Raw genomic sequence first — 57,671 nt, forward strand, 5'->3', positions numbered from 1 at the left:
TGTAATTTCATCCAATCCGTCCACAATAAATTGTCCGGGAATGACATTGATAATTTCCCTCTCAGGAGGAATGGACACAACTTGAGCCGCATCCATCACCCTTGCAACATCATCATTCGTAATTTCCCTGTTTTGGCTGGAAACGGCGACTACTCCGTGACATGGCATAAGAGAAACATGATTTCCGGCAATGCCGACAATGCAATTATTAATTTGCATGCCTATCATTCTCTCGGCCTGCTCTACTGCCTTCTTTATCGAATGAACGGTTTCATCTATATCAACAATTGAACCTTTCTTGATCCCTTCAGCCTTGGCGTTGCCAACTCCGATAATATTTAAAGAATCACCGGTCATCGAGCCAATTATGACTTTTATTGTGGAAGTTCCCATATCAAGACTGACATACAATTCATTGGTGTTCACTCCGCGGCACCTCCTTCAACTCTCCCATTCTCTTTTTCTCTTAAAGTTGCCATTTAATGATCATCCTTAATTTTTTAACTACTTTTACTTATTCGGCAAATGAACGTTATTTCCTGTTTGTCAACTAAATTTATTAGACTTTTCATTCGTTGTTTTTTGTACAACTTATCATGATTACAACAGCTTTCGACGAATTCCGGCAAAAGCATGATGAAATTTGACGGTTATGTACCATGATAACTTATTATAAGTCTACAACAAGATTAGCACCTAGAAAAGTCAAACTTGAGTCATACATTATATATTCGCCCCTTTGGGTTTGTCCCTAATGACAGGACATGCTCGAAATCTCTCGAAAAAACGGTCCAAATAAGCGGACCTGTTCCCAAACATTTCCAGCATTCCTGGTGCGAAAAAAAGCTTTACTGGAAGACAAGGTTTTTTCAGTTTTCATTTACAGAAAAGAAAAAGGAGTGGGGCACGTCCATGTGTAGAAAAAAATCATCCTGTTTATTGCCCCTCCTCTTTTTCTTCTTTGTTATCTGATTCGTATGCTTTAAAAAAAGACCCGACTTCCAGATCAATTATACCTTTCTTCTGTGGGTCCAATTCACTGACAAAGGAAGGATAATGAATCATTTTTTCCGCAAAAGTTAGGATTGTGGCACTTACTTCAAACCCGTCATTCATATACAAACTAATGTGGTATTGATCTGTTTTTTTGGGGCTGTAATGTATTTCGGAAATGGCATTTACAATTTCCGGCGGTAGCTCCATTAATTGTTTTGCCATTTCTTCCAATATATGGTTTTCTTCAAAACCATTAAGAATAGGCGCATTGCCTGGAATCTCCATCTTTGGATTATCTGTTAATATTTTCCCATTTTCTAATATGGGGAAAAATTCGGTTCCCGTCGATACGAATGCAATCTTCGCGTATTCTTTCACATTTATATGTACGGTATTCGGAAAACCGATCCGTACGGCAGCGCTTTTGATTTCAGGATGGCTTTTTAAATCTTTCACCGCTTGTTTTCTGTCAATCTCCCATATACTCAAACCACGTTTTAGTTTGCTCATTTTAATGGCTTCTTCAGAAGTGACTGCTTCATTTCCATGCACTTGAATCTGTTTAACGTGGCTAAGGGGGGATTGAAAATAAATGACACAGACAATTAAAAGGAAGAATAGGGAAATAAGGAAAATGAGCCGGCGATTTGCCTTTCGTCTCCGATGCTCTTTTATTTTTGGAATGCGCTCTTCCAAAGATAATATTTTTCCTTTATCCATGCTCCTTACTCCCCGTCAAGATCATTTGTTTGTTATAAAGGATGCCGCTTTGCTGAACAAACATGAAAAACTCCATCCTTTCGCCTGCTTAATCTATTTCCCTTTGCACGATTTCAACCTCTGTATGCAAGTGAATTCCCGTGCTTTCAAAAATTGTTTTTTTAATATGATCGATTAGCTTGATGACGTCTTCGGCCTTGGCATTTCCCGTATTGATAATGAAGTTGCCGTGAAGTTCGGAGATTTGGGCACCTCCGATCTGGAACCCTTTCAAGTTTGCGTCCTGAATCAACTTGCCGGCATGATGAGGTAAAGGATTGCGAAATACACTGCCACAGCATGGTTTTACCGGTTGTGTTTCACGACGATAATGTTTATGCTTCTTCATTTCAACAGTTATCAGTTCCCGATCGCCCTCACGCAACTCAAAAACAGCTTCCAACACGATGCCCGGGCGTTTTTTCTGTAAAACGGATGTCCTGTATGAATATTCCATTTCTTCATTGGAAAGCCATTCTACCGTCCCGTCCGGAAAAAGGATGTGCGCCTTCCGTAAAATCTTTGAGACGTCAGATCCGTGTGCTCCGGCATTCATATAGACGGCTCCCCCGACGGAACCCGGAATTCCTCCGGCAAATTCCAGCCCGCTTAAACCTCTCCTGGCCATGGCATTGGCCAAGACGATAAATGAATAGCCAGCACCGACCCTTACTTCTGTCCCATTTACCTCAAGATGGTCCAGCCCTTTTCCGAGCTTGATAACGACCCCTTCTATTCCCTCATCAGATACGAGCAGATTGGACCCGCGTCCTATGACTCTCCAAGGCATATGATGTTTTTGCACAATTTCCATCGTTTTTAGCAAAAGATCAATTGAATCTGGTTCGACAAATATATCTGCGGGTCCTCCCACCTTAATCGTCGTATGATTGGCAAGAGGCTCATATTCCTTTATCTTCCCAACTTGGTTGGCATGAAGTTCTTCTAAAAAATCCATTGCATTAACCCCCTCACAAGTTAGCGGCGTTTATTGACAACACTTAAAAGCACATTATATAAGCGCTTGGTCGCATCCGGCATACCAAGGTTTTTCGATGCTTCAGACATTGAATCTAATATTTCGTGATCTAGTAAAATCTCATCTATGGCTGCAACAAGCCGTTGGCTTGTTAACTCTTTTTCAGGAAGCATAATCGCTGCCCCGGCCGAAGTTAAAACCGATGCATTTTTTTCCTGATGGTTATTCGTAACATATGGACTTGGGATTAATATGGCGGGAAGTCCGAGTGCCGTAATTTCGGCAAGGGATGTTGCCCCCGCCCGGCCGACGACAACGGCTACATCGGCCAACACCTCTTCCATATTATGAATAAACGGTACGATCGCCACATTTGGAGAGCGGCCGATTAAAGCAACTTCTTCTTCCACATCTCCATAATGAGTCTCACCGGTTATGTACAATACTTGATAAGGTTTATTGGCAAACTGCGCCAGCGATTTGATCACCGCTTCATTAATCGGCCTTGCGCCTCTGCTTCCGCCAAAAATTAAAGCTGTCGGTATATGTTCCTTTAGACCAAATTGATTCAGCCTTCCACTTCCTTTTTTGCCAATTACTTCAGATGCCCGGGGGTTCCCCGTAAGAACCACTTTCTGTCCCGGAAAAAACTGCCTTGAAGATTCAAAACAAATGGCAACCTTTTGTACATAACGGCTTAAAAACTTGTTCGTTAATCCCGGCACGCTATTTTGCTCGTGAATGACAGCAGGAATTTTTAATTTTGCTGCCGCATATACAACAGGAGCGGAAACATAGCCTCCCGTACCGATGACAACATCAGGCTGGAAGGCCTTTAGCATTTTTTTACATTCCCTTACGCCTTTAAAAAAGCGCATAATTGTTTTTATATTTTCCAAGGACAACGAGCGTTTAAAACCGGTTATATGTATTTTTTTAAAAGGTATGTTTTCTCTTTGCACAATATTGGCTTCAAGCCCTTTTTCTGTGCCGATATACAAAAACTGCGTATCAGGATGCTTTTCTTTAATTGTTCGGATCAGGGCAAGCGCCGGATACACATGGCCGCCTGTTCCCCCTCCGCTGACAACAATTTTCATCGTGTCACCTCAAGTCAGTGAGATCATCATATTCATTTAACTCTTCAATTATCTTATTTTACTATATTTTACACAAGAAAAATGTGAAACATAACGATTGTTGTCTATTTGTAAAATGAAGAAACATTTGGAGAACAACCGTAATAAAAAAAGAAACCCATTATTTGGAGTTTCTCTCAAATACGTGCATAACGGCTAATATTGAGCAATACGCCAACGGCCATCAGCATAATCGTGAGTGAAGATCCGCCATAACTCAGAAAAGGCAAGGTGATGCCTGTTACTGGCATAAGGCCCGTTACAACCCCAATATTGATCATTACTTGTATGGCAATCATCGAAATGATGCCCACGGCGAGAAAACTGCCATATAAATCAGGGGCGCCAAGCGCTATTTTAATTCCCCGCCATAACAACAAAGCGAATAACAAAATGACAAAGCTTCCCCCGATAAAACCAAGTTCTTCCGATAAAATAGCAAAAATAAAATCTGTTTGCGGCTCAGGCAGATAAAAAAATTTTTGCCTGCTTTGGCCCAGCCCCAATCCGAACAATCCGCCCGGGCCGATCGCATATAGCGACTGGATGATTTGAAATCCGCTGTTCAACGGGTCTTGCCACGGGTCCAAAAATGAAGTAATTCGGGCCATTCTATATGGAGCGGATACAATGAGGGCGACAAAGCCGGCAAGTCCCACCAAACCTAGAAAAACAAAATGAGAAATTCTCGCACCCGCGATGAATAACATGACAACACACGTTCCTGCCATGACCGTTCCCGTTCCGAGGTCAGGCTGAAGCATAATGAGTCCAAACGCAAAGAAGACAAGAGACAAAGAAGGCAAAAGACCTTTTTTCACCGTTGTAATATACCTTTGGTTTTCTGAAAGAAACTTAGCTAAAAAAGCGATAAGGGCAAGCTTGATAAATTCAGACGGCTGAATGGAAAAAGCCCCGACCCCGATCCAGCTTCGGGAACCGTTTCTCTCCATGCCGATGCCGGGGATTAAAACAATCAACAGTAAAAGAAAGCAGATGAGCAAAAGCGGCTTGGCCCATTTCCGCCATGACCAATAATCAATCTTCATCATGAAAAACATCGCTGCAAAACCAAGCCCGGCAAATAACAACTGTCTTTTGGCGAAGAAAAAAGAGTCGTTAAATTTATAATTTGCCCAAACCGCACTGGCACTGTATACCATAATTAAACCGAAAGCCAGCAATGTACAGGTAACTATAATTAAAATAAAATCAGGAGTGGATTTTTTAAAAGGCAACGAAACAGCACCTCTGTCTCCTTTTTATTGAGCCTGCTCCTTCAGTTTGGGATGCGAAGATTCCTTATTCGCGGCATGTCCTCATTATAGGCTCTCTTTCAGTTTATGCACGGCCTCTGTGAAAATATGACCACGAACCTCAAAAGTCTTGTATTGATCCCAGCTCGCACACGCGGGCGACAATAAGACAATATCTCCCGGCTCAGACAAGCTGTACGAAACCGGAACAGCTTCCTCCACATTATCGACATGATGTATGGATCGTATTCCCGCCTCTTTTCCCGCTTTGGCCAATTTATCCGCTGATTGTCCAAATACGACTAAAGCCTTCACTCCCTTTAAATATGGGACAAGTTCATCAAAATCGTTACCTCTGTCCAGTCCGCCCGCCAGCAAAATAACGGGTCTTTGAAAAGCTTCCAATGCACTTTTTGTCGCCAATATATTGGTTGCCTTTGAATCGTTATAAAAGGTGCGGCCGTTCATTTCCGTGACGAGCTGTGTCCTATGCTCCACCCCTTTAAAGCTGCCAAGAACACGGACTATCGCTTCATTTTCAACACCCATCAGCTTGACTGCCGCAATCGCCGAAAGAATATTTTCCAGATTATGTTTTCCCGGCAAAATGATTTCATCAAGTGAAATAATTTCCTCATCAAACCATACAATCTTGCGATTTTGTATGGATATGCCCTCTGCAAGCGGCTGTTTGGTAGAAAAGAAGATTTTCTGGGCCTTTGAATCTTTTACGAGTTCCAATAAATGCTCCTGATCCCCATTGACGATCAAATGGTCGCCTTCCGACTGGTTCAGTGTAATATTCGCTTTCGCCTGACTGTATTCATCCATCGTTCCATGGTAATCAAGGTGGGCTTCATATATGTTTGTTATGATGGCAATTCGGGGTTTGAATGTGCGGACTCCCATTAATTGGAAGGAGGAAAGCTCCATGACGATCGTATTGTCGGAAGATGCTTCCCTGGCTACTTCAGAAGCCACCGTACCAATATTTCCTGCTATCAATGGATTTTTATCCGCTGCTTCTAACATTTCAAAGATCAGTGTAGTCGTGGTCGTTTTCCCATTTGTCCCCGTTATGCCAATAATATCCGCTTCTGACACTTGGTAAGCAAGTTCTACTTCCGTAATGATCGGAATATGATGATCCACAGCCTTCCTGACAAGAGGATTCCCGTATGGAATCCCGGGGTTTTTTACGATCAGTTCAAACCCGTCGTCAAGGAGTTCGGGAGGATGGCTTCCACAAATCACCTTTATTCCTTTTTCCAGCAAGCCTTGAGCCGCCGGATTCTCCTCAAAAGGCTTTTTATCATTGACCGTAACAAAGGCGCCAAGTTCGTGTAAAAGAGATGCAGCGGCAACCCCGCTTTTTGCCAGGCCAAGCACAAGTATTTTTTTATGACGATATATTTCAATGTTTTTCAATTTATACCCACACCTCTATGTAAATTCCCAAGATGGCAAAAAGCAAGCCGACTGCCCAAAATGTTACCACGACCCGCCACTCGGACCAGCCGGACAACTCATAATGATGATGGAGCGGACTCATTTTAAAGACTCTTTTTCCTGTAAGTTTAAAGGAGGTTACCTGAATAATAACAGAAAGTGTTTCAATAACAAAGATACCTCCGACGAGGAGAAGCATGAGTTCCATTTTTGTCATGATCGCAATCGCGGCAATAGCTCCCCCAAGCGCAAGCGATCCCGTGTCGCCCATAAAGACTTTGGCCGGATGGGCGTTGAAGACGAGAAAGCCCAACAGGGCGCCAACAACAGCTACGCTAAATACGGCAATGTCGTATTGAGATTGGCTCCAGGCAAGAATAGCGAAAGCGCCAAATGCAATGGCGGCCGTTCCGGACAGAAGACCGTCCAGCCCATCGGTCAAGTTAACCGCGTTCGAAAAGCCGACAAGCCAAAACACAAGGAATAGGGCATAAAAAGGCCCTAAATCAAGTTCCCAATTTGTTAATGGAATTTCCACTGCCGTATCAAATCCAAATCGCTTTAAGACGAAATAGAAAATAAGCGCAATGACAATTTGGCCCAATAGTTTTTGCTTCGATGTTAAGCCAAGATTTCTCTTTAGGGCGATTTTGATAAAATCATCCAAAAAGCCGAGCAAACCATAACCAAATGTAACAAGCAGCAGTAAATATGTATCCAAACCGGGCTGAGAATATTTTCCCGTCATCGTCAATGTTGTCACGATGATTGACAGCAAAATAATAATGCCGCCCATCGTAGGCGTACCTTTTTTCTTATGATGGGATTTGGGTCCTTCATCCCTAATGCTTTGCCCAAACTTTAACTTTCTTAAAAAAGGAATAAAAAGAGGGGATAACAAAACAGTGACTAAAAAAGACATCAAGATCGTAAAAAGAATGACACGTTCCATCATCACTGTTCCCCCTCCCTGTTGCTGTTATTTTGAAGCAAGTGACAAATTTGTGTAAATATATCTCTATATCGTTCATTGTTTATTTTTGGCATAATCAACTCTGTTTTTCCTCTTTTTTTTCCAATACTGATCTTATGCTTATATTGATCAACTATCTGAACAACCGCTTCTGCTGGTTCATCCGCAAAAAATATGGGGAAATGATTAGGTGCGTAAAATGGAACCTCCACATCCTTCTTCCACACCGCCGCAACCGCCCCCTGATGAATGGCTTGTTGAAGATCATCATCATCCGCGGTAAAAACAAACAACCCTTTTTCCTGATCATGTTCACTTGAAAAGGTAATTTTTTTAAAAGAAATCGGGACTTGCACACCCCGGAACTCTGGAAGGATCCGTAAAACATCATTATATTCAAGCATCATTATAGCTCCTCAATTGCTTTCATGGCCACAAGACGATCATCAAAATCAATCACTTTCTCGCCGATAATCTGATACGTTTCATGCCCTTTTCCGGCAATTAACACAACGTCCCCTTGTTTGGCTTCCCTAATGGCTGTCTGGATCGCTTCTTTGCGATCGGGAATCACTTTGTAGCGTTGGTCCTGTACCCCAGCCTCCATATCAGCCAAAATGGCCGACGGGTCTTCGGTGCGCGGATTATCTGATGTGAATATGGGATTTGTCGAGTAAACGCAAGCTACTTTCGCCATGAGGGGCCGTTTCGTCCGATCCCTGTCCCCGCCACAGCCAACGACGGTAAAAATTCGTTTTTTCGCAAACTGCTGAATGGTTTTCAGGACATTCTCCAAACTGTCAGGCGTATGAGCATAATCGACGATCACTGTAAAATCCTGTCCCGCGTTCACTGCTTCAAAGCGGCCGGGAATCCCCTCCAATTGTTCAAGGGAATGAATTGCCGATTGGAGCGGAATATTCGCGACATATGCAGTCGTAATGGCAGCCAAGGCGTTATACACACTGAATTTACCCATTAATCTCAGTTTTACTTCTTGCTTGCCTTCAGGAGAATGAAGGGTAAATGAGGCCCCGTCGACACTCATTTGTATATTTCCCGCCGAAAATTCGGCCGGCTGATCGATTCCATAGGTGACAACATGGGCTGACGTCTCTTTTACAAAATATGGTGCCGCCGGATCATCGGCGTTGATCACGGCAAACTTCGGCTTATTCCTGTCGTAAATATTGCCCAGACGGGAGAACAAAAGACCTTTCGCCCTTTTGTATTCCTCCATCGTTTCGTGGTAGTCCAAATGATCTTGGGACAAGTTTGTAAACACAGCCACATCAAAGTCGCAGCCATTTACCCTTCCTTGGATAAGGGCATGGGAAGATACTTCCATGGCGACTGTATGGACTCCTTCTTCAACCATATGCGCAAATGTTTGCTGGAGTACAATATTATCAGGGGTGGTATTTTTTGTTTCTAATTTTTCATCCCCTATTTTTATATGAAGCGTTCCAATCAAGCCTGTTTTTTTGCCGGCATCTCTAAAAATGTTTTCAATCATCATACTCGTTGTCGTTTTTCCATTTGTACCGGTAATTCCGATTAAATTCAGTCGCTGCGTAGGGTGGCCATAGAACTCATCAGCCAACACTGCCATCGCCCGTTTCGTATCAGGGACAAGGATTACCGGCGCCTCCACTGCCACTTTCTTTTCCGCTAATACGGCAACAGCGCCCTTTGCCACGGCCGCATTCGCAAATTGATGTCCATCTGTTTGATGGCCTTTTATACAAATAAATAACGCACCTGGTTCAATTTTTCGAGTGTCGTTTGTTATGCTGTTGATATCGGGATTTTCCCGGGGAGCTTTTGTTAACGGCAATACCTTTAATAGACTATGTAACTTCATGGATCCGATCCTTTCTATTATGAAACATTATCGTCCTTTTATGAAAGCTTGCGCATTCTTTAATTGGCATCATTTTACCATAAGACCGTATGATAATATACTATTATATGAATATACAGGAACATGCATTCCTTAGTACAAATGATGTTATTTTCCTTGGTGACATCTGCCATCCATTATATTATCCACAGATTCATTTTTTCGCAATAGAAAAAACCCTCTTATCTAGATTACATATTTTACCATCAGCAATCAGTTTCTATAAAATCTACTCATGCCAAGCAAAATCTGCCCCGAAGGAAGCGGGGCAGATCTCTGCATACCTGATTACTTCATGTATATTCTGACCACTGATCCTTCCTCCACCTTGACTCCGGGATCGGGCGCCTGCTGGATAACAGTCGTTCCATCCCCGCTCACCTCAAGCTTTAAATTCAGCATTTGCTGCAATAGCTCTTTTTTCGTCATTCCTTTCAAATCAGGAACGGTAACCATTTTGGGATCAAGCCATGTTGTCTTCTTTTCAATTTGTTTTTTGCGGGGCTTCACATCAAGTGAACGCAATGAATCTTCCATAATTTTTCCAACGATCGGAGCGGCTACAGTACCTCCAAATTGAATGGTCCCCTTTGGGTTATCCACTGCGAGATAAACGACAATTTGCGGGTCATCCGCCGGCGCAAATCCAATAAACGAAACAATATGGTTGTTTTCAAGATAACGTCCGTCTTTTGCTTTTTGGGCGGTTCCCGTTTTTCCGCCAACCCGAAAAGATTCTATAAAAGCATTTCTGCCTGTACCTTGGGCAACAACGCTTTCCAAAGCGTGGCGGACTTGCTTGGAAGTGTTTTCGGAAATAACGCGCCGTTTAGCGACAGGGCTCTTTCTCATTACGACTTCATCTGTTGCCGGATCGACTAGTTCTTTTGCTATATAAGGCTGATAAAGAGTGCCTCCATTGACTGCGGCAGCTACAGCGGCTACTTGCTGTATGGGCGTGACTGACACTCCTTGCCCAAAAGCGGTCGTCGCCTGTTCCACTGGTCCCACTTGATCCATATGAAAGAGTATGCCAGTACCTTCGCCAGCCAAATCGATGCCCGTTTTTGCGCCAAAACCGAAATCTCTTATATATTTAAACAATTTTTCTTTCCCAAGCCGATCCCCAAGCTCCACAAATCCGGGGTTACACGAGTTTTGAACTACTTCCAAAAACGTTTGGCTCCCGTGCCCCCCTTTTTTCCAACATCTTAATTTTGCTCCTCCTACTTTGACGGAACCAGAATCAAAAAACTGCCCGTGTTCCAAATCAACTTTTTTTTCTTCCAAAGCAGCGGCAAGTGTAATAATTTTGAACGTTGACCCCGGCTCATACGTACTCCAAATGGGAAGATTTCGGTTATATATTTCCTGCGGGACGTCGCGGTATTCTGAAGGATTAAAAGTGGGCCTGCTTGACATGGCCAGAATTTCCCCGTTGTTCGGATCCATCGCAAGGGCCACAATCCCATCCGGCTTATACTGTACTTCAGCGTTATCCAATTCCCGCTCCATGATCGTCTGTATTTTTGTGTCTATCGTCAGCCGCAGATTAAAGCCGTCAACCGGAGGATCAAAGTCATCCGACATGTCCGGCATCCTTCTTCCTTTCGCATCCGAAAAGAACTGGACCGATCCTTTTTTTCCCTGCAATTCTTCATCATAATACAGTTCCAGCCCCATCAATCCCTGATTATCAATTCCCGTAAAGCCAAGCACGTGGGATAAGTAGCGGCCGAACGGATAGTGGCGTTTCGAATCCTCCGCGATATACACACCTTTAATATTCAGGGCTCTCACATCTCGTGCCTTCTCATATGAAATTTTTCTTCCTTCCGGCAGACGCTCTATGGAAGAATTGGCCGTCATGCGCTTATACACTTTATCTACCGGCACATCCAGCACATTGGCCAGCATTTCTGCCGAACGGGCCGGGTCCTCGATTTGCCTTGGAACAATGTAAACCGTCGGCGCACTCTTATTTTCGGCTATGGGAACATTGTTTCGGTCCAAAATCAGTCCCCTTTCAGGCTCAAACGGGATATTTCGGCTCCACGAGTCGCGGGCCTTGTCTGTTAACGAATTCCCTAGCACAAATTGAACATATCCCAGCCTGATGTCAATGATCAAAAATACAATGATACCTATAAAGAGAAAAAAAGATAGTCTTTTCCTTACGGTTACAGCAGAAACCCGCTTCACTAAAATGAACCCCCTCATTATTCGGCTCCTTACAACATATGCCTTGTCCTTTTTACATAGAACAGGCATAGTTGCTTGCGGGGGTTCAGCTGATCAGTTTAACGGACGTTCATCTTGATCGGCGGTTTCATTCGCTTTCTTCTTTTCAATCATTTGAAGCTGTGTTTCAAAATTGACGACAAGGCTGTCCCCTTCCCTCACTTTTGTTCCTGGCTTCAAGTTTTGTTTTACGGCAAATCCGGTTCCAACTATATTTATTTTCAATTTGCCCACTTGCGCCACTTTCAGCACATCGCGTTTCGACCAGTTCCTCATATCTGGAATTAAGAGGTCGCCATCTGTCCTTAAAACAACTTTTTCGCCTTCCAACACTTTTTCACCTTGACTTGGCGAATGACTTACAACTGTATCCCCATTGCCAAGCACGATGGGTTGCAACCCGCTTTCCTTCATGGAATTGACTGCTTCTTCCGCTTTCATCTTCGCTAAATCCGGAACTTTGGACAGTTTTGTCTTTCTTTTTTGTTCCGGCTGGATATTCAAGTATTTCAAGCTGTTTTGCATGACTGGTTTAAAGATTTTTGATACCGGGAGCGCGCCATTTTCCGTTTCTTTCAGCTTCGGTTTTTCCACCATCACGTACATGATAAGCTTCGGGTCTTCCTTGGGGGCGATTCCGATAAAGGAAAATATATAGTTTTCCCTTCCTTGCAAATAGCCGCCTGTTGGTGAAGGTATTTGTGATGTCCCGGTTTTTCCGGCTACTGAATAACCTTCCAGCTGATAAAATTGATGCCCGGTCCCTTTTTTTTCGGTAATTACTGTTTCCAGGTAATCCCGGACCTTTTTGGCACTTTCGGCACTGATTGGCTGTCCACTTGATTCGGGATTTGTTTTCTTTTCTTCCCCGCTTTGAGGATCAACGATTTTTTCAACCACGTAAGGTTTCATCATTTTTCCGTCATTTGCAATGGCTGACATGGCCTGGACCATTTGCAGCGATGTTACAGTTGTCCCTTGGCCAAATACGCTCGTTACCTTTTCGACCGGATAGTTGTATAAAATTTTTCCGGTAGCTTCATTCGGAAGTTCAATCCCTGTCTTTACGCCAAACTTGAACTTCTCCATGTATTGTTTCCACGTATCTGTCCCCATTTTTTCCAGCAGGTTTGCAAAAGCAACATTCGAAGAGCGTTGAACACCTTCTAAATAGGGAATAGTTCCCCAGCCTCTTCCATAGTTATGATCTTTAATGGGCGGCTGTTTTTTGTCAACATAATACACGCCCGACTTAAATTGTTCATTGGGATTAAAAACACCTTCTTCAACCGCGGCTGCCAAAGAAAAAACCTTCATGGTCGATCCGGGTTCAAAGGACGCTTCAACAACCTCATTATGCCACGTTTTATCGATTCCTTCTCTTGTTGTCGGATGGAAGGTGGGACGCTGGCCCATCCCTAATATAGCTCCTGTTTTCGGATCGGCGACAATCGCCATCATCCGGCTTGGGGAGTGTTCCTTTTCTACTTGATTCATGGCGTCTTCTAAAAACGTTTGAATCTTTTTATCAATTGTTAAATATAAATCGTTGCCATCTTTCGGCTCCACGACTTGTTTTTCGGAATTTGGCAATATGTAATCCCACACATCCCCAGAATATTTCAGTGAACCATCCGTTCCCTTCAGCAATTTATCATAGCTTTTTTCAATCCCGGTACTTCCGGTAATGTCCTCCCCCTTTTCATCCTCCTCTCCCTTTTGGGCATAACCGATCAGGTGAGAAGCAAAAATGCCGTTGGGATAAAACCTTTTCGTATCTTTTATAAAGGTGATACCGGGTAATTTTAACGCTTCGATCTTCTTTTTAATATGATGCGGCAAGTCACGTCCCGCCTGTCCAAACTCAACTTGGTAGCGGTTTTTTTTTGTAAGCAGCTTATATATTTCTTCTTCGCTCAGGGAAATATGCTTTGCCAATTCACGCGCTGTGCCTTCGGGATCGGTCACATGGTTCGGGCGTTTTGGATTTGTGGTTGCTTTTTTATTCAAAATAGCCACAAGCGTATAAGAGGCGGAATCTTCGGCAATGACTTCTCCTTGCCTGTCGTAAATCGTTCCCCGGCTTGCTTTCAGCACTTCTGTGCGCATATATTTTTGGGCCGCTTTTGCCGCCAGAGCTTTTCCCTCGACCTCGCCCGTGTATTGTATCGTGAAGATCCTAACCGCCAAGACAAAAAAAAGCAGCCCGAATAATGAAAACAACAGCGCTGCTCCTATGTTCCTATTTTTTTTTTGAACATTCATCGTTTTTCAACAACCTTGACATTATTTTCATTCAAGTCAAATCCGCGCTCCTTCGCTTTCTCCCAAATACGGTCGTATTTACTTAAATCATCCACTTGCATGGATAAATCAGCATTTATTTTTGCTTGTTCCTGGACCGAAGTGCGGACATCCTGAATATCTTTGTTCACTTCATAAATAGTAGACTGCACACTGACAATTTTAACAGCCATAAAGGCAACAAACAACACAAAAATGATAAATAGAATTTTTTCCCCGGGGCTGATGCGGGCAAGGCGTTGAACCTTTTGAACGGGAACTTCTTTTGGCCCCAAAGACTTGTGAATTGTTTCATGTTGCTTTCGGGCAAGATTGCTCACAGATTTTCCCCCATTCTTTTCATGTATATTTATCGTTTTTCTGCGATTCTTAATTTAGCTGATCTGGATCGGTTATTTACGGCAAGTTCCTCTTCTGTCGGAACAATCGGCTTCCTCGTTATCAACTTCATTTCCGGCTTCAGCTCGTCCGGAATAACGGGCAGGCCGGGAGGAAGATCTGGTACGGAACTGGCTTCCTTGAGCAGTTGTTTACAAATTCTGTCTTCCAGGGAATGGAAAGTGATCACACAAATCCTTCCGCCTGGATTTAGCAACTGAATAGCCTGTTTCAGCGAACTTTCGAAGGCCTTTAACTCATCGTTTACCGCGATGCGAATCGCCTGAAAGATCCGCTTGGCCGGGTGGCCGCCTTTTCTTCTTGCCGGTGCCGGAATACTTTGTTTAATGATCTCTACAAGTTCGCCTGTTGTTTCTATCGGCCTTTTTTCCCTTGTCTTTTCAATGTTCCTCGCCACTTGTTTGGAAAACTTTTCTTCCCCGTAACGGAAAAAAATCCTCACCAGCTCTTCATAAGTCCAGTTATTGACTACTTCATAAGCTGTTAAGTCACCTTCCAAATCCATTCTCATGTCAAGAGGAGCGTCATGATGATAACTAAAGCCGCGCTCTGGTGTGTCCAATTGTGGTGATGATACACCTAAATCATACAAAACACCGTCGACACGATTTATCCCAAGATGTTGGAGTTCCTCTTGGAGATATTTAAAATTGCTTTTAATGGCCGTAAATTGTTCCGCATAACCTTTCAGCTTTTCTCGCGCATACCGCAGAGCAGTTTCATCTTGGTCAAACGCAAACAATTTTCCGCCATTCGTAAGTTTGGATAAAATATATGAACTATGCCCGGCTCCGCCAAGTGTACAATCCACATATATACCATCAGGACGAATATTCAGGCCGTCCACAGACTCCTTCAATAATACAGTTTCATGATTAAACAAAGCTTTCACCATCCAATTCACTTTGAGGCCTTGGAGCATGTTATATGTTAAAGTCAATCATGTTTTCAGCGATTTCCGCAAATGATTCTTCTGAAGTTGAAAAATAGTCTTCCCATATATCCTTGCTCCAAATCTCAAAACGGTTGGACACACCCAAAATGACACATTCCTTTTCCAACTTTGCATAGTCGAGAAGGGAAGAAGGCAAATTGACCCTTCCTTGTTTATCAAGTTCACACTCTACTGCTCCAGAGAAAAAAAACCTCGTAAAAGCCCGGGCATCTTTTTTCGTTAAGGGGAGAGCTTTTAATTTTTCTTCAATGGACTTCCACTCGGAAAATGGGTAGCCAAACAAACATCGGTCAAGTCCCCTTGTAATGACAAAAGATTCTCCAAGATGTTCCCGGTATTTGGCAGGAACGATCAAACGGCCTTTTGTATCAATGTTGTGGCGATATTCCCCCATGAACATGACCCGTGCCCCCACTTTCTATAATTAATGTACCACAATCCCCCACCTTCCTCCACCATTTTTTCAAAAAAATTTATCGCAAATTCATCCGATTGTTCGATAAAAAAACCGAATCCGCAGCGGATTCGGTTTTTTATCGACTATATTCTTACAACTTTATGCTTCCCGTCAAATTCGTATGGTTTGTTTGCAAGAGAATGAATGAAATGACGGCCGTATTCGTTTAGGAAGTAAAAAATATTCCAAGCTCTTTCCTGCGGATGTCCTGCCGGGCGGAGCATTAATTCCACATTTAGATACTTGTTTAATATCGCTTCATGCCGTTTTATGACACTTTCTTCTACTTTCCTCTGTAGAAAATCAAGCTGTTGAAGGTGGAACGCCAGATTTGTATCAGCAAGGCGTGTATGTCCACGGTCAACTTCATATATATGGGTCCGGATTTTTTGATAGTGCTCCTGGAGGCTCTCCTTTGTTTGCTGCACAAGGACAGCCAACTGTTTATCTTGAATATGCTTTAAAAATTGTTCCCTTTCTTCCTTGCAGCCGTGCTGAAGCACCTTTTCCAATGATAATTCAAGGTCTTCCAAGTCTTTTTCAACGGCACGGTTCAGCAATGTAACATGTAATCGGGGAACAATCGGCGGCATTTCCATACCGACTGTTTCAAAAGCTGTTTGCAACTCGCCCCAATAGGCGATTTCACCAGGACCGGCTATAAAGGCCAAAGTGGGAAACAACCATTCCTGCATCAGCGGCCGCGTTACAACATTATTGCTAAAGCTTTCAGGGTGATCGTGAAGATGTTGCCGCAATTGCTCCTCCGTCATCACAATACTTCCACCCTTGCTGATAAATACTTGATCAGCCGGGTCATATAAAAGCAATTCCCGCCCGACATCTGTATTCATGAACAGATTGGCCGCGTTTTCGTCCATATCAATCGCCTTCTCAAAGCCTTTTTGTTCCATGATCGTCTGACGAGATAAAACAGCTTCGGTAATGGCTTGGTTTCGCTCAATCAACTTTGAAAAATAAGGCTTTTCAAGTTCACGAAGTGAAGGGTCTGCAGAATCAATGACGAGCAGTCCATAATCTTTAAACAACGAAAGAATGATATATGTGAAGAAATCAACTACTGTATCAGAATGATGAACGGCTTCATCTAAAAAAGGGAGAATTTCATTTGTGTGGGGTTTTTCACCCATCATGGAAAATACTTGGCGGATCCAACTTTTCATGACCCCTTTATCAAATTCGATGTGGGAAGCCATTTTCTTGCTTGTCATTTGTTGGGGATACGTTATTTTTTTCAACGTTTGCTTTTCTCTTACATAGAGATGGTTGATCTCTTGATAATCATGATCCTCCCCGGCTGCCCAAAATACGGGTACAACGGGAATTCCCAGTTCTTTTTCTTGTTGTTCAGCAAGTTTTATAATGGAAATAATTTTATGGATCGTGTATAAAGGACCTGTCAACAAGCCGGCTTGCTGGCCCCCGATCACGACTACCGACCGTTGGTCACGGAGCTTTTCCAGTGCCAGCCCCGTTGCATCCGACTTTGGAAACCGGCTCATATATTTTTCAATACAGGCAGCCAAACTGGCCCTGTCAAAATGACGCTCGAGCACATCCCGATACCGTTGCCTGAATATGCCATTCTTCGTTATGTCATAATGAAAAAATTCTTGGATGTTCTCTCTATTTTCTATATATAAAGAGGCAAACCGATTCGTTGCAGGAACAACGGTACTTTGCAATTCCATATAAGGTACTCCCCTTCTCCTACTGTTTCAGTCACAAAGAGTATAGCAAACAAAATCGTTAAAAGACATTTTCCTGCTTGATTTATACAGTCAACGCTTCCTTTGCGCGAGATATAACGCCAAAAAGAATTAAACTGACATAAAGGAGTGAGAATACCAGAAAATTAAATCTCCAAAAGCCGATAAACACTTTTCGATAATGAATTTCTTCTTTCGTCTTCCAATGATAAAAAGTAAACATAATGGCAAGCACGAGCATGACTAGTATAATCAACGCGAGAAAGGAGCGGTCCCAAATCGTCAAAATGATCAAATGAACGGATATAATCAAAACAAATGTAGTGGCATTAATCGCACTGTTCAACGCCAACCGGTGATTTTTCGTTATTTGTTTTATAATCGTAAAAAGCAGTATGTAAAAAAGAAACGGGATTGTAATAAAAAGTCCTGCCGCAGATGAAAAAATTGCTGTCAATTTCTCTCCTCAACTCCTTTCCTGTTCAATCCCTTTTACCATGAGATAAACCGTCTGTAACGTCTTAGGATTCAGGCCTTTTTGGGAGGCTGAACGAAGTGCGTATCCCAATATAGCCTCAATTTCGGTCTTTCTTCCCCCTTGAATATCCTTTAGCATGGATGAAGTATTGTCTTTCGTATTTTGACATATATTAACAACTTTTTGAAATGTTTTTTCCTTATCATCATCCGGGAATATTTCATAAATCTCTTCAAACAACAGCCTGAAGAGTTGAAAATAATAAGGGTTTTCCACAAGGGCACCGTTTTTTTCCTGAAAAATAACTGTCAATGGATTGATCAGTGCATTAGCCATTAATTTTTCTACCAACATTCCTTCATAATCATGATGAAACTGAAACGGAAAATTTGGGTGCTTGCAGCCGAATAATGTTTGAAAGCTGCTGCTGTCGCCACGGTATAATCCGATGTTGATTTTACCTATTCCATTATGGGCAACCGTTCTGCTATCTTCCCGTTTGGCGCCATGCTCCACCGTAGCCAGGAAAATCGTTTTGTTCGGAAGACTCGGCAGCCATTCAAGATGACCCATGCCATTTTGCAAAAAGCAAAGCGGAATATCGCTGGCGATTTCACGGACAATCGGAACAAGATCGTCCAAATGATATTGCTTCACCGCCACAAAAATAAAATCCTGGCGATTCAAGTCGCCAAATTCTTTGCGGGCCTTTACCTTCGTGAAGAAATCCTCCTTATGAGTGACCAATCGAATACCTTTTTCAGCCAATTCTCCGGCTTGCTCTTCCGTACGGGTGTAAACCGTTATGTCAACACATTTTCCTAGATAAGCCGCCAGTAACAAACCAATGGAGCCTCCTCCAATAATGCCCACTTTCATATTTCATTCACCCGCTCCCAGTATTCCTCAGTTTCTATTTTAGCAAAAATACCATAACTCCCCTTCCTGCAAAGGAAGAAAGAGCATCACGAGACGGAACATCAGGCGGAAGAAAAGCGATGCCGAACATTCCATAATACAGCATTGTGCAACAAGCCACCTTGGAAACTTGTATCATTCCAATACAATTAAAACATCCTCTTCATTGACAAAATCCCCTTCCGCCACTTTTAATGTAGCGACATTTCCGGCACTCGGACTATCCACCGGGATTTCCATCTTCATTGACTCTAACACAACAACCGTTTGGCCCTTCAAGACATCCTGGCCCTCTTTTACCATTATTTTAAAAACTGTTCCAGCCATGGCCGCTTTGATTTCCTCCACATCCAACTCCTCCATTACCGTTAATTGTACGATGCTCTTTGGCCTCCCCCAAAAGGTGTAACCGTTTCCTACCATTATATCTGAATTTTTTTGGGGTTTGTTATATAATGAAACTAAAATAGATAATTTCTAACAAATAGGATTTATAAGGGGATGAAAATATGCCGACGGAAGTACAAAAGTTAAAAATTAATTATAAGACGATGGAAGATTTCAAACATTTTAAGGAATATGGTGCCCAAGAACTGTCCATGCTTGAAGACTTACAAACAAACTTTGTGGAAGATGAAATCGACTCTCCTTTTTATGGAATTTATTATGGCGATAAACTGGTGGCAAGGATGAGCCTTTACAAGCGAGATGCCAAGTATGACCAATATTTTGACCCGCCACAGGATTATTTAGAATTATGGAAATTGGAAGTGCTCCCAGATTATCAGGAAAAAGGGTTGGGAACAAAACTGGTAAACTACGCTAAGAGTTTTAAAATGCCCATAAAAACAAATCCCCGAATGAATTCTCGGCCTTTTTTTGAGAAAATGGGTTTTGAGCCGGTTACATACAGTGTTGAAAGGGATTTAGGGGAAAACCCTCTCGTTTGGTACCCAGAGGGAGTTTCGGAGCAAAAAAGAGGAATTGAATAACGCCTAAAAGGCTGGTGAACACCGGCCATAACGCCATTTCAGCAGTTTCGGCGGCCTGATGCGGCCTCGAAAAACCTTTTTTGTTTTAAAAAAATCGAAACTATTTTCCTTCCTCTCCGTACTATATACAGACACCGTTACACTTAAAGAGGAGGAATCTTGATGAAAAGAACAGGTGAAGTTGTACTGGGAGTCATTGGCATCATATTAAATGCTTTACTTTCCTTAATAGGAGGCTTTTTTGCATGGGCGGCTACTTCAGATACCACAACTGAACAAATGGCCAACGACCCAACGTTTAGTGCTAATCCCGATGATGCAGATGCAATACTCGGGCTCATGAGCACATTTGGCTGGGCCGTGGTTGCGGCGGCCATCCTTGGATTTATTTTTGGTATCATTGCCGTCGTCAACATCTCTAAAAATAAAAGCCCAAAACTGGCCGGATGGATGTTTATTGTTGGTGCAGTTTTGACCGGAGTTGTTTCAGTAGGATTTGGCTTTTTACCCGCTCTTCTCTATTTAATTGCCGGTATCATGTCATTTGTCCGGAAAGAACCAGCAGAAGCTAGCTTTTAGAGAAACGGAAGGGGCTGTCTAAAAAGTCCAACTTAGCGTAAAGACACTAAAACTTAAAACCCAAGAATGTTGATTTTACAGCATTCTTGGGTTTTATTTTTGGATTTTCAAGCTCCAATATTACTTTTCGGACAGCTTCTTTTTTTATGTTTGTGCTTCGGCTTTTTGTCTCGTTTTTTTCTCCCGGTCAATTGCCGCTACTTCCCTCGCCTTTTCCAGAATTCCCAAAAGTGATGCATAATCGTTTTTGATGGTTTGCAATTGATGTTTCGTTTCTGCCAATTCCTGTTTTAGTCTTTCATTTTCCCTTTTTAACGCTTCTTGTATCTCTGACTCAGATTGGATGTTGGACTGTGCTTCTTCCATATCCATTAGAAACTGAATAATGTCTTTTGTAGAAAAGGTTTTTGCTTTTTCTTTTGGCTCATCCTGTATATCTGGCTCTTTCCCTTTTCTCCCCTGTTTCGGATACGCTTTTCTTGCTTTTTTCGCTTCGGATATTTCATTTTTATATTTTTTTCTGACATAGGAGTTCCACCGGAATCCACATGCTGCTGCTGTTCTCGACAGTTTCGCCCCCACTTCTTCAAAAGCTTTTAATTGGGTGCTTCCTGCCCGGATATGTTCCAATACAATCTCCGCAAGCAGTCTATCTTCTTCCATCGTCCATGCATCTTGGCGTCCTGTCGCCATATTCATCACTCCCGGCTTTTTAACACATACATATGCATGTAATAGAAGAGATAGAATAGCGGAATGGTATATTTATTAATTTAGAAATTCGGAAACTGCATCATGATGGGCATCAAGCGCCCAAAGTTCTGCACATCGCTTTATTTCATTTTCCATGCGTTCTTTTAAATGGACAGCATGAAATTTCTCAATCATTGCCTTTTTATAAGCTTCTATTACTCCTGTATCTTTTTGCAAGATGATTTCCATAAAATCGAATGCTGTTTGGTCCTTTAGTGAATCATATACTTTCTGCAAAAAACCGATAGCTTCCATTTCTTCCGCAGTATGTAATTTTGCTTCAGACAATAATGCAAAAGCGGTGGAAGGGGCCAAACGCTCATACAACAAGCTTGCCCCTCCCCATCCAGTTGTAATGGCAAGATTCGCTTGAATAAAACCTAGTTTTGCCCCGCTGCGTGCGATTCTAAAGTCGCAGGCCGCCGCTATCTCACATCCGCCGCCCACTGCCGTGCCATTTAGGGAAGCAAGCGTCGGTTTTGGAAGCGTGGCAAGCCGGTATAACAACTTTCCCATTCGCGACAACATGGAAATGGCTTCCTCTTCGGTTTTCAGATCATGAAATTCGGCAATGTCCCCTCCGGCACAAAAAGCGCGACAGCCTTCCCCGGTAATAACTACAGCTTTAACAGAACGGTCAATCTCGGCGCGATCAAGCAACTCCTGAAACCCATCCATGACTTGATAATTTACGGCATTTCGCTTTTCGGGTCTTGTAATCTTCCCAAAAAGAATGCCTTCTTCTGATTTATATTGTATAAAATCCCCCATCGTTTTCCTCCATTAGTGCTTTTCATCTATTATAATGAAAAGAGGACAAAACTGTAAGCTTGGCCTATCGCCTTTCCAATAGGATATAATGTAGAATTAACTTTACATCGTACTTTTGAAAGGAGCATATACCATGCATTATGATGACCTGTTAAAAAATAGAGTAAAGAGAATAGAAGGACAATTACGCGGAATCTTACGAATGATGGAAGAAGGTAAAGACTGCAAAGATGTGATTACACAGATGTCGGCAGCGAGAACAGCCATTGACCGTTCGATCGGCGTAATCGTCAGCCAAAACCTTGTGGAATGCGTAAAGCAAGCAGAAGCGGAAGGAACACAGAAGACAGAAGAGCTCGTTCAAGAGGCGGTTAATTTGCTTGTCCGAAGTAAGTAAGCAATACAATACTTTTTATAGGCAAATTAGTGAAGCGGCCTAACGAACAGTCTAGTGCCAAGCTTTTGGACGCCGTGGCCTTGTTCATATAAACTTCCATTGGAAGGTCAGCAAGTGCCTTGGTTGTTCGGAAAAAATATAGAGCCACTCAACCGCCGTTTAAGCTATTTACGAAACGAGTTTGATGACCTGATTTCTGAACGCTATCGTTGTTTAGGCAACATCAACTTGGGATCTCCCCTGAAGCAAGCGGAAAAAACATCGCCTTAAGCGGCCAAGATGCTGAACATGAGCACTTTCGGAGCTCCTCCCTTAATCGCCCGGGCAACACTAGCCGCTCTCCATAAGCGTCATATCGAGTTCACCGATGTTCGGGCGGCACATTTGATATAATGCTTTGAACATCCGTCAAACCGAAGTTGACTTATAGGGTTTTTTACAAACCGAATGTTTTTGAAAAAAATGATTTACCCCATTATCACTCAGCTTTCCAAAAAAAGAAAAAACGTGAAGAGGCTTTCCTCATCACGTTTTTTCATGCAGCAAAAATTAATCGTTTACTACCGATTTACCTTTATAAGTTCCGCATTCTTTACAAACGCGGTGGGCAAGCTTTAATTCACCGCAATTTGGGCATTCAACCATTCCTGGTACACGCAACTTAAAATGAGTCCGGCGTTGTCTTTTTGCAGTTTTAGAAGTTCTTCTTTTAGGTACAGCCATTCTTCCCACCTCCTTACAGTGCAGTCATCGTATTATTTTTGAGTATCTTTGTTTTTTTCAAGCAATTTGGCAAGCCCTGCCAGCCGAGGGTCCACCTTTTCCTTCTCTTGTTCCCTGGCTTTAGCCAGCTGCTCCTCGGTAAGGACTTCCCATCCTTTTCCCGCAGGCAATTCCGTATTTGTTTGCGCCTCTTCAGAAAAAACCTGCATCGGTACTTCCAGCAGAAGCAGTTCATAAATTACGGGCATTAAGTCTACGACGCCGCCTTCGACTACATGAGCCATCTCCGCTTCATCATTGTAAAGCGCAGGATTTAACAAAAAAGTTTCCGCCGAAGAAATATGAAAAGGATAGCGGGCGTCTGCCAATGTTCTCGAACAAGGCAAGATAAATGTACCGGTAATGACAAGATGAAAAGTAACCTTGCGAGCGTCAATATCTGCTGTTCCTTTTACATGAACCGGTGATATATCCCTAATGTCGGGATTTTCCTTTTGCAGGACCTTATTCACGTTGATTGTCTCATCAAGCTCCATTACATCATGTTGATATTTATGTAATTCAGCTACCGTCCACTTCATTATCATCACCTCTGGGCAACAAAAGTTATTATATCTTTCACGACTCCTTTTGTCAATATAATCCTCTTTACACCTTTCCCCACCTTCTCTTATTTTACCCTTACCCATTATGAAAGAAACTGAACATAAAAATCTCGGTACATAAAAAGGACAATCGCCTTTACAGCTTGGTTATTTATACATACACTAATTCGAAATGATCACCTGGAGGTGAAACAATGGACAATAAAGAACGGCAATTTTACGGGCCCTCTCCTATTATGGGCGGATATCCTGGTTATGGCGGCTTCCCGGGACCTGGCGGATTTGGCGGTTATGGTGGACCGGCAGGCATGGGCGGCTTTCCGGGATACCCTGGGTATACGGGATATGGACCAATGGGACAATATCCTTCTTATGGCGGCTTCCCCGGCTACGGCGGCTACCCTGGCTATCGGAATGAATCAAAATAATTTCGAGAGGGGATATTCCCCTCCTTATTTATCCCGCATGTAAGGTGCCGTAACACTCCCAATTCAAATTCTCGAGTGAATACAAAAGGTCTAAGTGGGAATAAACGGCACCTAAATGCCCGATTGGTTCAACTAACATTTCTTGGGAAAGGCATACCAAGAAATGAAGTTTCACTTTATCCCGCATGTAAGGTGCCGTAACACTCCCAATTCAAATTCTCGAGTGAATACAAAAGGTCTAAGTGGGAATAAACGGCACCTAAATGCCCGATTGGTTCAACTAACATTTCTTGGGAAAGGCATACCAAGAAATGAAGTTTCACTTTATCCCGCATGTAAGGTGCCTTAACACTCCCAATTCAAATTCTCGAGTGAATACAAAAGGTCTAAGTGGGAGTAAACGGCACCTAAATGCCCGATTGGTTCAACTAACATTCAGTAGGAGCCCTACTAAATGAAGTTTCACTTTATTTCCCATCAACGGTTGTTTCAAGTAATATATAGTTACGATATTGTAACAGGAGTAGATCTTATGAAAAGTGTTGGCATTATTGCAGAATATAATCCATTTCATAACGGACATCTGTATCATTTACACAAATCAAAGGAAGTGTCTGGAGCGGGTGTGGTCATTTGTGTCATGAGCGGGAATTTTTTGCAAAGGGGAGAACCCGCACTCATTTCAAAATGGTACAGGACACGAATGGCCCTTGAGGCCGGCTCGGATATTGTGGTGGAATTGCCGTATGCATTTGCTGTCCAAAAAGCGGAAATTTTTGCTTTTGGAGCCGTTTATCTGCTAAATGCGTTAAAATGCGACTCTATTTGTTTTGGCAGCGAATCGGGAGAGGTCCAGCCATTTTTTAATACGCTGGATTATTTAAATAAGCATTCCGAAACATATAACGATCACATAAAACGTTATGTAAAACAGGGAGTCAGTTATCCCCGGGCCTTGGCGCTGGCATACGAAGCCGTTAAAGATGGATTGCGCAATGGCGTTGATTTATCCAAACCGAATAACATATTGGGCTACCAATACATACGTGCAGCACATGAGATTAACAGCCATATTCATTTTTTTACAGTAAAAAGAAACAAAGCGGGGCACCATGATCAAACTTTCCATCATGAGAAAATGGCAAGCGCTACATCGATTCGCAAATCATTGAGCGAAAATCCCAACCTTGATCACATTGCCGCTTATGTTCCCGAATCAACACTTTCCGCGCTCGCTTCCTATGTAAACAGATACAAAAAGCTCCATGATTGGGAAGATTATTGGCCTTATCTTCAATACCGCCTGCTCACAATGAGTGATGATGAACTTCAGCAAGTATACGATGCCGAAGAAGGATTGCCTTACCGGCTTAAAAAAACAGCCCAAAATGCAAAGAGCTTCCATTCGTTTATGGAAAGTGCCAAAACAAAAAGATATACATGGACGAGATTGCAACGAATTTGTGTACACATCTTAACAAACACACCGAAAAATATGATGATTCCTGCCGCCAAAAAGCCACAGTATATTCGTTTACTCGGAATGAGTTCCGCCGGAAGAGATTACTTGAACAAACGAAAAAAAGAGTTGGAGCTTCCGCTCATTTCAACTGTTTCCTCTTACCCTGACGAATGGCTGATGTTGGATCGAAAATCTTCTCAAGTATACGCACATGTATTGCCTGATCCTGAAAAAAGCAGCCTGGTCTCCCTTGAATTTGCCCAACCGCCCATCATGATCGGGAATCGTCCATAGTGTGGGGCCACCTTTTCATTGCTTCGTTTATTTCGGGCAATTTTAAAAGGGCGGCCTCTTCCCCTATCTGGATAATCTCTTCGATATTTCTAAAGGACCGCGCATTCACGTGTTCCACCGGTGGTAAAATCATTACATCTGCTTCCATTTCCCGCGCAGCAATGATTTCCATTTGTAAAATATCAATACTTTGCATGATCACATCGTAAATCGTTTGAATATCCGCTCTTGTATTGATTCTTGAAACATCAACACCTATTACAATATTCGCGCCCATTTCTCTTACTGTTGCGATGGGTACCCGGTCAGAAACCCCGCCATCAATCAGGAGCCGCCCTTTGATTTTTTCCGGCACAAAAATCCCGGGAATCGAAATGCTTGCCCTGATTGCTTCTTCGGCCTGCCCCTCCCTAAAAACCACTTTTTCCCCCGTATGCAAATCGGTGGCAATGACCGCTACAGGGATACGTAATTGTTCCAATCGCTTTCCTTGCATAAAAAGCCGAATGAAGTTTTTGAGCCTTTTTCCGGAAATAAACCCCATTTTTGGTATCGTAAAATCCAAATAATGCTTTCGATGGAACGCCTTTGACAGCTTGATTAGCTTGTCAACATCATGTCCGAATGCGTAAAAACAGCCGACGAGCGCCCCCATGCTGCTTCCGGCAATCATATCAATCGGGATGGAATGGTCCGCCAAAGCTTTAATGACCCCCAAATGCGCAAAACCCCTTGCTCCGCCTGATCCAAGCGCCAGGCCGACTGTTGGCTTCTCCATTGTCACACCTCCCTACCTCATTTTATGGTCTAAATGAACAGCCTATGAGTATATTGATTATGTAGGGACGTTGGACAGGGAGGTCATGAATTGAGTTTATCAAAAATAAAAACGATCTTACTCGCCGCAAGCATTTCATGCATGGCTGCTTCCATGATCCTACTGCCGGAAAAATCATTTGAAGCTTCCGTTCGGGGATTAAATATGTGGTGGGAAATTGTCTTTCCATCCCTTTTTCCTTTTTTTGTACTCTCCGAATTACTGATCGGATTCGGAGTCGTTAAATTTGTAGGAATATTACTTGAGCCTTTCATGCGCCCATTATTTAGAGTCCCCGGAGTGGGTGGATTTGCCTGGGCGATGGGGATGGCTTCCGGCTTTCCGGCAGGAGCAAAAATTACTGCCCGACTGCGTCAAGAAGGCCAGTTAACCAGGGGCGAAGCTGAACGGCTCGTATCATTTACAAATTGTTCCAGTCCCCTTTTTATTTTTGGAGCAGTATCGGTTGGCTTCTTTCACAACCCGAAACTGGGGATTATGTTGGCAGCGGCTCATTACTTTAGTAATTTTTGTGTCGGTTTAATCATGAGAGGATACGGTAAAAAAGAAACGAAGCCGAAGCAGTATAAAAGAGCATCCACGCGCCCTATTTTTGCCCAAGCACTGTCTGCATTACATCACACAAGGCTTAAAAATAAAAAGCCAATCGGCAAGCTGGTTGGAGACGCGGTTATCACATCTATCAACACACTGCTCATGATTGGCGGGTTTATCATTCTGTTTTCAGTGCTTAATAAGCTGTTGTTTCATCTTCATATTACATTGTTTCTGGCAAAAATCGCCAAAGTACTATTATTATTTTTCCAACTGCCGACTGACTTGAGCATTCCTTTGATTGCCGGGCTATTTGAAATCACGATCGGAAACCAAATGGCAAGTCAAGCAGTGGATGCAGGCCTGATGTATCAAGTAGTAATGGCCAGCTTTATTTTGGGTTTCAGCGGGTTCAGTGTTCAAGCGCAAGTTGCCAGTATACTGGCGCAAACAGATATTCGCTTTCTGCCGTTTTTCATTGCCCGCATCATGCAAGGGTTTATATCCGGATTGTTTACATTCCTTTTATGGATTCCCTTTGAACAAAGATTTTTAATACACTCATCAGCCATACCGGCATTTTTGCAATTCCAAGTTAATTGGTGGGAAAAAGCATTGGCTTGGCTTAGCCATATCGGACCGATTAGTACAATCCTCCTATTGATCGTTGGAATCGGTTTTTACTTGCACAAGATGAGAACAGCAAATTAAGCATCTTTTCACTTTTGCAAAAACTTTTCTTTCAGCGCTTTTTCAACTTGTGCCGGAACCAAATCCGAGATATTCGCACCGTATTTCGCAACTTCTTTGACGATGCTGGAACTTAAAAAAGAATATTGACTATTTGTCATAACGAAAAACGTTTCGATGTTTTCATCCAGCACCCTGTTCATAGATGTAATTTGCATTTCATATTCAAAGTCGGAAACGGCCCTTAAGCCTCTTACAATAGCGCTTGCACCAACGCCCTTTGCATAATCGACAAGCAGGCCGTTAAAGGAATCGACTTTCACATTATGTATTTCTTTCGTTACTTGCTGCAATAACGCTGTTCTTTCTTCTGTAGAAAATAATGGGCGTTTGGAAGAATTGCTTAAAACAACGACACTTACTTCATCAAATACTTTCGCCGCCCGGCGAATGATATCCAAATGCCCGTTTGTAACGGGATCAAAACTTCCCGGACATACTGCGATTCTCTTCATTCTGATTCCCCCTCTTTCGTATATAACGACAAACCGCTCATCCCATAATCAGTATGTTTTGCTTGTATGAGCTTTCCGACCGATGCGGGAAGCTTTACCTCTGGATCATGTTCACAAATAATAGAGCCCGCTTCTTTTAATAATGAATGTTTATCGATCTCTTCAAGCAATGCGGCAATTTTTTGCTTTTGATATGGAGGATCAATAAAAATGACATCAAACTGCAAGCCTCTCTTTGTGACAGCTTTTAAAGCCCTTCTTGCATCATTTTGATATATCTCGCATTGATCATCAAAACCACATAAAGATATGTTCGTTTTAACCGTTTGCACGGCAAATTTATTGCTATCTATAAAGATGACCCGATCAAGTCCCCGGCTTAACGCTTCCAGACCGAGCCCACCGCTTCCGGCATATAAATCAAGCCCAAGTCCTCCATTAAAATAGGGACCAATCCAGTTAAAAATGGTCTCTTTCATTTTATCAGTCGTCGGTCTCGTTGATGTTCCCGGAACCGCTTTTAACTTTCTACCTTTACAACTGCCAGATATTATCCTCATATTCGTCACCATTCGCTGTTTTCATACTTTTTTATACTAACACAAAAAAAATGGACAAGCTACCTGTAAAAGCTTTTACAAGTAAGAACCTGCAAGCAATTTATGTATAAAACTTTCCCAACAGGCGATAATATGAATAACAACATCGCAGCAGATGTTGTTGCCAACCGCGGAGAAGACTTACGTTTCCCCATAAGTTCTTCCTCCGGTTTCTCCTCTCCCTTTGCCTTCTATCCGCCAAGGCGGAAAATAGAAGGACCCTGCAGAATTTCTGCAGGGTTTTTTATTGCAATTTGATTTTATTGTCTGCTTCAAAAAGCCTGATGCCAAAGACAAGTGAGACCATCTCGGTATGGATATATGTTTCTGATCCCATTAATAGAAAGGGATTGCTTGAAAGACCAAATGGGCGCCCATTTTTATAGAAGATTTTTTTTCCGTAATAAAACTCAAAAGTATCATCTCCCCTTTTCATCACCGCTTGATCTGGCCCCGGCTGTACTGTAAACCCGAGCTGCTCAGCAAGTGGAAAGAAGGAAATGTACGGCTGTTCATTGTGATACAAGATTGATACGTTATCCGCCTGTACCTCATGAATCAAAATCGGCCTTGCATCCACTGCAAAAAATGGGATAAAAGCTTTCGTTTCCTCCTCATTTAATGCAAAAAAATTTGTCTTTCTGCCTGTTTCTTCCCATATATGAGCGTCCAACCGACGTGCTGATATAGCCGTTTTATCAGACAGAACTTTCGACAGCCAACGCTCAACACCCTCTTTTTGCAATTCTCGTTCCAACTCAAGATACATGCTTTGAGCTTTTTTACTGCCGTAAGGACGCTCTAAAAAAGCTGACATGATCACATCGAGCAACCACTCTTGATTCTTTTCCATAGAAATTGTTTTCACAACCATTGCCGGCAAAATGGCTTCTTCATCCGGAACCAGGATCAGGTCGTCAAAATCCTGAAGTTTTTTCGCTTTTTTTGTAACAATTGCCACCAGCTTCCCCTTGCCATTCAAATTACTTAACTTTGAAAAATCCGCCGATACATTGCTTTCCGAATAAACCGTTACATACTGATCCTTATAAAGTTCATGCATCTCATTCGCATTCCAATAAAGAGCCGGACTTTTCTGGTTTGTCTCAAACACATAATAATCGATGGCATTCATTTTTCTCTTGCCTACAGAATCGGCCGCTGCCACCCACTCCCCTTGCCGCCATTTTTCGTCCGTAAGCTGAATTCGGGTGGAATGGCGAGAGACATTTTGAACTTCAAACAGCCAGTTGTCCAGCACAAAATGACTCGGGCTTTTAGAGGATGGAAGCCGGTATGTAAAAGAAATCGTTTCTTCTTCACCAATAGCGATTTTTGTATTTTCCTGATCCAGCCAAATACACGATTGATGGCGGCTGCTTGTACAAGAAAAAGAATCCAGATTTGTGGGCTTGCGCATTTCATAGCTGCCTTCAGGAATATGTTTGATTGATTGCTCTATTTGAAAGTGATCCTGCATATGCCGGACCACCACGTTTTGTTCGACTTTTTCTCCCCCGGAAAACGTTGAAATGGGCTTCCATTGAAAAAAAAGCAGGCCACATATGGAAAGGATCAGTATGAAAACAGTCGGCCAGACAAGTTTAGACATCGCGTCAAATCTCCCCGTCACAAGAAATACTTATTAGTCCATCTTGTATATTTCTCTCTATTTTAAAAGACGGCCTTTTACCGGGCCGCCTTTTTATTAAAGACCAATTCGATAATCATATTCTTTTGCTTTATCCGGTTTGGCATTTTCAAACTCTGTCTTTAAGTATGGCTTGTATGATGGCTCCACTTTCTTTACAAACTGAAACTGCCGCAACTTGTCCGAAATAAGTTCCAAATCTTCCTGGTTGCAATAAAGAACGGCATACTTCATTCTCTTGGAGACATAATGTATATTCCCAAATCGTTTTAACGCCTTTATATTTTTCGTATGGGTCAGCCATACAATTAATCCTTGCTTCTTTATAAACATTTATGATCCCCTTTAGCTCTTAGGCAGAACAGCCGCAGCCGCCGCCAGTACCGCAACCACCGCCGCAAGCAGCACCTGTTTCAAAAAAAGGATTGCCCGTTGCCACCTTGATATTGGCGGAGACTGCTTTTCCAATTAACATGCTTATTTCATCCAAAATAGATTGGATTTCATTTTCCGCTTTCCGGAAATTAGCCACATTTTCATCCAAATCCATATCTCTTTTTAATTCGCGAACCTTTCTCATTACCTGTTTATAATCGGGATGATAACGTCCAAAGCGTTGAACATCTTCGTACACTTCTTTCATTTTCACGAAAGCCTCTATCTTTGCTTTCGTCCTTCCATCTTGATGCAATTTATGATAATAAAACCGGTACTTATCGGCGATGTCAGTGGCATTGATCATGTTCCCAAGCATCTCGGCTGTTTCAATAATTTTGACTCTTTCAAGTGTTGCAAGCAAACGGTCCACCTCCACACTCATTTTACCATGTTTTTATTTGCTATGCGACTGCGTTATTGAATTGTCACCGAAAACTGCTCGCTTAAGCCGACAGGTTCATCATGGTCATTTACAATTTCTATTTTAATGTCATGTACACCTTTGGGCAAATCTTTGACGATAAAAGCAGCCGATTCGTGTTCGCTGTGAAATGTTCCGTTCATGTATAATCGAGCTTTCCCCTTATTTTTTGCCTCCGACTGATTGGAAAATGAAATGGACGGTGCAAAACATTCGATCATGAGTGTATTCCCTTTTAAAATTCGATGAACCGTGAAGGTTTTTTGCTTTGTGCTTTCCTCCGAAGCCCTTGCATTCATTGATTCCGGCTCAGGCAATTTTTGGGCACAGCCGCTGGCAAGCAAAAATACAATGAAACAAATCGCCAATATTTTCAATGTCATCACTCCTTGACCATAGCTTTTCTCCAAACAAGAGGCTTCATGCAAAAAAATAAAGAACACATGGACTTTCATTCACATGTGTTCTTTACTTAGTATTCATTGCTTGGAGCATGCCCATAAACATGTTTGCCATTTGCACTCCCTGTGAAAATTTTTCCACTTGATGAGGAATCGTTTTTTTAAAATAATGGAGGGAGGCGATTTCAAATTGCTCCAATTGTTTTGGATCTCTGGACAATGTTCGATACCATCGAGGCTGTTCCCGGATAAATTGTTTTAATTCATGATTTGCATAAATATATTGCAAAACATCGGCTCTCATCCGTTCTCCTCCTTGCGTCAGTCTTTTCTAAAAGCAAATGGATCGCGGGGTGCCTCTTGTGCCGGGTCGTTTTGTTGCTGGCTACTTCCTTGAAATTGAGAGAGCAGGCCTTGGATCGCACCTATCGCTTGGCTTAGGTTATCAATATGATATTGCATTTGATTGGCATCCATTTTTTTCAAAAGACCGGAAAATTGAGTAAACCATTTTTTTACATCATCCTTGGTTTCGGTTGCTTCAGCCGTTTTTCCATTTTTATATTTTTCCCATTTGGGGTCATCCCCACCGAGCAAGTACCACTCCTCATATAGCTCCTGCCATGTACTTTCCTCTGCTCTTACCAGTTTGACAAGGTTCGGATGCTCTCTTACAAATTGCTTAAATTGTTCGACTGACGGGTGAAGTTTTTTCCTTGTCATCCCTCAATCACCTCAAATGACTCGATTATCCGTCACTTCATGTATATGTTTGATCATATATAATGCCACTGGGTTCCCTTTTATTTTTTACGCACAAAGTTTTGGGTATAATTTTTTTGATAAACACCCACCCCGATATGCGTAACATCCTTATCCAAAAGCGGCTTTCTATGATTCTCCGAATTCAGCCACCCTTCAAATGCTGCCGGTCCGTCAATATAATCTGCGGCAATATTCTCTGCTGCTGATTGAAACTCAACCTTTCCTTCGTTCAACCGCTTTTCCAAGTCGCCGTATTTGGGCGACTCATGGTCAAAATAATCGTTTAAATTCATATCTTTACTATGGCCATAAGCAACGCTTGAAATCTCTTCATCCCACGTTAATGTGTCCAGTCCAAACCTCTTTCGAAAAATATTCGTTATATCGTATATTTGGCGCTCGCTTCCCCTTTCAATTGCTGCCCATTCCTCGTCATCAGGTTCTTCGCTCTGGGGCCCATCTCCTCTGTAAACAAGCTCGTACGACCTTTGGGCAACGAGTGTGTCCTGATCAAGAAAGCGGACACTAAACAGCTTGCCGGTAAACTTATCAACGGACAGTTGGGCGAAAATATCCCCTAGCTGAATAAGCGGCCTCATATTTAAGTCTTCTTCTGAAAGCTCAAGCCGATAAGTTCCATTTTCAGAAGTGACCACAATCTCTGTTTCCAGCATTGTCGTACGGTAAATATCTTCGACCGGCTGGCCTATTTTGTAAGGGGAAACATCTAATTGATCACCTAAAACGTATAATGTAACAATAATGCCATCTCGGACTCCCACTTGCATATATTTATGGGCCTGATCATTGTACACCCACCATTCATAATCATAGGCGGAAGGTTCTTTCCTGTCTGGTTTACCGTGAACTTCCAGCAATTGATTGGCGGGCTTTCCAATATAGGAACCCAATCCGCTTTCAGGCTGAGTTTCAGAACCCGGAATATTTTGATCGGGAATGTTTTCTTCATTATCTTTGGAAGGAAGCATATACGAATTATCTTTTAAGGGGCCTGTTTGTTCGGGAGAATATATATAAAAGCTGATAAACAAGAAGAAGCCAGCCAAAATAAATATTCTGAATAACGTACGCAGCTTTTCTCCTCCTTCCCGAATACTCTTTTCATGATTCGTTTTCATTATACCACTTCCTACTGCATGTACAATAAACTACAGCAAGAAAAACCCTGAAATTCAGGGTTTTTGAAAAGGAAAGTATACATGAATGATAAGTATTCGTCAGAATGAGTAAAGCGTGTCCTTAATGTGCGGGCCAAACTGCTCTAATTGAGACGAAGACAGCACCGATGAAGCCTGCGAAATATAGAGCACTCGTCCAGCCAATGATGAGACTTGTCACGCCGACTAATGACTGTTGACGTATAGGTCGCTAGTAAGCCGATTGAGGCAGGACTGCGTCGATTGAAGCCCGTTGACCTAAATAGGCCGCTAGTTCAGCCGAAAGACGGGCCTGCGGCGATTGAGACCCCAATGAACAGGACAGGCTTCAAGCAACCGATGAGGCAGGACGCGCCAGTTAAAGCGGCGACAAAACATGGATAATCATCCCTCCAAGAGAAAGCGCAAGCTTTTTGGAGCATGACTGACTAAGCAACATCACTTAATGTCCCTGCTGCCTAGCTGGGCTGATTGGGAAAGCAATAGAAAGCTTCATACAATTTTTAGAGATATTTTCCTTGAATCGAGCAAGATGAGTAGCAACATCCATTCCCTTTCAGCTTGTCGATAGCAGTTCGCTTGCGTTTTTCTGTAAGCATCTTCGATTTTGATGAAATCAATGAATGGATTGTTCATCGTCCGGTTCGGATATTTCGGATAAAGCTGTTTTTGCTTGATTATCGGTCAAGTCGCGAACGGCCAGGTCACCGAGAGCAACGATTCCGACAAGCTCACCATTTTCAACAACAGGGAGTCTGCGAATTTGTTCTTTTGCCATTAGTCTCGCCGCTTCCTGCGTAGTCGTATCAGGTGTCACAGTAAATAAGTTCTCACTCATAATTTCTTCAACTTTAGAAGAAGGAGGATTTTTCTCAGCGATGCACCTAAGTACAATGTCACGATCCGTAATAATGCCTACAAGTCTTTTTCCTTCCACAATCGGGATTACACCAACATCCCATTCTTTCATTTTTACCGCAACTTCGTAAATATTATCTTTTAATGAACATGTCTCAACTTCATCCGTCATAATATCCCGGATAAGCGTCATGATGATACCTCCTCCTGAATCATTTTTTCATTACACTTTCATATGTTCACCAACAGTCCGCAAATTATACACAATTGTTACATATTAGAGAGAGCCTTTGTTGCAACTGAGCACTTTTTGGACTATTATAAAACATGGGGAATTACTCATTCGGCCTGATTATTTAGGAGGGATTGAAGATATGAAGTTTGAAGATACTGGTATTGAATCGATAAAAATTGATTTTAACCGTCTGGACGAAGTAATGAGCAAGCACAGAATGATTCTTGCGGGACAATGGGATTATGAACGGGCTACATATGATCATAAGTTCCAAATCAAAGAAGGTACATACTACTTACGCATCCCCGGCTATGCGGTTGAGGGAGATGTCGGTAGCCGCAAAGCAGTTATTCAATTGATGACGCCACTTCTTGGCAAACATTATTATCCTCATGGAGTAGAGTACGGGGACGATGAAGTATTTCCAAACCATCTTGTCAAGCAATGCAAGCAAATGCTTGATAACATCAAAAAAGATTTGGATATGTTTGCTGAGTAGGAGCTGGGACATAAGCAAATGCGAAATAGCAAAAACCGAACAATTCATTTATAATTGTTCGGTTTATTTGTGTAAAAAAATCCCTATCATCGCTACGTCAACATATTTCGCTTTCCGCAGGTCTCTTCAGCTTCCTCGGAAAGCAAAGGTCGCTTTCCTGCGGGATCTTCAGCTCGAGCCATTCCCGCAGGAGTCTACCTATTTTGACTACGGTAAAAGCTTGCGTATTATACACTAGGACAATTTATCCCGCATGTAAGGTGCCCGATTCGTTCAACTAACATTCAGTAGGAGAGGGAAGAAAATCCCTACTGAATGAAGTTTCACTTTATCCCGCATGTAAGATGCCGTAAAGACTCATACTTCAAAATCTTGAGTGAATACAAAAGGTCCAAGTGGGAGAAAACGGCACCTAAATGCCCGATTGGTTCAACTAACATTCAGTAGGAGAGGGAAGAAAATCCCTACTGAATTGTTTCAATTTGTTGTTTGTTTTTTAATCAGCTGATTTAGTTGTGTCCCAGACTATTTGTGCGTTAAGATGCCACACATGTATACGGGAAATGAAGTTGGCCACATTCATCCCGCCAAACAGGACACCCATGTAAGAAGTAGTAGTCAAGAAGGCTTCACAAAGCTTTGAAACAGCCTGCCGCCAAACAGGACTCCTCATGCGGCAAAACGAAGAGCAAGCAATCATATCTTGGATGTGGCGATTTTAGGTGCTTAATAACAAAAAGGATTTATTTGGAAATAATTAAGCCCGCAACATTTTTTCAGAGGGGTTTCTCCTGCGCTAAGCTTCAAATATATTCCAATCTGATGAAAGTGAGCAACAAGTCCCCTTCGCCACTTGGCAAACCCGATTGCCTGAGACTACGGTCCTGCACTTTTTTTGTTTTTGCCTGCATATTACTACCGAAAAGGCTGTGGACATTATATAATAAATTAAAATCATGAGAAAAGGAGAAGTATTTTGCGTGGAATGTTAAAAAGAAAATACGTGATTCTTGCTGCCGCCATGGTGATTCTTGGTTTGGCCGCGTTTTATATCCTTCCAGTATCTGTCCCACTGATCGCCGCATTGATTACTGCACTTTTGTTGGAGCCGCTCGTAAGAATGCTGCAATCAAAGTTTAAAATGAAAAGACATTATAACGTCATGATCGTTTTTACAGTATTTACACTTGTTATGGGGATTGGCATTTATTTCACAACAACGAAAGTCATCAGCCAAGGCGTTAAGCTTGTGGAAGATCTGCCGGAGTACGTGAACAATGTTTCGAGAATATGGTACCAATATGAAGAACAATTTAAAAACACCGCCCAAGCGCTACCAAAAGAAATGGTTCATGCCGTCACCCACGAAATAAACACTTTTTTGAACACGATTGTAACGAGCGTCATCAATTATATCAATATAGAAAATATCAGTAGTGCGTTATCATACATACCGAACTTTTTAGTAAGCTTTCTCGTATACTTGATCGCATTATTTCTGTTTATGTTGGATTTACCTAAAATACGAAATAGAATTTACCGTCATTTAACCGATCAAACTTCAGAAAAAGTAAATTTCATGACGAAAAGGATCTCAACGGTTGTTTTTGGTTTTTGCAAAGCGCAGTTTTTAGTCAGTTTGTTGATTCTGGGTGTTTCATTAATTGGCCTCTTAATCATTTCTCCCAAAACAGCCATTATTATGTCTATCATTATTTGGATCATTGATTTAATACCCATTATCGGTTCAATCGTCATACTGGCTCCATGGTCACTATATCACCTGTTAACAGGAAACGTCATTCTTGGTACACAACTGGCGGTTCTTGCAACCGTTTTGCTTATTATTAGACGAACAGTGGAACCAAAAGTGATGGGAACCCATATCGGTTTGTCGCCACTTGCAACCTTAATTGCCATGTATCTCGGTTTAAAGTTATTTGGCTTTCTTGGGTTTTTCATTGGACCGATGCTGCTCATCGTTTTCAAAACAGCACGAGAGGCCGAGATTATCAAATTAAACTTCAAAATATAAGATCTATTGCTTCAATAGATTTTGGAGGAATAACCCAACCAAGGCGCTCATGTTAACTATCGTAGACAATGCTGCAGAACTCCAGGCAGGCTTCATGCGGCTTTTCTACGATTCATAAAATGGCGAGCCTGCTCGTTAATAAATACTCGCCGCCTATTTGAAGTGATATTCTGGTTTCCTTGGAGCGATGAGCTCCTTGAATATGTCTTGATTCCATCACCCTATAACCATTCTTGCATTTACCGCACAAGTTAAATCGTTTTTGCGCTCGCCCTTCTAGCAAAAGCGAAGATTGCCCATATTTTATTTAAAAAAACATGCCAGGAATCCCCCTGGCATGTTTTTATGTTTAATTTCCCAATATTGCTTTGATAAGAGAAGTCGTTTCCCCACCCTCATATATCACATACAACAGTAAATAGACTATAACACCTGTTATTCCGGTTGCAAGCCATACAACACTTGAAAACGGCCCAATCTTACGATGAACATGCAGCCTGTCTTTAAAGCCGGTCCACAGAGAGATAATGCCAAGGACAGCACCTACAGTTGCCAAGGTAATATGAAAGAATAAGAAAACTGTGTAAAACAACTTTACTTCATCCGGACCCCCGAATGAAGTATTTCCTATAAATACTGTCCTTGATGAATAAATAGCAAAAAAGATTACGGCAAATACAGCTGCTGCTGTCATCATTTTTTGATGGGTTTCTAGTTCTCTTCTCTTGACTTTGGACCAGCCAATTGCTACTAGAACAGCACTTATAACGATACACACCGTACTGATTGTCGGTAACATTGGAACAGACATTATGCGATACCCTTCCTTATTTGTATATTGAATTGCTCCAGTACTTCCCGTCTTTATTTTAGTTAATCTGCGTGGCGGGGTTCCTGCTGAACAAGCGTTCCTGTTTCATCCACAGGTTCCGAATCAACTTGCTCTTTTTTATACCAATCAAAGAATACTTTTGCCAAGATGGTGGCGAGTACAATTTCCTGGATGATTTTCATTAATACGCCGCCTAATTGTTGGTCTTCCTTTGCTGGCATGTTTGTGAATAATTCTGGGCCACTGATGGTCAGCCCTTCCAAAGTTGACCCGGGCACACAGAGGGCCATCGACTTTAGCCATAATTCCCCATCAGTATAGGTCGCATACATTGCTTCGGGAGCAAATATAATGAGTCCGCATGCCGGTGTAAGGAGAACCGCATCCCCCAATATATAACCGATCTTTTTCAAGCCATGAAGTTGATTCTGCCCCGGCAGAGTATTGACTAAAGGCCACCACAGAAAAATGGCAAACACAAATAACATCACCGTATACGAAGCATGCAAAATGATATTCATTTTTACGAAATCCATTACAAGTGGAATATGATAAATCGAAAATAGCCCATTAAATCCAACTAGAGCGATAAGGGGCCTTGTAAAAAAACGGAACATTGAACGAATCACTGGCAGTTCAATCACTTTTTCCCAAATCCAGTTCGGCACCCCCGCAATGAAAAGCGGTGGTATGACAAGGTAAAGAAATGCCATTTGCACCATATGAAAAGAAAACATGATATGCGCCATTAAGTCCACGGGAGAGCCCTTAATCACATAAAGGAGAACCATGCTTATGACAAAAATGATGCCTTCTTTTTTTTTCAGTGGTTCACTGTTGGCAAATTGGTCACGTTTCTTAACCGTCAAATAGAAAAAGGCGGCGATCAACAACAAAACAAAGATCAAAAAATACGGGCTCCAAAGAGCTCGAAATCCAAATATACTTAAAGCGCTAAAAGGCATTCGCCTTCACCTCTTTTGTAGAATACGTTTCCTTCTACTTTTCATTATACGTTTACCTACTTTCCGGTTCAATGATGGCGATTGACAAGTTCATGACAAAACAAATGAAAAGCCAGCCGAAAGTTTCGACTGGCTCTCCTATTACCACCATACAATCGTGACGAAGCCCAAAATGGTTACAAAACCAATAATGACTCCCCCATATATAAATAATTGAACCGCTTCATGTCCTTTTTCATTCATATGCATGAAATAATACAATTGGAAAATAACTTGCACCAATGCGAGCAAAAGAATGAACGGGATGACAAACCATTTGTCAAACCCTGCTGCCACTGCCCCAAATGCCACCAATGTCAGAAAAATTGAAATGGCAAAAGAAATTACTTGATGGCGCATGGCTTCCTTGTTTCTTTTTTTGCGGTACTCATAATCAACGCGTGCATTTCCTGAATTCATGTATTGATCTTCCATACGTTATCCCACCATTCCCATTAAATAAACGACAGTGAAGATAAATACCCAGACTACGTCAATAAAGTGCCAGTAAATACTTGCCAGGTAAAACTTTGGCGCATTATAAAGGCTGAGTCCACGTTTTCTGTTTCTGATCAGCAATGCTGCAATCCAGCCAAGTCCAAACACTACGTGTCCTCCGTGGAATCCAACAAGTGTATAGAAAGCCGAGCTGAAAGCACTGCTTGTGAAACCAAATCCTAACTCTGTCGTATAATGCCAAAACTCATAAATTTCTAAAGCAAAGAATCCTAAGCCCAATAAAAGCGTGATGATAAACCATAACTGCATCTTTTTATAATTAAAGTTCCGCAAATGGTAAATGGCATACACACTTGTTACCGAACTAGTGAGTAACAGCATCGTCATGGCAAATGCAAGCGGTAAACCGAAGACTTCGGACGAGGTCAAGCCTCCGCTGGCTGGGACCTTATCCTTCAGTGCCAAATATGTGGCGAAAAAGGACGCAAATAATACGGTTTCGCCCCCAAGAAAGAACCAGAGGCCCAAAAACTTATTTTTACCCTCCAGAGTGGCCCGTTCAGGCAACTCGGGCCATGTTTCTGGAGTAAATTGCTGTTCAACCTGCATTATGCCTTAACCCCCTTCTCATCTTCCAACAACTCGGCTTTCGGAATATGATAGCCATGATCATCTTTCAGGGAGCGCACAAGCATGGATCCAAAGGCGATAGCCAAACCAATGATTAATACTGGTATTCCCCAAGCATGTTCCTGATTGTAAATGGCTCCAAAGGAAGCAACGAAGAAACCTAAAGAGATCATAAATGGAATAAATGAACCATTTGGCATATGAATGTCTCCTACAGGCTCTGCTGGAGTCATTTCTGTTTTTCCATCCATTTTCTCAAGCCAGTAAGCATCAAGTCCGCGAACGAGCGGGAGTTGTTTAAAGTTATAAAATGGCGGTGGTGAAGGAATTGCCCATTCGATAGAACGGCCGTCACCCCAAGGGTCATTTGCAACAGATTCATTTTTAATAGCAGTGATCACAACGTTAATGAGTAAAACCACAACGGCTACACCCATTGTCAAAGCTCCGATAGAACTAATCATGTTTCCAGTCTCTAATCCTTGTCCGTCAAGGAATGTAAAGACTCTTCGCGGCATCCCCATTAGACCAAGGAAATGCTGGATGAAGAATGTTAGATGGAACCCGATGACAAATAAGATACATGTGATTTTCCCTAAAGTCTCATTTAACATGTGTCCAAAAAGCTTTGGCCAGTAAAAATGAACGGCAGCAAAAATACCGAATACGACTCCACCAACAATGACATAGTGGAAGTGGGCCACGATAAAGTAGGTGTCATGGTATTGGTAGTCGGCTGGAGCTGCAGCCTGCATGATTCCAGTCACTCCACCCATTACGAATGAAGGAATGAACGCTGCCGCCCATAGCATTGGTGTTGTAAATTTAATGCTTCCGCCCCACATTGTTAATAGCCAGTTAAAGATTTTAATACCTGTCGGAACCGCAATTGCCATCGTCGCAACAGCAAAGATTGCATTGGCGATATTACCTAATCCAACTGTAAACATATGGTGAGCCCACACCATGAAGCCAAGGAATCCGATTAGAACGGTAGCAAATACCATTGACGAATATCCAAATAATCTTTTTCTTGAAAAGGTCGAGATCACTTCCGAGAAAATCCCGAAAGCAGGCAAAATCAAGATATATACTTCCGGATGTCCAAAGATCCAGAAGAAGTGTTCCCAAATAATCGTGTTCCCTCCGGCAGCTACATTAAAGAATTGAGAGCCAAACAGTCTGTCAAATGTAAGCAAGAACAATGCAACTGTCAGCGGCGGGAATGCAAACAAAATAAGTGCTGAAGTGATAAATGTTGTCCATGTGAACATTGGCATTCTCATGTAAGTCATTCCTGGCGCACGCATGTTGATAATCGTGACCAAGAAGTTAATTCCCCCCATGAGTGTTCCAAACCCGGAAATTTGAATTCCGGTAGCATAGAAATCTGTACCATGGGTTGCGGAGTTCATCGCAAGTGATGCATAAGAAGTCCAACCAGCTTCTGGTGCGCCTCCTAAAAACCAAGAGACGTTGACCAATAATCCTCCAAAAATGAACAGCCATAGTCCAAGAGCATTCAAAAACGGGAATGCCACGTCCCGCGCCCCAATTTGGAGAGGCATAATGGCGTTCATAAATCCAATCAAGATCGGCATGGCGGCAAAGAAGATCATCGTTGTCCCATGCATGGTCATCATTTCATTAAACGTTCCAGCACTTACAAAGTCATTGTTAGGAACTGCGAGCTGGATACGAATAATCATGGCTTCGATTCCGCCAAGGAGGAAGAAGAAAAATCCTGCGCCAAAATATAAGATACCAACTTTTTTATGGTCGACAGTCGTTAAATAATCCCATAAAACGGCACCGAAACCTCTTTTTTGAGCAATAGTACTCACAGAGATAAACCTCCCTTATTTTAAAGTCGTCATTCTTGAACCTTTAATTCCATTAAATAGGCAGCCAAAGCATCCAATTCTTCATCAGATAATGCTGGATAAGTGCCCGTCATTTTATTGCCCGGTTTCACTTTCTCAGGATCCTTCAGCCATTCCTTCAAGTTTTCCTCGTTATGGTCAAGGATACCGGCAATTCTTTCGCGTTCAGCAAACCCGGCCAAATTTGGTGCTGTTCTCGCTTGAGCCGGTGCTTCGTTGCTCGGGGAGATAGCATGGCATGTGATACAGCTTTGTTGAAAAATTTCTTCTCCCTGTTGCGCAAGTTCTGTAGTTGGAGCAGGTTCTTTGGCGTCTTGCATATCTGCCACCCATTTTTCAAAATCTTGCTGAGGCAACGCTTTTACCTTGAAGTCCATTAATGCGTGGGAAGGACCGCATAGCTCGGCACACTTTCCGTAAAAGACATTTTCTGCTTTTTCCGCTTTTTTGCCGTCAACAATCAACCAAAACTTGTTTTCGTTTTCAGGGTTTGTATCCAGCTTTCCTCCCAGTGGCGGAATCCAAAACGAGTGTTTTACATCTGCGGCTTTTACTTTGAAATAAACTTTCTCGTCAGTCGGAATCACCAAGTCCTGGCTTGTTACGATGCCAAGATCAGGATATTCAAATTCCCACCAGTACAAATGGGCACGCACATTGACAACCAATGCCTCCCTGTTTCCATCCTCATCCTTCTTGTTAATTGCGGATACATCGCCTTGGCTAAATGTAATGGCAACCGTAGGAACGGCGAGAATCAGCAACAAGACAATTGGAATAACAGTCCAGACGATTTCCAATGTATGACTGCCTTCAACCTGTTTAGGGATCTTATTTTCTTCCCCTTTCCGGCGACGGAAACGAATAATGGCAAAAGTAAAAATGATTACTACAACGACGATTACCAATGTCATGATCCCCAAACTTAACAGAATGAGATCATATTGTTGCTTGGCAATTTTACCCGCTGGTACCAGTGCGGATACAAAAGGCTCGCCGCAGCCTGAAAGAACGAGCGCCAACATCGCAAACACCGATAAAAGGCGCCACTTATGCAGCCATTGTTTCATAATTCTACTAACCCCTCTTTCGTTAAAAAATCATAATGTCAACCAATGACCGGGTCTTTTATATATGGATTTCTTACATAAGAAAGAATTCCCCAAGTTATATAACTGTAAATATGACCATGGCCGTAAAAAGAATGGTCAAATAATTTAAGGAATAGACAAACATGAACGTTGCCCATTTTATATTATTTTTCATTTTATATCCAGCAATACCCAAAATGAGCCATCCGACATTTAAAATAGTCGCAAATATCACGAATGGAGTGCCCAAAGAAGACATAAAAAACGGTAATGGGAGCAACAAGGCCACCCACATAATAATGCTTCTCTTTGTAGCAGCAAATCCTTTTACAACAGGCAACATCGGAATATTTGCCGCCCGGTATTCTTCCACTCTTCTCATTGCCAACGCATAAAAATGCGGCGGCTGCCAAATGAACATGAGGAGAAAAAGCATCCAGGCCATGGCCGGCAAGCTCGGATCCACTGCCGCCCAACCAATTAAGGGCGGGACCGCACCGGAAATGCTTCCGATCACAGTGTTGCTTACATACCGCCTCTTTGACCACATGCTATAGAGAACCACGTAACTGAAGACCCCTACTATACTAATAAGACCGGCTGTCATATTTGTCATAAAAACCATGAACAGGCCAGCAGCGATAAAAATAAAGCCAATCGCCAACACTTTGCCTCCGCTGATTCTTCCTGTAACTGTAGGCCTGTCTTTCGTTCTTTCCATAATCGGGTCAATGTCACGATCAATATAATTATTGAGTGCACATGAACCGGCTATAATAAGGGATGTGCCAAGCAATGTTAAAAAGACAATGTCAAGTGACTGCAAAAAGTGTTTTTCAGTCATGATGATTGCTATCCATAGTCCAGTAAATGTGGTGATCAAGTTCGAGTTGACAATACCAATTTTGATCAATGACAGGAAGTCTTTCCAGGCAGTAGCAGGAGGGATGGCTTCTTCCACCGCTGATGCAAGCCGACTGTTATCCATTATTCTTCCACCTCTCTCCCTTTATAAACTTGATTGCTTTACCCTTACTATAGTCCAAAATGATGCAATTTTCCCTTATTATGTTCATTTTTCAGTATTTGTTCACTTATTTTCCTGTTTTTTCAATATGTTATGTAGGTATGCTGGTGCACTTTGTATTGTACCATAATGCATCCGAAAATCCGAACTATCAGGTTAAAGCATTTTTCCCCTCAGGCCATTGCTACTTTCCATTTTATATTTAAGCATATTATGCAACCATTTATATATTGCTTTCGCCACAATCTTTGTCAAAAGTGTGTCGGCCATTTTGTCAAAAGTTTGTCGGCAGCAATCTTTTTTGATCAGTTTATGGAGCATACTATATATCATTTCTAGCAAAAAAACCCTGTAATTTCAAGTTTTTCAATAGTGAAAGCGATGTTAACAAATTTGTCGGTTGTTTTTTGGAGCATGATTAGGTACTATCGTTATTGAAATTATTGTTGCTGAACGTTCCATGAAAATAAAATCTCTTATAGTAAGTAGGTGAAAATTTGCACCGGAAATTAAAATGGTTCGCCGTTCTCTCGACGGTGGTCATGGTCTTCGTCTTGCTCGGGGGAGCTTTAGTGACAAAGACAGGTTCTTCACTCGGCTGTGGAAGATCATGGCCCCTTTGCAATGGCGAACTGATTCCATCAAATATCAATGCAGAACTGATCATTGAACTAGCTCACCGGGTTGTTTCCGGATCTGCAGCCATTATGGTTGTTATTCTTTCCATCTGGGCTTGGAAAGCGATCGGAGACAAAAGAGAAACGAAGCCGCTCGCGGTTCTTTCTGTCTTCTTTCTTATTTTACAAGCATTAATCGGTGCGGCTGCAGTTGTATGGGGGCAATCAAAATTTGTTTTAGCGCTTCATTTCGGTATTTCCCTTATTTCTTTTGCTTCTGTCTTTTTATTGACACTGTTGATTTTTGAAGTGGATAAAAAGTTCGATGCAACGAAATTGCAAATAGATAAAAGGATGAAATATCATACGGTCGGTGTCACCATATACAGTTATATTGTCGTTTATACAGGCGCGCTCGTCCGCCATACCGATGCAAGCCTTATTTGCAGTGATTGGCCTTTATGTTCGAACGGGTCTCTACTGGCGCTTCCATCCAATATGTATGAGTGGATTCAAATGGGCCACCGCGTAATGGCCGGACTCATTTTTATTTGGATTGGTTATATCACATGGATGGCCGTAAAGCATTATAAAAATCAAAGAGTCGTGTATATGGGGTGGATTGTAGCCTTCATTCTGGTTACCTTGCAAGTAGCGGCTGGTGCTGTCGTTGTGTTAACGGAATTGAATATTTACGTTGCCCTTGCGCATGCCCTCTTTATTACCTGCCTCTTTGGTTTACTTAGTTATTTTATTATGTTATTTTCAAGACCAGGCGTGGAATATGCACCTGTACAAGAAACAACGCCGGGTGAACTGAAATCATCTAAAATGATTACGCAGCAATGAAAAAACTTGCACATGATGTTCGTGTGCAAGTTTTTTGCGCTCGGGATATTATTTTTCCATCTCGATAAGCAAATCGCCTGTTTGGATCGCCTCGCCGCTTTTGACGTAAATATCTTTGATCGTTCCAGAGAAAGGCGCCTGTACGGTTGTCTCCATTTTCATTGCTTCGGTGATAATGAGATGATCGCCTTTTTTCACGGCCTCTCCTTTGGCAACAAGCACTTTTAGCACCGTTCCAGGCATGGTGGCAGCGATTTCAGCTTCATTTTTCGGATCCGCCTTCCGCTTTGCGATAACGGTCGACTTGATGCTTTCATCTTTAATGATAATTTCACGCGGCTGGCCATTTAGCTCGAAATAAACTGTCCGGGTTCCATCCGGCTGTGATTGGCCGATTGATACGAGCTTGACGATCAATGTCTTTCCTGTTTCGATTTCTACTTCGATTTCTTCTCCCAATCTCATTCCGTGAAAAAATGTGGGCGTGTCGATAACCGAAATATTTCCAAATTGGTTGATGGTTTGAAAATACTCAAGGATTACTTTCGGGTACAGGGCGTAGGCCATTACATCATACTCAGAAACGGTACCTCCGACCTCTTGTGCCAACTGGGCTTTTAACGCGGCAAAATCGATATCTTCAAGCAGCTCTCCAGGGCGTACGGTAATAGGCTTGCGTTTCTTTAAAATGACTCGCTGCAAATCTTTCGGAAAGCCGCCGTAAGGCTGTCCGAGGTATCCTTCAAACAGTTCAATAACCGAATCAGGAAAGTCGATTGTCATGCCTTTTTCAAGGACAGATTCCTCCGTCAAATCGTTTTGCACCATAAAGAGCGCCATATCCCCGACCACCTTGGATGAAGGTGTCACTTTGACGATATCTCCAAACATCAAGTTTACCCGGCGGTACATATCTTTTACTTCATCCCAGCGGCTTCCAAGCCCAACCGCTTTCGCCTGTTGTTGCAAGTTGCTATATTGTCCGCCCGGCATCTCATGACGGTATACTTCTGAATGAGGAGCAAGCATGCCGCTTTCGAAGTGCTGGTAATATTTGCGGACATCCTCCCAATAGTAGGAAAGCTTTTCCACATCATCAATCGACACATCTGGCTGCCTGTCTGTTCCCTCCAGGGCATAGTAAAGCGAATTCAAACTGGGCTGGGATGTAAGCCCCGCAACCGATCCCAAAGCCGTGTCAATAATGTCGACACCCGCTTCAATGGCTTTCGTATACGTAAAGATTCCGTTGCCGCTCGTATCATGCATGTGCAGATGAATTGGCACATCGACTATACCCTTCAATTCGGAAATAAGGCGGTAAGCCGCTTCGGGCTTTAATAAGCCAGCCATATCTTTAATGGCCAGAATATGGGCACCCTGAGCTTCCAATTCTTTGGCGAGCTGCTTATAATAATTGACATCATACTTGGACCTTGCCGGATCGTTGATGTCCCCGGTATAACAAATAGCCGCTTGGGCAATTTTCCCTGATGCGCGGACAGAATCGATTGCCACTTCCATTCCCTTGACCCAGTTAAGGCTGTCAAAAATCCGAAAAACGTCAATGCCTGCATCAGCGGATAATCTGATAAACTCACGGATGACGTTATCAGGATAGTTTTTATATCCGACGGCGTTCGAGCCGCGGAAAAGCATTTGAAAAAGCAAATTCGGAATCTTCTTCCGAAGTACTTGAAGGCGCTCCCACGGGTCTTCTTTCAAAAACCGGTACGCAACATCAAACGTGGCCCCTCCCCACATTTCCAAGGAGAACAGTCCTGGAAGAAGTTGTGCTGTCGGCTCTGCCACTTGCAACATATCACGGGTTCTGACACGAGTGGCAAGCAACGACTGGTGGGCATCGCGAAAAGTTGTATCGCTTACAAGCACTCTATTCTGATTTTTTACCCAATTAACAAGCCCTTCTGCACCTTGTTGTTCCAAAATTTGCTTTGTTCCGGGTGGCACTGATTGGCCCGCAGGTATTTTGGGTATGCGCGGATCCGGAAAAACCGGTTTTTTCGTCGTTTCAATTCCAGGGAAACCATTTACCGTGACCGTTCCAATATATGAGAGCATTTTTGTTCCGCGGTCTTTGCTCTCCTCAAAAGAAAACAATTCCGGCGTCTCATCTATAAAAGAAGTATCATATTCACCCGTAATGAACTTTTCATGTTCCATGACATTGATCAAAAATGGAATATTTGTTTTTATTCCCCTAATGCGAAATTCTTTCAGATTTCTGACCATTTTTGCCGCAGCCTGCCTGAAGGTGAGCGCTTGGGTCGATACTTTTACAAGCAGCGAATCATAAAACGGGGTAATGACAGCCCCTTGAAAGCCGTTACCTGCATCAAGACGGACGCCAAATCCACCGCCAGAACGATATGCCATGATCTTACCGGTGTCAGGCATGAAGTCGTTAAGCGGATCTTCAGTTGTGACACGTGACTGAATGGCAAAACCGTTCATCTTAATATGTTCCTGCTTTGGAATCTGAATTGTTTCTCCATGCAGGGAATGCCCTTCCGCAATCAGGATTTGTGATTGGACGATGTCAATCCCGGTGATCATTTCTGTAATCGTATGTTCCACCTGGATTCTTGGATTCACTTCAATAAAGTAAAACTCATTGCCTGAAACAAGGAACTCTACCGTTCCGGCATTTATGTACCCGACATTTTTCATGAGGGTAACCGCCGCATCGCAAATTCTTTCGCGCATATGGTCTGAAAGCGATACGCATGGTGCCGTTTCAACAACTTTTTGATGGCGTCTTTGGACGGAGCAATCCCTTTCAAACAAATGAATGATATCGCCTTTGGCATCTCCCAAAATCTGGACTTCAATATGCTTCGGATTTTCAATTAATTTTTCGACATATACTTCATCATTTCCAAAAGCGGCTTTTGCTTCCGATTTGGCCCGCTCGTAAGCTTCCTTTAGCTCTCCGCGCGAACGCACAATCCTCATACCGCGTCCACCGCCGCCAAGAGCCGCCTTTACCATAATTGGGTATCCATGGTCATTACCGAATGCGGCCGCTTCTTCAAGGGTTTCTGCAGGCCCATCGCTTCCCGGGATAACTGGGATCCCCGCCAAGATGGCCTGGTGCTTGGCTTTTACTTTATCCCCGAACATATCGAGGTGTTTGACAGCCGGTCCGATGAAGATGAGTCCCTCTTCTTCGCACCGTCTGGCAAAATCAATGTTTTCGGAAAGGAATCCATACCCAGGGTGAATGGCATCCACTCCGGCCCTTTTCGCAATGTCAATGATGCCTTCAATATCTAAATAAGCATCTATAGGTTTTTTTCCTTCGCCGACCAAATAGGCTTCATCCGCTTTATAGCGGTGGTAGGACCCGGAGTCTTCGCGGGAATAGACGGCCACCGTCCGGATGTTGAGCTCTGTACAGGCCCTGAATACCCGGATGGCGATTTCCCCCCTGTTGGCAACCAGTACTTTATTAATATTCTTCATCCACAATTCTCCCTTTCTATAATAACCATTTATTTAAATGTACGCCGCTGAGCGCCCCATTTCCGATTGGCATTCGGCTGGGAAGGCTCAGCATGTGGTACAGGAACAGCTTTTTCGGCTTTGAATTTTTCTTCGTAATTGTTAAACATGGCCACATTAGCCAAAATTCCCATCAAAATGGATAATACTAGAATGGATGATCCGCCATAACTAATGAAAGGAAGTGGAACCCCCGTTATCGGGATTAGGCCTGACATTCCCCCCAAATTAATAAAGGATTGAATACCAATCATGCATGAAATGCCAATCGCCAGCATAGCGCCAAACGGATCCTTACTTCTGGTGGCGATAAAAAGGCCTCTCAAAACGATATATCCAAGCCCAACCAATACAAAAGCGACTCCAAATGCTCCAAGTTCCTCTGCAATGATTGCCATAATAAAATCGGTGTGGGCTTCCGGCAAATACCCTAGCTTTTGGACACTTTGACCAAGCCCCAACCCTTTTAAGCCGCCGGAACCGATAGCCAAATACGAGTTTACGAGTTGAAAGCCCTCATTCTGCCCGGTTCCAAAAGGGTCCAAGTACCCCGCGAATCGGCCCATGCGATTTTCTGTAAAAATCTTTTCGAACTTTAAAATAAGGAAAGGAGAAAGGACAGCAATTAACAGCAATCCGAGCATGACGAGCTTCATGATCGTGCGAAATCGCATTCCCGAGCAGACGATAATCGTCATTCCGATTAATAAAGTAATGAGCGCGGTACCATTATCTGGTTCCATTGCAATCAAAAAACAGACAAAAACGAGAAAGAGCAAAGGGGGCAATACCCCTTTATTGAGTTGGTTGATATAGGATTGCTTTTTTGAATATACCGCGGATAAGTATATAATGACGCTTATCTTCGCGAACTCGGAGGGCTGGATTTTTCGCGCCCCCAATTGAATCCAGCTTTGGGCGTTATTTGTGACATGTCCAAACAAAACAACTGCAAATAAACCAAGCACCGCAGCTAACGTAATGGAAATGAGAAAGGTTTTATTTTTGTATGCTTTATATGGAAAAATGGCGAAAAACAAAAAAAACAAGAATCCAACGAGCAGGTTGATCTTCTGCTTTTCATAAAAAAAATCAGCCGGGTAACCAAACCACTGAACAGCCACCACCATGCTGGCGCTATAAATCATGATTAATCCAAATAAGCAGAGCAGAAAATAAACAGCGATGATCGAGTAATCATATGACCGCAGTATTTTTTTCAGCATATTCTTCATCCAATCTTTCATTCAATTTTCGCCATTTATTAATAGAGTAAAAAAGTAAAAGAATACTACCTAAACGTCTGTCCATAGGACAAAAAAACCCAAACAATTTCGAATAAACTGTTTGAGTTTTACAGTGCGGCGATAGTGATGATGCTTGTACAAAATCACTCACTTTTCACTTTCTGTAAATGCCTCATGGAGAGCAGATAGCCGCCTTTCAAGTGAACATATCAATTCCTTGCCATCCTTTTCATCCACAAGTCCGAGGCGGACGGCAAAGTCTATTTCACGAGAAAAGCCGAACATCTGAGTATCCAACACTTCCTCGTATAAAGGACATTTGGGCATCGTTAAGTTGTCCATTTGCACCTGAATCAAACGCAAAATCTTATCCGCGTCTGCCTTGAGCAGAGCGTAGGCCCTTTCCCGATGATCAATCTTCATTTCAGACACCACATTTTATCCCCCTGTCTCCGGACAAATAGACAATACTATCTGTAAATTTTAACCCTAATATAGGCAAATTGCAAGGGGTAAGTGGAAATATGACAATAGAGCTTCCGTAAAAAAACAAATGCTTATGAAACAATAAGTGCGGACAACTTTTATTTTTGCAAGTTTTTCGGTATACTTACTCCAGGATAAGAAGGAGGTTAAATGATGGATACGATTCTCCCGATTAAAGGCAAGGTCAAGTTTCCAATCACATTGGATGCGGGTGTTTGGATTTTCGATGACCGCAAAATCGATTTGAATACATATTTTTCGGAAGACCATAAAGAGGACGATGAAGAAGAATTTACAGTAGCCTCCAAACATTGGGACAGGGTGATCAAAGAAGGAAATGTTTCCCCGCCAACCCTTAAATCAGAACGGCAATTTGAAAAAACGAAATTGCTGACAGGCACTTTCGGCATTTCTTTAAAACCATTTTTGGAAAATGCCGAGCCTGAAAAGGATGCCTCAACATTTGTCATCGAAACAGATTCAAAAGACATTTCATATCCTCTTGAAAACGCGTATGATTTAATCCTTGCTTTTTCAAAAGACGGTAAGCCGCTTCGAGAAGACGGTCCTGTACATGTGTTACACTCAGACGGGTCCAATAGAAATAACCCGATTAAGTTTGTCAAAGGTTTTCGTGTGGAATAGGGTAAAACAGATGCGAGGCTGGGACATAAGCAAATCCGAAATAGCAAAAGCCGAACAATTCATTTATAATTGTTCGGTTTATTTGTGTAAAAAAAATCCCTATCATCGCTACGTCTACATATTGCGCTTTTCGCAGGTCTCTTCAGCTTCCTCGGAAAACAAAGGTCGCTTTCCTGCGGGACCTTCAGCTCGAGCTATTCCCGCAGGAGTCCACATATGTTGACTACGCTAAAAGCTTGCGTATTATACACAGGGACCATTTATCCGGCATGTAAGGTGCCGTAAGACCCCCACTTCAAAATCTGGAATGAATATAAAAGGGCTAAGTGGGAGATAACGGCACCTAAATGCCCGATTGGTTCAACTAACATTCAAGGAGAAAAGCATTCCTTGAATGAAGTTTCACTTTATCCCGCATGTAAGGTGCCGTAAGACCCCCACTTCAAAATCTGGAGTGAATATACAAGGGCTAAGTGGGAGATAACGGCACCTAAATGCCCGATTGGTTCAACTAACATTCAAGGAGAAAAGCATTCCTTGAATGAAGTTTCACTTTATCCCGCATGTAAGATGCCGTAAGAGACTCCTACTAAATGAAGTTTCACTTTATTGTTCGTTTTTTCATCAGCTGATTTAGTTGTGTTCCGCACTCTTTCTTTATGTAACTTTTGTATGAATATTGGCAAGAAACAATCTGACGTTGTCGCAGTTGCGCCCCCCTCTCCTCGAAAAAGCTCCGCTTTTTCTGCGTGGCTCTTTTTCAAGATAGTATTCAGAGAATCACGATTAGCATCTTAAACCGCTTTGCGATATCGCTTGTTTTGTTTACCGCGTCACAAAGCGGCAGGAAGTTTATTGTGCCTATTGAATGAATCTTGAAGCGAGTCTCTCCCCCCTGGGAGGACTCTGGTTAGCGCTAATCGGGGGCTTGTCTGACAGTTAAGCGCATGAGTTGCCTCATTCTTCAAACTGCCCATTCCGCTTCCGAGGAAATTATTGATCAAAACATGGCGAGCTTTTCATTTCAAGACAACACTAAAGCGCATATGGATTACGATATGTAATGGTTCTTCAGCCCGCGGATTCGTCCAGATGCTACTTCAATCCGCTGATTCCTTCTATTTTCAAGTATGCAAGAAAAGGGCAGATCATCATCACATCCTCATTGAAGAGTTCAGGAATGAATAAAAAACAGCGATCATTTTATTCGGAGCAATGATCACTTAATTGGCCCATTCAGTCCCTAAAAGGGCATCCTCTTTTACTCTCTTGTTGAAATCTCGTCCTTCTCAGGAATATTTGTCATTATGATCACTTTTGGAAAAGGCTTATAATATGTCAGCGGCAAGCTGCGCCAATTGGGATCTTTCACCTTTGACAAGCTTAATATGCCCCGCCGCACTTTCCCCTTTAAACTTCTCCAATACGTATGTCAAACCGTTGTTGTATTCATCCAAATAAGGATGGTCGATTTGTTGCGGATCACCCATCAAAACAATTTTGCTTCTTTCTCCCACCCTTGTTAATATTGTCTTTGCTTCATGCTTCGTCAAATTTTGAGCTTCATCTATAATGATAAATTGCTCCGGAATGCTTCTTCCTCGAATATATGTGAGCGCTTCTACCTCTATTGAGCCCATTCCGGCGAGGATCGAATCGAGTTCCCCCGGCTTTTTTGTATTGAATAAATATTCAAGGTTGTCGTATATCGGCTGCATCCAAGGCCGTAATTTTTCTTGTTTTTCTCCGGGCAAATACCCGATATCCTTTCCAACTGGAACGATCGGGCGCGCCACCAACAGCTTTTTGTACGACTGCAAGTCTTCCGTCTGCATTAACCCTGCAGCCAGTGCAAGCAAAGTCTTTCCCGTACCGGCTTTGCCGATCATTGTGACAAGCTGGATATCATTTCGGAAGAGCAGTTCTGCGGCCATCATTTGCTGAGCGTTCCTTGGTCTGATTCCCCATATGGACTCATAACTGCTTTTGAGCTTTTTAATGTTTGCTCCCCGTTTATCGACCATCCCAATCCCGGAAGACGAGCTCCCCATTTCATCTTTCATGATGACGAATTGATTTGGATAAAAGGTCTTTTTTTCTGATAAATCCAAAGCGGATATTTCGCCCTTTTCGTAAAAAATCCTTAAACAGTCGATATCGACAAAAATTTCTTGCATTCCGGTATACAAGTGTTCGACTTCAACGACCCGGTCGCTCAAAAAATCTTCTGCAAGCAAGCCAAGAGCATCGGCTTTCACCCTTAATAATGCATCTTTGCTTACGATGATCACCGGCTTTCCATCTTCCTTTCCCTCTTCTTCAATGGCGATATTCTTCGCCACCGCGAGTATGCGATTATCATTTGTTTTTTCAAGAAAAATCTCCTGCAGTTGATGAAAGGATCTATGGTTCAATTCAATTCTCAGTGTGCCGCCATTTTCGAGAATGATTTGTTCATGCAATTTTCCCGTCTTCCTGAAGCTGTCAATCAATTTGGAAACATGTCTTGCATTCCTGCCGATTTCACTCATATCCCTTTTTTTAGAATCGAGTTCCTCCAATACTACAGCCGGAATGACGATCTCATTATCTTGAAATGAAAATACGGCATTCGGATCTTGAAGCAAGACATTCGTATCTAACACGTAAATTTTCGTCAAATTGATGCCTCCTGCTCCTTTTTAATATCATATGAAGCGAGAAATGCGCCGGTGCCAGTCAGCACTTTTTCAGAAATATATGCCTGACCGCATAAAGATAGAAGCTCTTTCACAATATAAGTGTAAGAAGGCAATATGAAAGGAGGCAATTCATATGAAAAAAGTTTTATTACTCATGTGCATTTTTTTATTGGCGGCATGCGGGCAACAAAATAATATGGAAAATAATACGAACGAGCCCAGACCACAAGGTGTTAGTACAAAAAATGAAGAAATGGCGGACGATAATCGCCGAGATAATATAGATAAGGCAGACCATCTTGCCAACTTGGCTTCACAAGTTCGGGGAGTAAGAGGAGCCAGGGCGGTTGTTGCCGGGGATTATGCCGTAATCGGAATTGATGTGGACAAAGACATGGACAGATCAAAAGTCGGCTCTCTTAAATATTCGGTTGTTGAAAGCATTAAGCATGATCCGCTGGGAGCCGGCGCGGTTGTCGTAGCCGACCCCGATTTGAATGAAAGACTTGACGAATTAAGAAATGATTTTGCAGCAGGCCAGCCGCTTCAGGGGATTATGAATGAGTTGGCAGATATAACAGGCAGGGTAATGCCGGAGGCTCCGCCCCGGGAAATGAATAAAAATCCCGAAGAGGCCCCCCAAAAGCCCAAGCGGGAAATGAATCAAAATGAAAACAGAACTTTAAACAAGGAACAGCAAGAGCAATCTACGGAAGAATAAAGGAAAAAATGCTAGCAGCGGGTTGGTTGGGTCGTGCAGGCCTGATGTAGTGTTCTTAGCCTGCGATCCTCTAAGCCCTCACCGATTAGGTGGCAAGCTCCGGAAGCAACGTCCTTGAAGCTCGCGCTTTTTTCAGGCGAAGACGATGCTATCGAAATCGCTTCACTTACACTAATAATCCTGTAAGCCACATCACTTTTCGTGGTCGGAATCTTTGAAAAACAGATGATGTGACGATGCCGATTTTTAACAATGGAGCCGACCGAAACCGGGCTGTTACTGGCGGTTGAGCCCCACCCAACCTTTTTACTGCCAGTTAAAGGCGGTTAAGGCGAAACTTCTAGCGGCGGAGAGCTTTTGGGCCGCTAATTGTTAGTTAAGCCAATCCGGCTGGTACTGGCAGGCCTCCACCCAACCCCATTTCAGTGGAAGTCTTACTGCCATTTAAAGCGATAATTTATACAATCACCGAATCATGGTATAATCGTACAGAAGGAATTTCCATTTGTACTTGAGGTGGTCTTTATGAAAGTACAGTGTGTGATATGTGATGAACAAAACGAGCTTGAAGATGACACGCCGCTTGCAAAAAAGCTTCGGAACAGGCCGATCCATACGTATATGTGTGAACAATGCCACAACCGAATTGAAGAAAAGACAAGAGCCCGGTTTGCAAGCGGACAATTTCACCTGTACAGTTTTAAAAAAAAGAAAAATGACTTCTAGAATGTAAAACACCCAAGCCTTGTGAAGTCACCCCTAAAAGTTAGACACGGTTATTTCATCAGGCAACTTGAGTAAAATGAGTTCGGTATTGCACCGGACTCATTTTTAATTTTGACTTTATCCGTAGTAATCGATATATTTTTCTAATTTAAAGTGTTTTACAATTACAACGAGGCTGGTATATAAAAAATCGAACGATTCATTTATAATTGTTCAGAAAAATCCCTATCATCGCTACGCCAAAATATTTTGCTTTCCGCGGGCCCGGCATCAGCTTCCTCGGAAAGCAAAGGTCGCTTTCCTGCGGGATCTTCAGCTCGAGCTATTCCCGCAAGAGTCTACCTATTTTGACTACGCTAAAAGCTTGCGTATTATACACTGGGACCATTTATCCAGCATGTAAGGTGGCGTAAAACTCCCACTTCAAGACCTGAGTTGATACAAAAGGTCTAAGTGGGAGATAACGGCACCTAAATGCCCGATTCGTTCAACTAACATTCAGTAGGAGAGGGAAGAATACTCCTACTGAATGAAGTTTCACTGTATTTTTCGTTTTTTATTGTATCCCAGACTCTTCCGAATTCATAATCCCAAAGAAATTCTCCATTACCGAGTATTCGTTTCTTTTTTAACGGGTGGACGTCCCTTTTTCTTTGATTGAAGGGCATCGAATCCTTGTGTTTCAAATTGTTTTTTCCACTGCGAAGTGCAGGTTGAGTAGATATATTACATATACCGCAGTTTCAAGTAAGGACGTACCGTGTTCAATCATGCATTTTAGTACATCTGGTTTAAACTGTGCTGGATAATTTGTATACCGTTTTATAAACGCTTCTACGCCGTTATACTCATATTGTTTCACCCATTTTAGAATCGCTTTATGATCAGTTCTTAACGATTTTGCTGTTCATTTGAACCTCATTTCTATTTAAATTTCACTCAATTGCTTGTAATTTATCTTCTGCAGTAAATGTAGCCATAGAAAAAACTGCACCTCCAATAGTTAGATGGATGCAGTTCATTGTGTGTGCATGGGTGTTTTTCGTTTGTGGTGCCTGAAGCTATAGTGCACCCGATTTTTTTTCTTTGTGTAATCTGATCTTATAAAGGATTAAAATGAGGGCCGCAACAATAAGCCCTTCCGCTATTGGCAGGAAAATGCCCAAAAAGGTAAGTACCGTACATCCCGCTATGAGAAAAATGTAAATAATAGCGGATTTTAGCAATGGGAGCTTTTTGGCAAACCCCAATTTATACACAAGGATGCTAAGGGCAATGATCGTTACATAAAAAAGCCAGTTTGCCGTTGGCGGATTTTGAGTCAAATCGTAGTAAAATCTATAAATGGCAGAAAATCTGTCAATGACAGCCTGATCTTCTTTGGTCATGGCGATAATGGATGCCAGGCTTCCGAAGAAATTCATTTCCGCTCCCTCCTTTTCCAGCCTTTTAAAAGGGGATTCCTCCATACAGAAGAATCCCAAATAAGCATATCATATTTACCATGTTTAAAAACCCGTTTAGACATATTTTTTCTTTTTCGCCACTTTTTCCCGTTCATTTTTATTCAAAATCTTTTTCCTCAATCGGATTGACTCGGGAGTGACTTCACACAACTCATCGTCATTCAAGTATTCAAGCGACTCTTCCA

General features: G+C 42.4%; 58 protein-coding genes (2 of these 58 cut by a window edge). 12 read left to right on the forward strand and 46 right to left on the reverse strand.

The window, feature by feature from the left end:
• The 18 genes from ftsA to NST31_RS01995 all read right to left on the reverse strand — a co-directional run.
• On the reverse strand, positions 1-426 hold the beginning of the coding sequence (gene ftsA / locus NST31_RS01910; protein ID WP_077111807.1) for a cell division protein FtsA. 864 nt of this gene lie to the left of the window's left edge; 426 of the gene's 1,290 nt are visible here — the first part of the coding sequence; its start codon is at positions 424-426; its stop codon lies beyond the left edge, outside the window.
• A gap of 510 nt (positions 427-936) precedes the next feature.
• Positions 937-1,716, reverse strand: coding sequence for a cell division protein FtsQ/DivIB (locus NST31_RS01915; RefSeq protein ID WP_077111808.1), 780 nt, complete (start codon positions 1,714-1,716; stop codon positions 937-939).
• A gap of 88 nt (positions 1,717-1,804) precedes the next feature.
• On the reverse strand, positions 1,805-2,713 hold the full coding sequence (gene murB, locus NST31_RS01920) for a UDP-N-acetylmuramate dehydrogenase (RefSeq protein WP_077111809.1): 909 nt from the start codon (positions 2,711-2,713) through the stop codon (positions 1,805-1,807).
• Positions 2,714-2,733: 20 nt separating this feature from the next.
• A complete protein-coding gene (gene murG / locus NST31_RS01925; RefSeq protein WP_077111810.1) occupies positions 2,734-3,834 on the reverse strand; it encodes an undecaprenyldiphospho-muramoylpentapeptide beta-N-acetylglucosaminyltransferase in 1,101 nt (366 codons plus the stop codon).
• A gap of 176 nt (positions 3,835-4,010) precedes the next feature.
• On the reverse strand, positions 4,011-5,111 hold the full coding sequence (gene spoVE, locus NST31_RS01930) for a stage V sporulation protein E (RefSeq protein ID WP_077111811.1): 1,101 nt from the start codon (positions 5,109-5,111) through the stop codon (positions 4,011-4,013).
• An 84-nt stretch (positions 5,112-5,195) separates the two neighbouring features.
• A complete protein-coding gene (murD, locus tag NST31_RS01935) occupies positions 5,196-6,557 on the reverse strand; it encodes a UDP-N-acetylmuramoyl-L-alanine--D-glutamate ligase (RefSeq protein ID WP_339163583.1) in 1,362 nt (453 codons plus the stop codon).
• Position 6,558: 1 nt separating this feature from the next.
• Complete coding sequence (mraY, locus tag NST31_RS01940) at positions 6,559-7,533, reverse strand: phospho-N-acetylmuramoyl-pentapeptide-transferase (protein WP_205179426.1); 975 nt, start codon at positions 7,531-7,533, stop codon at positions 6,559-6,561.
• On the reverse strand, positions 7,533-7,958 hold the full coding sequence (locus tag NST31_RS01945) for a hypothetical protein (protein WP_205179425.1): 426 nt from the start codon (positions 7,956-7,958) through the stop codon (positions 7,533-7,535). Before NST31_RS01945 ends, mraY begins: the two co-directional genes overlap by 1 nt.
• Positions 7,958-9,415, reverse strand: a complete 1,458-nt coding sequence (locus NST31_RS01950) for a UDP-N-acetylmuramoyl-L-alanyl-D-glutamate--2,6-diaminopimelate ligase (RefSeq protein ID WP_077111815.1) — start codon at positions 9,413-9,415, stop codon at positions 7,958-7,960. Before NST31_RS01950 ends, NST31_RS01945 begins: the two co-directional genes overlap by 1 nt.
• A 327-nt stretch (positions 9,416-9,742) precedes the next feature.
• Positions 9,743-11,656, reverse strand: a complete 1,914-nt coding sequence (locus tag NST31_RS01955) for a stage V sporulation protein D (protein ID WP_339163588.1) — start codon at positions 11,654-11,656, stop codon at positions 9,743-9,745.
• A gap of 93 nt (positions 11,657-11,749) precedes the next feature.
• On the reverse strand, positions 11,750-13,960 hold the full coding sequence (locus NST31_RS01960) for a penicillin-binding protein (RefSeq protein ID WP_339163590.1): 2,211 nt from the start codon (positions 13,958-13,960) through the stop codon (positions 11,750-11,752).
• The gene (gene ftsL, locus NST31_RS01965) at positions 13,957-14,319 is read right to left on the reverse strand and encodes a cell division protein FtsL (protein WP_205179420.1); all 363 of its coding nucleotides are present in this window, start codon (positions 14,317-14,319) and stop codon (positions 13,957-13,959) included. Before ftsL ends, NST31_RS01960 begins: the two co-directional genes overlap by 4 nt.
• A 29-nt stretch (positions 14,320-14,348) precedes the next feature.
• Positions 14,349-15,281, reverse strand: a complete 933-nt coding sequence (gene rsmH, locus NST31_RS01970; RefSeq protein WP_077111839.1) for a 16S rRNA (cytosine(1402)-N(4))-methyltransferase RsmH — start codon at positions 15,279-15,281, stop codon at positions 14,349-14,351.
• A gap of 40 nt (positions 15,282-15,321) precedes the next feature.
• Positions 15,322-15,753 (reverse strand): division/cell wall cluster transcriptional repressor MraZ, encoded by a 432-nt coding sequence (mraZ, locus tag NST31_RS01975; RefSeq protein WP_077111819.1) that lies wholly within the window; start codon positions 15,751-15,753, stop codon positions 15,322-15,324.
• A gap of 140 nt (positions 15,754-15,893) precedes the next feature.
• Positions 15,894-17,522: a bacillithiol biosynthesis cysteine-adding enzyme BshC gene (gene bshC, locus NST31_RS01980; protein WP_077111820.1), complete on the reverse strand. Its 1,629-nt coding sequence runs from the start codon at positions 17,520-17,522 to the stop codon at positions 15,894-15,896.
• Between the two features lie 82 nt (positions 17,523-17,604).
• On the reverse strand, positions 17,605-17,997 hold the full coding sequence (locus NST31_RS01985; RefSeq protein WP_077111821.1) for a DUF3397 domain-containing protein: 393 nt from the start codon (positions 17,995-17,997) through the stop codon (positions 17,605-17,607).
• Between the two features lie 9 nt (positions 17,998-18,006).
• Entirely contained in the window at positions 18,007-18,897 is an 891-nt protein-coding gene (locus NST31_RS01990) for a 2-dehydropantoate 2-reductase (protein ID WP_077111822.1), read from the reverse strand.
• A 174-nt stretch (positions 18,898-19,071) separates the two neighbouring features.
• Positions 19,072-19,284 (reverse strand): acetyl-CoA carboxylase biotin carboxyl carrier protein subunit, encoded by a 213-nt coding sequence (locus NST31_RS01995; RefSeq protein ID WP_077111840.1) that lies wholly within the window; start codon positions 19,282-19,284, stop codon positions 19,072-19,074.
• Between the two features lie 161 nt (positions 19,285-19,445).
• Here NST31_RS01995 and NST31_RS02000 point away from each other — a divergent pair, with 161 nt between their 5' ends.
• Positions 19,446-19,928, forward strand: a complete 483-nt coding sequence (locus NST31_RS02000; RefSeq protein WP_077111823.1) for an N-acetyltransferase — start codon at positions 19,446-19,448, stop codon at positions 19,926-19,928.
• Positions 19,929-20,090: 162 nt separating this feature from the next.
• Positions 20,091-20,507: a DUF4064 domain-containing protein gene (locus NST31_RS02005; RefSeq protein ID WP_077111824.1), complete on the forward strand. Its 417-nt coding sequence runs from the start codon at positions 20,091-20,093 to the stop codon at positions 20,505-20,507.
• A 144-nt stretch (positions 20,508-20,651) separates the two neighbouring features.
• Here the strand turns inward: NST31_RS02005 and NST31_RS02010 are convergent, their stop codons facing one another.
• Together NST31_RS02010 and NST31_RS02015 are read right to left on the reverse strand one after the other, a co-directional pair.
• The gene (locus NST31_RS02010) at positions 20,652-21,200 is read right to left on the reverse strand and encodes an RsfA family transcriptional regulator (RefSeq protein ID WP_077111825.1); all 549 of its coding nucleotides are present in this window, start codon (positions 21,198-21,200) and stop codon (positions 20,652-20,654) included.
• A 75-nt stretch (positions 21,201-21,275) separates the two neighbouring features.
• Positions 21,276-22,031 carry an enoyl-CoA hydratase/isomerase family protein gene (locus tag NST31_RS02015; protein ID WP_077111826.1) on the reverse strand — a complete coding sequence of 252 codons (756 nt, stop codon included), beginning with the start codon at positions 22,029-22,031 and terminating at the stop codon, positions 21,276-21,278.
• A gap of 133 nt (positions 22,032-22,164) precedes the next feature.
• Here NST31_RS02015 and NST31_RS02020 point away from each other — a divergent pair, with 133 nt between their 5' ends.
• Positions 22,165-22,428: a metal-sensitive transcriptional regulator gene (locus NST31_RS02020; RefSeq protein WP_077111827.1), complete on the forward strand. Its 264-nt coding sequence runs from the start codon at positions 22,165-22,167 to the stop codon at positions 22,426-22,428.
• 549 nt (positions 22,429-22,977) lie between these two features.
• On the opposite strand, the gene rpmF is transcribed toward NST31_RS02020, so the two are convergent.
• Both rpmF and NST31_RS02030 read right to left on the reverse strand, forming a co-directional pair.
• Positions 22,978-23,151 (reverse strand): 50S ribosomal protein L32, encoded by a 174-nt coding sequence (rpmF, locus tag NST31_RS02025; protein WP_077111828.1) that lies wholly within the window; start codon positions 23,149-23,151, stop codon positions 22,978-22,980.
• Between the two features lie 32 nt (positions 23,152-23,183).
• The gene (locus NST31_RS02030; RefSeq protein ID WP_339163597.1) at positions 23,184-23,732 is read right to left on the reverse strand and encodes a DUF177 domain-containing protein; all 549 of its coding nucleotides are present in this window, start codon (positions 23,730-23,732) and stop codon (positions 23,184-23,186) included.
• A gap of 218 nt (positions 23,733-23,950) precedes the next feature.
• Here NST31_RS02030 and NST31_RS02035 point away from each other — a divergent pair, with 218 nt between their 5' ends.
• Both NST31_RS02035 and NST31_RS02040 read left to right on the forward strand, forming a co-directional pair.
• Positions 23,951-24,184, forward strand: coding sequence for a spore coat protein (locus tag NST31_RS02035; RefSeq protein WP_339163599.1), 234 nt, complete (start codon positions 23,951-23,953; stop codon positions 24,182-24,184).
• Between the two features lie 454 nt (positions 24,185-24,638).
• Positions 24,639-25,940: a nucleotidyltransferase gene (locus tag NST31_RS02040; protein ID WP_321189665.1), complete on the forward strand. Its 1,302-nt coding sequence runs from the start codon at positions 24,639-24,641 to the stop codon at positions 25,938-25,940.
• Here the strand turns inward: NST31_RS02040 and NST31_RS02045 are convergent.
• Complete coding sequence (locus NST31_RS02045) at positions 25,918-26,718, reverse strand: patatin-like phospholipase family protein (RefSeq protein ID WP_077111024.1); 801 nt, start codon at positions 26,716-26,718, stop codon at positions 25,918-25,920. The genes NST31_RS02040 and NST31_RS02045 overlap by 23 nt on opposite strands.
• Positions 26,719-26,808: 90 nt before the next feature.
• Between NST31_RS02045 and ylbJ the strand changes: the two genes are divergently transcribed.
• Positions 26,809-28,023: a sporulation integral membrane protein YlbJ gene (ylbJ, locus tag NST31_RS02050; RefSeq protein ID WP_077111022.1), complete on the forward strand. Its 1,215-nt coding sequence runs from the start codon at positions 26,809-26,811 to the stop codon at positions 28,021-28,023.
• 8 nt (positions 28,024-28,031) lie between these two features.
• Here ylbJ and coaD read toward each other — a convergent pair whose 3' ends face one another.
• The 10 genes from coaD to NST31_RS02100 all read right to left on the reverse strand — a co-directional run bounded on the left by coaD (position 28,032) and on the right by NST31_RS02100 (position 35,021).
• Positions 28,032-28,517 (reverse strand): pantetheine-phosphate adenylyltransferase, encoded by a 486-nt coding sequence (gene coaD / locus NST31_RS02055; RefSeq protein WP_077111020.1) that lies wholly within the window; start codon positions 28,515-28,517, stop codon positions 28,032-28,034.
• A complete protein-coding gene (rsmD, locus tag NST31_RS02060; RefSeq protein WP_077111018.1) occupies positions 28,514-29,077 on the reverse strand; it encodes a 16S rRNA (guanine(966)-N(2))-methyltransferase RsmD in 564 nt (187 codons plus the stop codon). The genes coaD and rsmD overlap by 4 nt, the downstream gene beginning before the upstream one ends.
• 283 nt (positions 29,078-29,360) lie before the next feature.
• Entirely contained in the window at positions 29,361-30,728 is a 1,368-nt protein-coding gene (locus tag NST31_RS02065) for a stalk domain-containing protein (RefSeq protein ID WP_077111016.1), read from the reverse strand.
• Between the two features lie 96 nt (positions 30,729-30,824).
• Entirely contained in the window at positions 30,825-31,100 is a 276-nt protein-coding gene (locus tag NST31_RS02070) for a YlbG family protein (RefSeq protein ID WP_077111015.1), read from the reverse strand.
• Between the two features lie 19 nt (positions 31,101-31,119).
• Positions 31,120-31,566: a YlbF family regulator gene (locus NST31_RS02075; RefSeq protein WP_077111013.1), complete on the reverse strand. Its 447-nt coding sequence runs from the start codon at positions 31,564-31,566 to the stop codon at positions 31,120-31,122.
• A gap of 53 nt (positions 31,567-31,619) precedes the next feature.
• Complete coding sequence (locus NST31_RS02080) at positions 31,620-32,003, reverse strand: hypothetical protein (RefSeq protein ID WP_139345599.1); 384 nt, start codon at positions 32,001-32,003, stop codon at positions 31,620-31,622.
• Between the two features lie 91 nt (positions 32,004-32,094).
• Entirely contained in the window at positions 32,095-32,331 is a 237-nt protein-coding gene (locus NST31_RS02085) for a YlbE-like family protein (protein WP_077111009.1), read from the reverse strand.
• Positions 32,332-32,348: 17 nt separating this feature from the next.
• A complete protein-coding gene (locus NST31_RS02090; protein ID WP_077111006.1) occupies positions 32,349-32,750 on the reverse strand; it encodes a YlbD family protein in 402 nt (133 codons plus the stop codon).
• An 80-nt stretch (positions 32,751-32,830) separates the two neighbouring features.
• Positions 32,831-33,931 (reverse strand): CAP domain-containing protein, encoded by a 1,101-nt coding sequence (locus tag NST31_RS02095; protein WP_077111004.1) that lies wholly within the window; start codon positions 33,929-33,931, stop codon positions 32,831-32,833.
• 655 nt (positions 33,932-34,586) lie between these two features.
• Positions 34,587-35,021: a CBS domain-containing protein gene (locus NST31_RS02100; RefSeq protein ID WP_077111002.1), complete on the reverse strand. Its 435-nt coding sequence runs from the start codon at positions 35,019-35,021 to the stop codon at positions 34,587-34,589.
• Positions 35,022-35,202: 181 nt separating this feature from the next.
• Here NST31_RS02100 and NST31_RS02105 point away from each other — a divergent pair, with 181 nt between their 5' ends.
• Both NST31_RS02105 and ytvI read left to right on the forward strand, forming a co-directional pair.
• The gene (locus NST31_RS02105) at positions 35,203-35,562 is read left to right on the forward strand and encodes a YugN family protein (protein WP_077111000.1); all 360 of its coding nucleotides are present in this window, start codon (positions 35,203-35,205) and stop codon (positions 35,560-35,562) included.
• A gap of 985 nt (positions 35,563-36,547) precedes the next feature.
• Positions 36,548-37,597, forward strand: a complete 1,050-nt coding sequence (gene ytvI, locus NST31_RS02110) for a sporulation integral membrane protein YtvI (protein WP_077111028.1) — start codon at positions 36,548-36,550, stop codon at positions 37,595-37,597.
• 349 nt (positions 37,598-37,946) lie between these two features.
• On the opposite strand, the gene NST31_RS02115 is transcribed toward ytvI, so the two are convergent.
• From NST31_RS02115 to cyoE, 7 genes are all read right to left on the reverse strand, one after another.
• The gene (locus NST31_RS02115) at positions 37,947-38,408 is read right to left on the reverse strand and encodes a DUF420 domain-containing protein (RefSeq protein WP_077110998.1); all 462 of its coding nucleotides are present in this window, start codon (positions 38,406-38,408) and stop codon (positions 37,947-37,949) included.
• A gap of 62 nt (positions 38,409-38,470) precedes the next feature.
• Complete coding sequence (gene ctaG, locus NST31_RS02120; protein ID WP_077110996.1) at positions 38,471-39,394, reverse strand: cytochrome c oxidase assembly factor CtaG; 924 nt, start codon at positions 39,392-39,394, stop codon at positions 38,471-38,473.
• Positions 39,395-39,535: 141 nt separating this feature from the next.
• A complete protein-coding gene (gene ctaF / locus NST31_RS02125; protein ID WP_077110995.1) occupies positions 39,536-39,868 on the reverse strand; it encodes a cytochrome c oxidase subunit IVB in 333 nt (110 codons plus the stop codon).
• A 3-nt stretch (positions 39,869-39,871) separates the two neighbouring features.
• A complete protein-coding gene (locus tag NST31_RS02130) occupies positions 39,872-40,501 on the reverse strand; it encodes a cytochrome c oxidase subunit 3 (protein WP_339163607.1) in 630 nt (209 codons plus the stop codon).
• Entirely contained in the window at positions 40,501-42,366 is a 1,866-nt protein-coding gene (ctaD, locus tag NST31_RS02135) for a cytochrome c oxidase subunit I (RefSeq protein WP_077110991.1), read from the reverse strand. Before ctaD ends, NST31_RS02130 begins: the two co-directional genes overlap by 1 nt.
• Before the next feature lie 29 nt (positions 42,367-42,395).
• Positions 42,396-43,475: a cytochrome c oxidase subunit II gene (gene coxB, locus NST31_RS02140; protein WP_077110990.1), complete on the reverse strand. Its 1,080-nt coding sequence runs from the start codon at positions 43,473-43,475 to the stop codon at positions 42,396-42,398.
• Positions 43,476-43,572: 97 nt separating this feature from the next.
• Complete coding sequence (cyoE, locus tag NST31_RS02145) at positions 43,573-44,484, reverse strand: heme o synthase (RefSeq protein WP_077110988.1); 912 nt, start codon at positions 44,482-44,484, stop codon at positions 43,573-43,575.
• A gap of 536 nt (positions 44,485-45,020) precedes the next feature.
• On the opposite strand from cyoE, the gene NST31_RS02150 reads away from it, so the two are divergent.
• The gene (locus tag NST31_RS02150; protein ID WP_339163612.1) at positions 45,021-45,989 is read left to right on the forward strand and encodes a heme A synthase; all 969 of its coding nucleotides are present in this window, start codon (positions 45,021-45,023) and stop codon (positions 45,987-45,989) included.
• 48 nt (positions 45,990-46,037) lie between these two features.
• On the opposite strand, the gene pyc is transcribed toward NST31_RS02150, so the two are convergent.
• From pyc to NST31_RS02165, 3 genes are all read right to left on the reverse strand, one after another.
• Positions 46,038-49,475 carry a pyruvate carboxylase gene (gene pyc, locus NST31_RS02155; RefSeq protein ID WP_205180037.1) on the reverse strand — a complete coding sequence of 1,146 codons (3,438 nt, stop codon included), beginning with the start codon at positions 49,473-49,475 and terminating at the stop codon, positions 46,038-46,040.
• Positions 49,476-49,504: 29 nt separating this feature from the next.
• Complete coding sequence (locus NST31_RS02160) at positions 49,505-50,740, reverse strand: FtsW/RodA/SpoVE family cell cycle protein (RefSeq protein WP_205180036.1); 1,236 nt, start codon at positions 50,738-50,740, stop codon at positions 49,505-49,507.
• Positions 50,741-50,908: 168 nt separating this feature from the next.
• A complete protein-coding gene (locus NST31_RS02165) occupies positions 50,909-51,196 on the reverse strand; it encodes a YlaN family protein (RefSeq protein WP_077110982.1) in 288 nt (95 codons plus the stop codon).
• Between the two features lie 204 nt (positions 51,197-51,400).
• Here NST31_RS02165 and NST31_RS02170 point away from each other — a divergent pair, with 204 nt between their 5' ends.
• Positions 51,401-51,892 (forward strand): hypothetical protein, encoded by a 492-nt coding sequence (locus NST31_RS02170; RefSeq protein ID WP_077110980.1) that lies wholly within the window; start codon positions 51,401-51,403, stop codon positions 51,890-51,892.
• Between the two features lie 1,328 nt (positions 51,893-53,220).
• Here the strand turns inward: NST31_RS02170 and NST31_RS02175 are convergent.
• A complete protein-coding gene (locus NST31_RS02175) occupies positions 53,221-54,552 on the reverse strand; it encodes a PhoH family protein (protein WP_077111247.1) in 1,332 nt (443 codons plus the stop codon).
• Positions 54,553-54,706: 154 nt separating this feature from the next.
• Here NST31_RS02175 and NST31_RS02180 point away from each other — a divergent pair, with 154 nt between their 5' ends.
• Both NST31_RS02180 and NST31_RS02185 read left to right on the forward strand, forming a co-directional pair.
• A complete protein-coding gene (locus NST31_RS02180; protein ID WP_077111248.1) occupies positions 54,707-55,294 on the forward strand; it encodes a YhcN/YlaJ family sporulation lipoprotein in 588 nt (195 codons plus the stop codon).
• A gap of 525 nt (positions 55,295-55,819) precedes the next feature.
• Entirely contained in the window at positions 55,820-56,020 is a 201-nt protein-coding gene (locus NST31_RS02185; RefSeq protein ID WP_077111249.1) for a YlaI family protein, read from the forward strand.
• A gap of 1,061 nt (positions 56,021-57,081) precedes the next feature.
• Here NST31_RS02185 and NST31_RS02190 read toward each other — a convergent pair.
• Both NST31_RS02190 and typA read right to left on the reverse strand, forming a co-directional pair.
• Positions 57,082-57,408, reverse strand: a complete 327-nt coding sequence (locus NST31_RS02190) for a YlaH-like family protein (protein ID WP_077111274.1) — start codon at positions 57,406-57,408, stop codon at positions 57,082-57,084.
• Positions 57,409-57,540: 132 nt separating this feature from the next.
• On the reverse strand, positions 57,541-57,671 hold the 3' portion of the coding sequence (gene typA / locus NST31_RS02195) for a translational GTPase TypA (RefSeq protein WP_077111250.1). 1,699 nt of this gene lie beyond the right edge of the window; 131 of the gene's 1,830 nt are visible here — the last part of the coding sequence; the start codon falls outside the window, past its right edge; it ends in the stop codon at positions 57,541-57,543.

This window comes from Siminovitchia sp. FSL W7-1587 (assembly GCF_037963795.1).
In the GTDB taxonomy this organism is placed as follows: domain Bacteria; phylum Bacillota; class Bacilli; order Bacillales; family Bacillaceae_C; genus Siminovitchia; species Siminovitchia thermophila.

Coding starts and splice junctions, on each gene's coding strand:
- NST31_RS02190 (WP_077111274.1), bottom strand. CDS start 57,408: ATGACCAAAGAAGATCAGGCTGTCATTGACAGATTTTCTGCCATTTAT.
- NST31_RS02115 (WP_077110998.1), bottom strand. CDS start 38,408: ATGTCTGTTCCAATGTTACCGACAATCAGTACGGTGTGTATCGTTATA.
- NST31_RS02035 (WP_339163599.1), top strand. CDS start 23,951: ATGGACAATAAAGAACGGCAATTTTACGGGCCCTCTCCTATTATGGGC.
- bshC (WP_077111820.1), bottom strand. CDS start 17,522: ATGGAATTGCAAAGTACCGTTGTTCCTGCAACGAATCGGTTTGCCTCT.
- NST31_RS02070 (WP_077111015.1), bottom strand. CDS start 31,100: ATGTTTATAAAGAAGCAAGGATTAATTGTATGGCTGACCCATACGAAA.
- NST31_RS02160 (WP_205180036.1), bottom strand. CDS start 50,740: ATGCTGAAAAAAATACTGCGGTCATATGATTACTCGATCATCGCTGTT.
- ytvI (WP_077111028.1), top strand. CDS start 36,548: ATGTTAAAAAGAAAATACGTGATTCTTGCTGCCGCCATGGTGATTCTT.
- rpmF (WP_077111828.1), bottom strand. CDS start 23,151: ATGGCTGTACCTAAAAGAAGAACTTCTAAAACTGCAAAAAGACAACGC.
- NST31_RS02185 (WP_077111249.1), top strand. CDS start 55,820: ATGAAAGTACAGTGTGTGATATGTGATGAACAAAACGAGCTTGAAGAT.
- coaD (WP_077111020.1), bottom strand. CDS start 28,517: ATGAAGAGAATCGCAGTATGTCCGGGAAGTTTTGATCCCGTTACAAAC.
- NST31_RS02100 (WP_077111002.1), bottom strand. CDS start 35,021: ATGACGCTTATCCGGGATATTATGACGGATGAAGTTGAGACATGTTCA.
- rsmD (WP_077111018.1), bottom strand. CDS start 29,077: ATGAGGATAATATCTGGCAGTTGTAAAGGTAGAAAGTTAAAAGCGGTT.
- NST31_RS02095 (WP_077111004.1), bottom strand. CDS start 33,931: ATGAAAACGAATCATGAAAAGAGTATTCGGGAAGGAGGAGAAAAGCTG.
- NST31_RS02105 (WP_077111000.1), top strand. CDS start 35,203: ATGAAGTTTGAAGATACTGGTATTGAATCGATAAAAATTGATTTTAAC.
- murG (WP_077111810.1), bottom strand. CDS start 3,834: ATGAAAATTGTTGTCAGCGGAGGGGGAACAGGCGGCCATGTGTATCCG.
- NST31_RS02005 (WP_077111824.1), top strand. CDS start 20,091: ATGAAAAGAACAGGTGAAGTTGTACTGGGAGTCATTGGCATCATATTA.
- NST31_RS01915 (WP_077111808.1), bottom strand. CDS start 1,716: ATGGATAAAGGAAAAATATTATCTTTGGAAGAGCGCATTCCAAAAATA.
- NST31_RS01950 (WP_077111815.1), bottom strand. CDS start 9,415: ATGAAGTTACATAGTCTATTAAAGGTATTGCCGTTAACAAAAGCTCCC.
- NST31_RS02015 (WP_077111826.1), bottom strand. CDS start 22,031: ATGGGGGATTTTATACAATATAAATCAGAAGAAGGCATTCTTTTTGGG.
- coxB (WP_077110990.1), bottom strand. CDS start 43,475: ATGAAACAATGGCTGCATAAGTGGCGCCTTTTATCGGTGTTTGCGATG.
- NST31_RS02000 (WP_077111823.1), top strand. CDS start 19,446: ATGCCGACGGAAGTACAAAAGTTAAAAATTAATTATAAGACGATGGAA.
- NST31_RS02045 (WP_077111024.1), bottom strand. CDS start 26,718: ATGGAGAAGCCAACAGTCGGCCTGGCGCTTGGATCAGGCGGAGCAAGG.
- mraY (WP_205179426.1), bottom strand. CDS start 7,533: ATGATGGAACGTGTCATTCTTTTTACGATCTTGATGTCTTTTTTAGTC.
- pyc (WP_205180037.1), bottom strand. CDS start 49,475: ATGAAGAATATTAATAAAGTACTGGTTGCCAACAGGGGGGAAATCGCC.
- NST31_RS02010 (WP_077111825.1), bottom strand. CDS start 21,200: ATGGCGACAGGACGCCAAGATGCATGGACGATGGAAGAAGATAGACTG.
- NST31_RS02180 (WP_077111248.1), top strand. CDS start 54,707: ATGAAAAAAGTTTTATTACTCATGTGCATTTTTTTATTGGCGGCATGC.
- NST31_RS01960 (WP_339163590.1), bottom strand. CDS start 13,960: ATGAATGTTCAAAAAAAAAATAGGAACATAGGAGCAGCGCTGTTGTTT.
- mraZ (WP_077111819.1), bottom strand. CDS start 15,753: ATGTTCATGGGGGAATATCGCCACAACATTGATACAAAAGGCCGTTTG.
- ctaG (WP_077110996.1), bottom strand. CDS start 39,394: ATGCCTTTTAGCGCTTTAAGTATATTTGGATTTCGAGCTCTTTGGAGC.
- NST31_RS02085 (WP_077111009.1), bottom strand. CDS start 32,331: ATGAGAGCCGATGTTTTGCAATATATTTATGCAAATCATGAATTAAAA.
- NST31_RS02020 (WP_077111827.1), top strand. CDS start 22,165: ATGCATTATGATGACCTGTTAAAAAATAGAGTAAAGAGAATAGAAGGA.
- NST31_RS02090 (WP_077111006.1), bottom strand. CDS start 32,750: ATGACAAGGAAAAAACTTCACCCGTCAGTCGAACAATTTAAGCAATTT.
- NST31_RS02130 (WP_339163607.1), bottom strand. CDS start 40,501: ATGCAGGTTGAACAGCAATTTACTCCAGAAACATGGCCCGAGTTGCCT.
- NST31_RS02040 (WP_321189665.1), top strand. CDS start 24,639: ATGAAGTTTCACTTTATTTCCCATCAACGGTTGTTTCAAGTAATATAT.
- ctaF (WP_077110995.1), bottom strand. CDS start 39,868: ATGGAAGATCAATACATGAATTCAGGAAATGCACGCGTTGATTATGAG.
- cyoE (WP_077110988.1), bottom strand. CDS start 44,484: ATGGATAACAGTCGGCTTGCATCAGCGGTGGAAGAAGCCATCCCTCCT.
- murB (WP_077111809.1), bottom strand. CDS start 2,713: ATGGATTTTTTAGAAGAACTTCATGCCAACCAAGTTGGGAAGATAAAG.
- NST31_RS02030 (WP_339163597.1), bottom strand. CDS start 23,732: ATGAAGTGGACGGTAGCTGAATTACATAAATATCAACATGATGTAATG.
- NST31_RS02065 (WP_077111016.1), bottom strand. CDS start 30,728: ATGTCTAAACTTGTCTGGCCGACTGTTTTCATACTGATCCTTTCCATA.
- NST31_RS02170 (WP_077110980.1), top strand. CDS start 51,401: ATGGATACGATTCTCCCGATTAAAGGCAAGGTCAAGTTTCCAATCACA.
- NST31_RS01945 (WP_205179425.1), bottom strand. CDS start 7,958: ATGATGCTTGAATATAATGATGTTTTACGGATCCTTCCAGAGTTCCGG.
- NST31_RS01990 (WP_077111822.1), bottom strand. CDS start 18,897: ATGAAAGTGGGCATTATTGGAGGAGGCTCCATTGGTTTGTTACTGGCG.